Below are 56,882 nucleotides of genomic sequence, written 5' to 3'. Positions count from 1 at the left end.
GCCTCGCGGTAGAGCAGCGGCACTTTGATCACGCCGAGGAAGTGCAGACCGAAGACCGTCAGGATCGCTGCCGCCACCCAGCTCAGCGGCTCAAGGTACTGGGTGAACACCTGCCCGATGGCCGTGGCACCCATGCCGAGCAGAACAAAGATCGTCGTGACCCCAAGCGCGAAGAGCAGCGAAGACAACACCAAGCGCCGCTGCGCCCCCGGCGCGATTGCACCATCGCCGCGCAATTCGGTCACGCTGAGCCCCGCCATATAGCTAAGGTAGAATGGCACCATCGGCAGAATGCAGGGCGTAAAGAAGCTGAGCAGCCCTGCGAAAAGCGCGCCTGCATAGGTGATGTCGAACATGTTACCCCCCGCCCGCGCCGCGCCGGTCCGCCGCGCTTGAACAATTCACATATTCAAATTACGTTGAGTGTCGTCCAAACGTCAATCAGGCAAGCCGATGATCCGCACACTGACCGCTCTGAGCTTCGCGGCGCTGACCGCCCTGCCCGCCCAGCCCCTACAGGCGGTAGAACTGGTCATGGTCGAACAGCCCGGCTGCATCTATTGCCAGCGTTGGGACGAAGAGATCGCCCCCGCCTATCCCAAGACCGCCGAAGGGGCTTTCGCCCCGCTGCGCCGCGTCGATATCTCCGCCGTGGAAGAGAGCGTCACCCCGCAGCGTGCGGTGATCTTCACCCCGACCTTTTTGCTGGTCGAAGAGGATGTCGAATTGGGCCGCCTCGAAGGCTACCCCGGTGCGGAGTTCTTCTGGCCCATGCTTGATACGCTCTTGCACGACAAGACCGATTTCGAGGACCCGACCGAATGACAAGCCTGCCCGTGATGACCCCCGACATGTCCCAAGAGGACATGGACCGGATGCTGACCAATGCCGTGACCGCGTCGAATTTCCTCAAGGCGATCAGCCATGAGGGGCGGTTGATGATCCTGTGTCACCTCGTTTCGGGAGAGAAGTCGGTGAGCGAGTTGGAAGCCCTGCTCTCGACCCGGCAAGCCGCCGTATCGCAGCAACTGTCGCGCCTCAGGCTCGAAGGGCTGGTGACTCCGCGTCGGGACGGTAAAACGATCTACTACCGGCTTGCCGACGACCGCCCGCGCAGGATGCTGGAACTGGTCTACGAATTGTTCTGCAAGGATGATTGAGCTTTGGGGCCAGCCGCTGACCGCCGCCCTTCTGGGCGGGCTGGGCGGCGTGTTGCTGGGCCTCGCCGCACGATTGGGGCGGTTTTGCACCCTGGGCGCGATCGAAGACCTGCTCTATGGCGGATCGGGCGACCGAATGCGGATGTGGGGTCTGGCCATCGGCGTGGCGATGCTGGGCAGTTTCACCCTTGCCAGCTTGGGGCTGATCAACCTCGACCGCGCCTTTCACTTGACGATTGCCTTCTCATGGGCGCCTGCGGTCTTTGGCGGGCTGATCTTCGGCTACGGCATGGCGCTGGCGGGCACCTGCGGCTTTGGCGCTTTGGCGCGGCTTGGCGGGGGTGACCTGCGCGCCTTCGTCATTGTCTTGGTCATGGGGCTTGCGGCTTTTGCCGTGCTCTCCGGCCCGCTTGCCCCGGCGCGCGCCCTGCTCTTCCCGCGCCAGATGAACGCGGGGCCGCCTGACGGCATCGCACATGTGCTGTCGGCCTTCATGGGCGGATCGGTGCCGCTGATCGGCATCCTGCTCGGCCTCGTGGTCTGCCTGCTGATGCTCAGCGCCCGCAGCTTTCGTGGCGATCTGCGCAAAGTGTTCTGGGGCGCTGTTGCCGGGCTTGCCATCACCTCGGGTTGGGCGGGCACGGCGTGGCTGGCGCAGACCGGTTTTGGCGCGCAAACGCTGATGTCGCATAGCTATGCCGCCCCTGTGGGAGAGACGCTGCTCTATGCGATGCAGGGGTCGGTCCGCCCGCTCAGCTTTGGCATCGGCTCGGTCGCGGGGGTCTGGGTCGGGGCCTTTCTAGGTTCGCTCTGGCAGGGGCATTTCCGCTGGGAAGCCTGCGAAGACCCTCGCGAACTCCGCCGCCAGATATTCGGCGCGGGGCTGATGGGCGCGGGTGCGGTGATCGCCATGGGCTGCACCATCGGGCAAGGCATCTCGGCCATCTCGGTGCTGGCCTTTAGCGGGCCGGTGACCCTCGCCGCAATTTTTGCGGGCGCGGCTTTGGGCCTGCGCCAACTCATCGTAGGATTTCGCCGCAGCACAGTCTGACGCGTCATAAAACCGTGACAGTCATGATGCAAATGGAGGCCAGCCAAGTCACCTAAGGAAGCATGATGACCCGCCGCGAGATTCTCAACGACCCCGCCATCGGCAACAAGGCCGAAGCCTTTGAGGCATTCGACGACATCCCCACCAATGCGAACCTGTCACGCACCATCGGCGATGTGATCAACGCCCGCTATGGCCGCCGCGACATCCTGCGCGGCATGCTTGGGGTGTCGGCCACCACCGCCCTTTTCGGCAGCGCCGCCGCCATCGCCCCGTCCAAGGCCAGCGCCGCCACCAGCCGCTATGTCTTTAACGAACTGGCATGGGGCAATGACGAGACCCACCATGTCGCCCCCGGCTATGACGCGCAGATCCTGCTGCGGTGGGGCGATCCGATCACTGCAGACGCGCCGGAATTCGACGTGATGAACCAGACCGCCGCCGCGCAGTCGAAGCAGTTCGGCTATAACAACGACTATGTCGGTTTCGTGCCCCTGAACGACGATGGCAGCCGTGGGCTGCTCTGCGTGAACCACGAATACACCAACGAAGAGGTCATGTTCCCCGGTCTTGGCCGTCAGGACAAGGTGAACTTCAAAGGCATGACCCCTGAGTTGATCGACATCGAAATGGCAGCCCACGGCGGCTCGGTCGTCGAGATCGCCCGCGACGCGGCGGGCAAATGGCAAGTGGTGCGCGACGGCAAGATGAATCGCCGCATCACCCCGCTCGACACCGCGATGACGCTGAGCGGCCCCGCCGCCGGTCACGTGCGGCTGCAAACCAACGACGACCCCAGCGGCACCAAGGTCATCGGCACGCTCAACAACTGCGCGGGCGGGCTGACCCCTTGGGGCACATGGCTGATGGCCGAAGAGAACTTCCACGGCTATTTCTGGACCGACAAGCTGGATGCCGACGGCAAACCCGACATCACCGGTGCCGCGGAAGAGAAATCTTGGGACCGTTACGGCGTGCCGGGCATGTGGTACGCTTGGGGGCAGAAACACGACCGTTTCAACGTGGACGCCGAGCCGAACATGCCCAACAAGTTCGGCTGGGTGGTCGAGGTTGACCCGATGGACCCGACCTCAACCCCCGTCAAACGCACCGCTCTGGGCCGTTTCCGCCATGAGGGCGCCGAGACCACGGTCAGCAAAGATGGCAAGCTTGTGGTCTATATGGGCGACGACAACCGCTTTGACTATCAATACAAATACGTCTCTGCCGGGACCGTCTCCGATGATCCGGCGGCCAATGGCGATCTGCTGGACGATGGCACGCTATATGTCGCGCGGTTCGAAGAGGACGGCACGATCAACTGGCTGCCGCTCGTGCATGGCACCGGGCCGCTGACCGCCGAAAATGGGTTCAACGACCAAGGCGACGTGATGATCGACACCCGTCTGGCCGCCGACCTGCTGGGCGCCACCCCGATGGACCGCCCCGAAGACGCGCAGCCGCGCGGCGATGGCACGGCCTATATCCTGCTGACCAACAACACCAAGCGCAAGCAGGGCGACACCAACGCCGCCAACCCGCGCCCGGAAAGCAGCTTTGGCCATATCATCGAGATCAAGGAAGCGAATGCCGACCACGCTGCCACCAGCGGCACATGGTCGATCCTCGTGCAATGCGGTGACCCAAAGGTGGCCGAAGTCGGCGCCCAGTGGAACCCCGAGACATCGGAGAACGGCTGGTTCGGCAGCCCCGACAATGCCGCGATGGATGCCGACGGGCGGCTCTGGATCAGCACCGATCAGGGCAGCAGCTGGGGCAAGACCGGCAAATCCGACGGGCTCTACGCGCTTGAAACCGAAGGCGAAGCGCGCGGCACCTCGAAGCTCTTCTTCCGCTGCCCCGTGGGCGGTGAGATGTGCGGCCCCTACTTCACCGAGAATGGCGAAACGCTCTTTGTCGCGGTGCAGCACCCGGGGACGGATGGCACCAAGGACATCCCCGGTTTCGAGCGGGAAAGCACCTTTGAGGACCCGGCCACCCGCTGGCCCGACTTCGACCCCAAGATGCCCCCGCGCCCTGCGGTGGTCGTCATTACCAAGCAAGGCGGCGGCAAGATCGCCGTCTGATCAGAATTCTATAAAAGTCATTTCAGCATGTAAGATGTGGTGCAGCTTCCCCGGCTGCACCACTTTTTATTGGGCTGCTTCTATTAGCCAGCGCCGAAATTAGTCCGACAGGCAGTCAGACATGCGCTGCGCCATGCCGCGCAGCAGTTCGGGGTAGAAAGAAACACCCAGTTCCAGATCCGCGCCGATCGGGTCGAGCGTGCCGGTCCCGGTCTCCTGCCCCTCGGTCACGGCGGCAATCAGGCCGGGGTTGAACTGCGGCTCGGCAAAGACGCATTTCGCGCCGCTCTCGGCCACTAGGTCGCGCAGCTCTGCCACACGCGCAGCCCCCGGAGCGCGGGCGTCATTCTCGCTGATGGCACCACGGGCTTCGATGTCGAAACGCGCTTCGAAATAGTGGTAGGCGTCATGGAAGACGATGAAGGGGCGGTCTTTGACCGGGGCGAGGGTCTCGGCGATGTCTTCCTCCAAGACCGCAAGCTCGGCCTGAGCGGCCTCGGCGTTCTCACGATATTGCGCGGCATTCTCGGGGTCTAGCTCCGCCAGCGCCTCGGCGATCTGGCCCAGCCAAAGCTGTGCATTGCGCGGGTCGAGCCAGACGTGCGGATCGTTGCCGCCATGGGCGTGGCCGTGATCGTCGTGGCCGTGGTCGTCGTGGTCGTGGTCATCATGTCCGTGGTCGTCATGATCGCCGTGGTCATGTCCTTCGTGGTCATGCTCTTCGTCATGTGCGTCGTGACCATGTTCGTCGTGATCATGATCATCATGCTTATGACCTTCCTCAGCATGATCGTGACCTTCGTGGTCCCCATGCCCCTCATCACCATGGTCATGCGGCTCGAATGTCGCCCCCTCACGGAAGGCGAAAACCCGCGTGCCGGGCTGCTCCATCAAGGCCAGATGGCTGGCCCTGCTGGCCAGCGATTGCAGCGGATCGGCCAGCCATGGGGTCAGCGACGGGCCGACCCAGACGACCAGATCGGCCCCGCTCAGCGCGCGTGCCTCGGAGGGGCGCATGGCATAGCCATGGGGCGAGCTGCGCGGCGGCACGATGAGGTCGGGCGTGCCGACCCCTTCCATCACCTGCGACACCAGCCCATGCACCGGGGCGATATCTGTCGCAACGGCGGGGACATCCGCCCAAAGCGGCGACGCGGCAGCGGCGAGAACGGCGGCGGGGAGCGTGAAACGATACATGGCAGACCTTCAAAATGTTATAGTATCACCTTGCTAACACCGCTGTTATAACATATCAATACCGAAACGAATTGAGGTTCCCCATGCGCCCCATAGGATTCAGTGATCATGACCACGCCGCCTGCGTGCGGAGCACCATGCAGGTGGCCGAAGCGCAATGCGCCGAACGCGGCCTGCGGCTGACCCCGGTGCGCCGCCGCGCGCTGGAGATCCTGCTGTCGGAACACCGCGCCTTGGGCGCCTATGACCTGCTCGCCCGTCTGTCAGCCGAGGGGCTGGGCGCGCAGCCCCCCGTGGCCTATCGCGCCTTGGATTTTCTGGTGAAAGCCGGGCTTGCCCATAAAATCGAAGCGCTCAATGCCTATGTCGGCTGCGTGCACCCGGGCGAGGATCACGCCCCCGCCTTTCTGATCTGTCGCAGCTGCCGCTCGGTGGCGGAGGCCGATACCACCCCGAACAGAAGCCGCCTTGGCGATGCCGCCCGCGCCGCCGGATTCCGCATTGAGCGTAGCGTGGTCGAGGCCGAGGGCCTCTGCCCCGCCTGTCAGGAGCCCGGTGCATGAGCCTGATCAATACGCGCGGCCTGACCCTGCGCCACGACGGTCAGATCGCCCTGCGCGACGTGAACTTCAATATCGACGCTGGTGAGATCGTCACCATCGTCGGTCCCAACGGGTCGGGCAAATCCAGCCTGCTGCGCGCGCTGATCGGCGCGCTGAAACCGGCTGCGGGCAAGATCAACCGCAAACCGGGGCTGCGCATCGGCTATGTGCCGCAAAAGCTGCAAATCGACGCGACGCTGCCGCTCACCGTGCGCCGTTTCATCAACCTGCCCCGCCGCCAGAAGCCCGAGGCGATCCGCGACGCGCTGGCCACCGCTGGCGTGCCGGAACTGGCAGAGCGGCAGATGGTCGACCTCTCAGGCGGGCAATTCCAACGCGTGCTGCTGGCCCGCGCCCTGCTGGAAAGGCCCGATCTGCTGATCCTCGACGAGGCGACGCAGGGGCTGGACCAGCCCGGCTCCGCCGCCTTTTACCGCCAGATCGAAGCCGTGCGCCAAGACCTCGGCTGCGCCGTGCTGATGGTCAGCCATGATCTGCATGTCGTCATGGCGGCCAGCGACCGTGTGCTCTGCCTCAACGGCCATGTCTGCTGCGAAGGCACGCCCGAGACCGTCTCCGAAGCGCCCGAATACCGCGCCCTCTTTGGCAGCGGCACCCAAGGGGCGCTGGCGCTCTACCGGCACGATCACGACCATCACCACCACCATCATGGCGCCGCCTGTGACGGCCACCACCAAGAGATTGAGAATGCTTGACGATTTCATTCTGCGCGCCGCCCTCGCGGGCCTTGGCGTAGCGCTGGCCGCCGCCCCTTTGGGCTGTTTCGTGATCTGGCGCCGCATGGCCTATTTCGGCGATGCCACCAGCCATGCCGCCCTCTTGGGCGTGGCGCTGGCGCTGGCGACCGATCTGCCGATCACCGCGGGCGTGCTTTTAGTGGCGCTCGTCATGGCGCTGGTGATCAGCACGCTGTCGGGCCGCAATGTCAGCGCCGACGCGCTTTTGGGCGTGATGGCCCATTCCGCACTGGCGCTTGGTCTCGTGGCCGTGTCCCTGCTGCCGGGGCAGCGGGTCGATCTGTCGTCCTACCTTTTTGGGGAAATCCTCGCCGTGACACGCTTTGACCTCGGCGTGATCTGGGGCGGTGCCGTGGCGGTGGCACTGTTGCTGGCGTGGCGCTGGTCGGCGCTGCTGGCGGCGACGCTGAACCCCGATCTGGCGCAGGCCGCGGGCGGCAATCCGCGGCGCGAGCAGTTGATCCTGACGCTGGCGCTGGCGATTATGGTGGCCGTGGCGATCAAAGTGGTCGGCGCGCTGCTGATCGCGGCGATGCTGATCATCCCCGCCGCCACCGCCCGCCCCTTTGCCCGCACGCCGGAAACCATGGCTTTTTGGGCCATGGGTCTGGGCGCGGTGGCGGCCCTCGGGGGGCTGCTGGCCTCGCTGGAGTTCGACACACCGACGGGGCCCAGCATCGTCAGCATCGCAGCGGGTCTCTTTGCGCTTTCCTCGGCCTTTTCGGCGGCCCTTCCGGCGCTGCGCCGCCGGGGCTGACCCCGACGGCGGCTTGGCTTAGCGCACGATCACCGCGTCGGCTTCGATCTCAAGCTTGGCCTCATCCTCGACCAGACCGGCGACGACCACCATCGCCATGGCTGGGAAATGCTTACCCATGACCTCGCGATAGGCCCGGCCCACGTCCTTTTGCGCAGCGAGATATTCTTTCTTATCCGTGACATACCACGTCAGACGGGTGATATCCTCGGGCGTGCCGCCGGCGGCTTCGACCACGTCGCGGATGTTTTGCAGCGCCTGTTTCATCTGGCCGATGAAGTCATGGCATTCGAACTTCTGCTCGGCGGTCCAGCCGATCTGACCGCCGACGAACAGATGGCCATCCGCGCTCAGCATGCCGTTTGCATAGCCTTTTGCGGGGGCCCAGCCTTCGGGCTGAATGATTTGATGCGACATGTCGTGTTCCTTTTTGTTAACAGTCACACGCCGAGGAATTGGTCGGCGATTTGGGAATCGAGCGCGGGCATCGGACCGGACCAGACCGAGCGGCCACGTTCGAGGATAACGGCGTGATCGGCGACGCGCCGCAGCTCGGCGAGGGATTTGTCCACCACCAGAAGCGCCAGACCGCTGTCGCGCTTCAGCTCGGCCACGGCGGCCCAGATTTCTTGACGCACCACCGGGGCCAAACCCTCGGTTGCCTCGTCGAGCAGCAAAAGTTGCGGGTTGGTCATCAGCGCGCGGCCAATCGCCAGCATCTGCTGCTCCCCGCCCGAGAGCGAGCCTGCCGCCTGATCCCGCCGTTCGCCCAAGCGGGGGAAGAGCTTGACCACCCGCGCCTCGTCCCACGGGCCGGGGCGCGCGGCGGCGATAAGGTTTTCATGCACCGTCAGCGTCGCGAAACAGCGCCGCCCCTCGGGCACCAGCCCCACGCCAGCCTGTGCAGCGCGAAACGACGGCAACCCCGCAATGTCGCGCCCATTCAGACGCAGGCTGCCGCTATCGTGTTTCAGCATCCGGCAGATCACCTTGATGGTGGAGGATTTGCCCATCCCGTTGCGCCCCATCAGCGCGCAGACCTCGCCCGCCTTCAGCGCCAGATCGACGCCGAAAAGCGCCTGTGTCGGCCCGTAGGAGGCGGTGATGTCCTTCAGTTCCAGCAGGCTCATGCCGCGTCCTCCTCGCCCAGATAGGCCACGCGGACCTGTGGATCGGCCTTGATCTCGGCCGCCGTGCCGCTGGCGATGACGCGGCCGTAGACCAGCACCGAGATGCGGTCGGCGAGTGCAAAGACCGCGTCCATGTCATGCTCCACCAACAGGATCGGCGCCTCGGCCCGAAGGCCGTCGAGAAAGCCAGTCATCTCGCGCGACCCACTTGCGCCAAGCCCGGCCATCGGTTCGTCCATCAGGAAGACCTTGGGCCGCAGCGTCAGCGCCACGGCGACCTCAAGCTGGCGCCGTTGGCCGTGCGACAGGTCCGATGTGCGCTTGGCCGCGTGATCGGCCAGCCCCACCAGTTCCAGCGCGCGCATCGCCTCGGCCCGCAACGCCGCCTGCCGCATCACCGGGGCGAAGAAGCGCATGACCCGGCCCGATTGGCCAAGCGCGCCCAGCACCGCGTTTTGCAGCACCGTGTATTCCATCGCCAACGAGGAGATCTGGAAGGTCCGCCCCAGCCCGGCCCGCGCGCGCTGCACCGTGCTGAGCGGCGTCACGTCCTGCCCCGCGAAATGCACCGTGCCGCTGTCCGAGCGCAGCCCGCCCGCGATCTGCTTGATCAGCGTCGACTTGCCCGCGCCGTTGGGGCCGATCAGCGCGTGAATCTCGCCTGGGCGCAGGGTGATGGAGACGTCGTCCGTGGCCTTCAGCGCCCCGAAGCTCTTGTGCAGGTTGCGCACATCCAGAAGTACATCATCAGTCATGGGCCACCTCCCGTCCGGCGATCAGGCCGATCATGCCGCCCCGCGCAAAAAGCACCACCATCAGCAAAAGAAAGCCGAGGTAGATGTGCCAGAACTCCGACAGCCCGCCCAGGACATGCTCCAACAGGATGAAAAGCGCCGCCCCGGCCACCGGGCCAAAGAGCCGCCCCACCCCGCCGAGGATCACGAAGATCATGATCTCGCCGGAGGTCTGCCAAGAGAACATCGTCGGGCTGACGAAACGGTTGAGATCGGCAAAAAGCGCGCCCGCAAGACCTGTGACCGCGCCCGAGATGACAAAGGCCACCAGCCGCAGGCGAAAGGGCGCGAGGCCGACGCTCTCGACCCGCTCGGCGTTCTGCCGCGCCGCCGAGAGTGCGAGGCCGAAGGGTGCCCGCGCCAGACGGCCCGCGAAAAGCAACACCAGCGCCAGCACGGCAAAGGCGATGGCAAAGAAGGTCAGCGGGTCCAGCGTGTTCAGCCCCGGAAAGCCGTTGCGCACATAGATCGACAGCCCGTCCTCGCCGCCATAGGCCGGCCAGGAGATCGAGAAGTAGAAGAGCATCTGCCCGAAGGCGAGCGTGACCATGATGAAATAGACGCCCGAGGTGCGCAAAGACAGCGCCCCGATCAGCAGCGCCGCCAGCGCGGAGACCACGATCGCCACCAGCCAGATGACGGGCATCGACTTGGTGCCCTCGATCAGGAAGGGGCTCTCCATGATCGGCGTGTAGCTCTGCGCATGGGCGGCAAGGATGCCCATGGCATAGCCGCCCAAGCCGAAGAATGCCGCGTGACCGAAGCTCACCAGCCCGCCCAGACCAAGCGCGATGTTCAGCCCCACGCCGGCAAGGGCGAGGATCGCGGCCTTGGTGGCCAGCGTGATGATGAAAGGCTCGTCCAGCGCGAAGGCCGCCAGCGCCGTGACCGGCAGGAGCAGGAAGAGAAAGACGTTTACAAGTGTTTCGCGCATCATGGCTCAGGCCTCCCCAAACAGGCCGGTGGGTTTGAAAAGCAAGACCCCCGCCATGAGAATGTAGATCGACATGGAAGCGAGCGAGGAGCCGACAGAGGTGGCCGCCGACGCCTCCATGAAATTGGCAAAGAAGAGCGGCAGCAGGACCGAGCCCAGCGTATCCGTCAGCCCCACCAGCAGCGCGCCGATCAGCGCGCCCTTGATCGAGCCGATGCCACCGATGACGATGACCACGAAGGCAAGGATCAGCACCGGCTCGCCCATGCCCACCTGCACCGACTGGATCGCGCCCACCAACGCCCCGGCGAGCCCCGCAAGGGCGGCCCCGAGCGCGAAGACCAGCGTGTAGAGCTTAGCGATATCGACGCCGAGCGCCGCGATCATCTCGCGGTCGGCCTCGCCCGCGCGGATCTGGATGCCGATACGCGTGCGGGCGATCAGCAGGAAGAGCCCGGCGGCGATGGCAAGACCCACGCCGATGATGACAAGGCGGTAAAGCGGATACTGGATGCCCCCCGGCAGCGTCACCGGCCCCGCCAGCGCGGCGGGAATGTCGAGAAACAGCGGGAAGGAGCCAAAGAAGAAGCGCGTGCCCTCGGAGAAAATCAGGATCATCGCGAAGGTCGCCAGAACCTGATCGAGGTGGTCGCGGTCATAAAGGCGGCGGATCACCGTCATCTCGATCAGGCAGCCCGCCAATGCGGCAGCGGCAAGTGCGGCCACCAGCGCCAGAAGGAAGGACCCGGTGGCCGCCGCCACCGCCGCGGCGGCAAAGGCGCCAACCATGTAGAGCGAACCATGGGCGAGGTTAATCAACCCCATGACCCCGAAGATGAGCGTGAGCCCGGCGGCCATGAGAAACAACATGACCCCGGATTGGACCCCGTTCAGCACCTGTTCGACGAGCAGGATGAATGACATTTGGCAAAGCCTCCCGGCGCGCCGGACGAAGCCCGGCGTGAAAGCGTTAGTTTGTCGGCCCCGGGCGACCGAAGTCAGCGCCAGGGCCGCGCGGGATTACATCTTGCAGTCGGCCGCGTAGGCGTCAGCGTGATCGGTCAGCGAGGGGCCGATGAGCTTGTTGGTATAGACATCACCCTCCTTGACCACTTCGCGCACGTAGTAGTCTTGGATCGGGTGGTTGTTGTTACCAAAAGAGAATTTGCCCCGCACGCTGTCGAAATCAGCCTCTTTCAGCGCCGCGCCAAAGGCCTCGGCATCCGACACATCGGCCTTCTCCATCGCGCTCAGCAGCAAGTTCGCGGTGTCATAGCCCTGGCTTGCGTAGAGCGAGGGCAGACGGTCGTATTCCTCCTGAAAGACTTCGACAAAGGTCTTGTTGGCCGCGTTGTCGAGGTCTTTGTTCCACTGGCTGGTGTTCTTGATCCCAACAGCGGCTTCGCCCACGGCCTGAAGGATGCCCTGATCAAAGCTGAAGGCTGGCCCCACCACGGGCAGTTCCACGCCGGAGTTGGCGTATTGCTTGAGGAAGGAAATCCCCATGCCGCCGGGCAGGAAGAAGAACACGCTGTCGGCGCCCGAGGCGCGGATTTGCGCGATCTCGGCGGCGTAGTCGGTCTGGCCCAGATCGGTATAGACCTCGCCCGCCGCTTCGCCCTCATAGGTGCGTTTGTAGCCGGTCAACGCGTCCTTGCCCGCCGGGTAGTTCGGCGCCAGCATGAAGGTGTTCGCGTAGCCCGCGTCGTTCGCATAGGCGCCCGCAGCCTCGTGCAGGTTGTCGTTCTGCCATGCCACGTTGAAGTAAAGCGGGTTGCAGCCCTTGCCTGCCAGCGCCGAGGGACCGGCGTTGGGCGAGAGGTAGAATTTGCCCTGCGCCGTCGCCGCCGGCACCACAGCCATGGCGAGGTTGGACCAGATGATGCCGGTCATGACATCGACCTTCTCGGACTGGATCATCTTGTCGGCCAGCTGCACCGCGATCTCGGGCTTGCGCTGGTCGTCCTCGACCACGACCTCAAGGTTCTCGTTCCCGGCCATCTTGGTGGCCAGCAGGAACCCGTCGCGCACGTCAATGCCAAGGCCCGCGCCGCCGCCTGAAAGCGTTGTGATCATGCCGACCTTCACCTTGCCCTCTTCGCCCCATGCGCCGCCTGCCGCCAATGCCGCGACCGAGGCCGCCATCACCAGTGATTTCATCTTCATTTCAGTCTCCCTTGGTTGGTTTGGGCCTCTTTGCCGGGCCCGTTTTGTTGGATCGTTTTGCCAGCTTAACGCCTGCGCCTGATACTGTCAGGTCACCCGCGCGCGGGTCTTGTATTTTTCGTTGTCCCAGAGGCGGTTCTCCATCACGTCGCGGATGATCTCGACCGCCTTGGAGACATCCTCGGCGTCCAGATAAAGTGGCGTGAAGCCAAAGCGCATGATGTCGGGCGCGCGGAAGTCGCCAATCACGCCGCGGTCGATCACCGCCTGCATCGCGGCGTAGCCTTCCTCGAAGCGGAAGGAGACTTGGCTGCCCCGCTCGGCGCTGTTGCGCGGGCTCGCCAGCGTCAGCTGCGGCACGTCGCGCTCAATCTCTTCGATGAACTGCTCCTGCAGCGCCACCGAGGCCTCGCGCAGCGCCTGCATATCCACATCGGCCCAAAGCTCCATCGCCACTTCCAGCGCGGTGAGCTGAATGACCGGCGGCGTGCCGACGCGCATCCGCTCGATCCCCTGCCCGGGCTGGTAGTTTTGCTCAAAGGCAAAGGGCTGGCGATGCCCAAGCCAGCCCGCCAGCGCCGGCTGCACCGCGTCTGCCAGATCGGGGCGGACGTAGATGAAGCCCGGCGCACCCGGCCCGCCGTTGAGGTACTTGTAGGTGCAGCCCACGGCGAATTCGCAGTTGGAGCCTGCAAGGTCCACCGGCAGCGCGCCCGCCGAATGCGCGAGATCCCAGATCATCACTGCGCCATTGGCATGGGCCAGTTCGGTGATCGCCTTCATGTCGTGTTTGCGCCCGGTGCGGTAGTCGACCTCCGTCAGCATCACGGCGGCGATATCCTCCCCGATGGCTTCCGTCACTTCCTCGGGCGCCACGGTGCGCAGTTCATAGCCCTGCTCCAACAGCCCCACCAGCCCCTCGGCCATATAGAGGTCCGACGGGAAGTTGCCGTTGTCCGACAGGATCACCTTGCGCCCGGGCCGCAGCTTCAGCGCCGAGGCCAGCGCCTGAAACACCTTGATCGAGAGCGTGTCGCCCATGACGACCGAACCCTCGGGCGCGCCGATGATCCCCGCCACCATATTGCCGACGCGGGCGGGCTGTTCCATCCAAGCGGCCTTGTTCCAGCCGCGGATCAGCATCTCGCCCCATTCGTCCGTGATCATCTCCTGCACCCGCGCCGCGGCGGCCTTCGGCAGCGGCCCCAGCGAGTTGCCGTCGAGGTAGATGACACCCTCCGGCAGGACAAACTGATCTTTTCTCAAAACAGACACTTACAGTGCTCCTCTCACATGCCAAAGCTCGGGGAAGAGCTCCACCTCGAGCATTTTGCGCAGATACGTCACACCCGAGGTGCCGCCCGTGCCGCGTTTGAATCCAATGATGCGTTCCACGGTGGTGACGTGGTTGAACCGCCAGCGGCGGAAGTAATCCTCAAGATCGACAAGTTTCTCGGCCAATTCGTAGAGCTCCCAATGGGTTGCCGGGTCTTCATAAACCTTTTTCCAGAGGTCCTGCACCTCTTGCTTAGCCTCCCATGCACGCGGCTCGGGCTGGCCCGCGAGCGAGGGCACCCCCATCCGGTCACAAAGCAGATCGACCGCCACCTGATAAAGGCTCGGCTGCTGAATCTCCGCCACAAGCGCCGCGTGCGGCTCGGGCGTATGTTCGTGCAGCTTGGTCAGCGCGGCGATGCGGTTGCCCAGAAGATATTCGATCAAGCGATACTGATAGGACTGGAAGCCCGAGGACGCGCCAAGGTAGGGGCGGAACTGCGTGTATTCGCTGGGCGTCATGGTGCGCAGCACGTCCCAGGCGGAATTGAGCTGTTCAAAGATCCTTGCCACGCGGGTCAACATCTTGAAACTAGGCCGCAAATCGCCGGCCTGCAGGGCCTCTCGACAGGCCGTCAACTCGTGGATCGCAAGCTTCATCCAAAGCTCGGACGTCTGGTGCTGGATGATGAACAGCAGCCCGTCATGCGCCATGTCGAGCGGGTTCTCGGTGGTCAGGATCTGGTCCAGCCCGAGGTAATCGCCATAGGACTTGTCCTTGGCGAAATCCATCTTGGCGCCCTTGGCAGCTTCGTCGAACGTGCTCATTTACCCTCTCTCAGTGCGAAACGCTGAATTTTGCCGGTGGCGGTCTTGGGCAGTTCCTTGATGAAGCGGACGTCGCGCGGGTATTTATAGGGCGCGATGGTCGCCTTAACGTGGTCCTGCAAGGTTTTGATAGTATTGGCATCTTCTGACGTGCCTTCGACCAGCACCACATGCGCCTGCACGATGGAACCGCGCGCCTCGTCCGGCGCTGCGACCACGCCGCATTCGCTGACCCAAGGGTGGCTCAACAGCGCCGCTTCGACCTCGGGCCCCGCGATATTGTAACCGGAACTGATGATCATGTCGTCGTTGCGGGCGGCGAAATGCAGGTAGCCGTCCTCGTCCATGATGAAACTGTCGCCGGTGATGTTCCAGCCGTCCTTCACATAATCGGCCTGCCGCTTGTCACCCAGATAGCGGCAGCCGATGGGACCGCGCACGGCAAGACGCCCAACCTCGCCGCGAGGCACCTCGTTCCCGTCCGCGTCGATGACCTTGGCCTCGAAACCGGTGACCGGTTTGCCGGTGCAAGCCGCACGGTGGTCGTCGAAGCGGTTGGAGATGAAGATATGGAGCATCTCCGTCGCCCCGATACCGTCGAGCATGGGCTTCCCGGTCTTCTCCTGCCATTCGTGGTAGACCGGCGCGGGCAGCGTCTCGCCCGCGGAGACGGCGGCGCGCAGGCTGCTGAGGTCCGCGCCCTCTTCCATCGCCTGCAGCATCGCGCGGTAGGCCGTGGGTGCGGTGAAGCAGACGGTGGCTTTGTATTTCTCGATGATCTCGATCATGTTTGGCGGGCTGGCGGTTTCCAGCAAGGTCGCCGCAGCGCCAAAGCGCAGCGGGAAGACCGCAAGGCCGCCGAGGCCGAAGGTAAAGGCCAGCGGCGGGGAGCCCACGAAGACATCCTCAGGCGTCACGTTCAGCACCTCGCGCGCATAGCCATCCGCGATAATCAGAAGATCACGGTGAAAATGCATCGTTGCCTTGGGGTTACCGGTGGTTCCTGATGTGAACCCGAGCAGCGCCACATCGTCCTGCGCGGCGTCCATCGCCTCAAAATGAACCGGCTTTTCAAGCGCCAGACGGTCCAACTCGGCGTCGTGATTGCTGGTACCGTCGAAGCCCGCGACGGTCTTGAGGAATTTCGAGGTCTTGGCGCAGGCCGTCATCTCGTCCATCAGCCGCGTGTCGCAAAGCGCATGGGTGATTTCGGCCTTGTCGACGATGGCCGAAAGCTCACCCGCGCGCAGCATCGGCATGGTGTTCACGACCACCGCCCCCGCCTTGGTCGCCGCCAGCCAACAGGCCACCATGGCGGGGTTGTTGGCCGAACGGATCAGAACCCGGTTGCCCGGCTTCACGCCCAAGTCCTCAACCAGCGCCGCGGCCAAACGGTTGGTCCAGTCCGACAACTCCTTGTAGGTCCGCCGCCGCCCGTTGCCGATCAACGCGGTGTGATCGCCGAACCCTTTTTCCACCATTTTATCAGTGAGTTCGACGCCGACGTTCAGACGTTCGGGATAGTCGAAACGCTCCAGCAACAGATCCGGCCATTGGTCGAAGGGCGGCAGGTTGTCGCGGGCGAAAGTGTCCTCATGTCCGGTCGGATGCAGCTTCATGACATGGCTCCCAGAGTCTGGCGGGCGATGACCACACGTTGCACGTCCGAGGCGCCCTCGTAAATGCGCAAGGCCCTGATTTCACGGTAAAGTCGCTCGACTGCCTCTCCATTGCGCACGCCGTCGCCGCCGTGTAGTTGCACGGCCTTGTCGATGACCTTCTGCGCCTGATCGGTGGCAAAGAGCTTGGCCATCGCCGCCTCGCGGGTGACGCGCGGCGCGCCGCTGTCTTTGGTCCAGGCGGCGCGGTAGACGAGCAGTGCGGCCGCATCTATGTCGAGCGCCATGTCCGCGATATGGCCCTGCACCATCTGCAACTCGCTCAGGGGTGCGCCCTGAACCTGGCGGGAGGTGACGCGCACGAGCGCCTCGTCCAGCGCGCGGCGGGCAAAGCCAAGGGCGGCGGCGGCCACGGTTGAGCGGAAGACGTCGAGGACCGACATGGCGATGGCGAAGCCGCGTCCCGCCTCGCCCAGAAGCGCCGAGCCGGGCAGTTTCACGCCGTCGAAATGCAGCGTCGCCAGCGGGTGCGGTGCCATGACCTCGAGCCGTTCCTCGACCTTGAGCCCTGGCGTGTCGGCGGGCACGATGAAGGCGGAAAGCCCCTTGGCGCCCGGCGCCTCCCCGGTGCGCGCAAAGACGGTGTAGACATCCGCGATGCCGCCGTTGGAAATCCACGTCTTGCGCCCGTCGAGCACATAGCCGTTGCCATCCGGCGTCGCGGTCATGGTGGAATTTGCCACGTCCGAGCCGGACTGCGGCTCGGTCAGGGCAAAGGCCGAGATCGCCTGCCCCGAGCGGGTCTTGGGCAGCCATTCGGCCTTCTGCTCATCGGTCCCGAAGAGCGAAATCGCGCCGGTGCCAAGTCCTTGCATCGCAAAAGAAAAGTCCGCCAGCCCATCGTGCCGCGCCAGCGTTTCGCGGATCAGACAAAGGGTGCGCACGTCGAGCACCTCGCTGCCCTCGGCCCCGCTGTGGCGCAGCCAGCCGTCCTGCCCCATCATCGTCACCAGATCGCGGCAAGCCCCGTCGGTGTCGCCGTGATCCACGTTCTTCAGTTCGCGCTTGGCCCATTCATCGAGCTTCAGCGCCAACTCCTTGTGGCGCGGCTCGAAAAACGGCCAGTCGAGAAAACTTTTGTCAGCCATGGTTACGCCTCCCCGCGTGTTATCTTTTGGCTTTCGTATTCGGCTCAATCCCCTTCGAAGACTGGGCGCTCCTTGGCGACGAAGGCGTTGTAGGCGCGCTCGAAATCACCCGTTTGCATGCAGATCGCCTGCGCCTGCGCCTCGGCCTCGATCGCCTGTTCGATCGACATGGCCCATTCTTGGGCCAGCATCGTCTTGGTCATCATATGCGCGAAATTTGGGCCGGCCTGGATTTTCTTGGCCAGTGTCATGGCTTCGCCTTCCAGCGTCTCGCCCGTCACCAGACGATTGTAGAAGCCCCAGCGTTCGCCCTCTTCCGCCGACATGGCGCGGCCTGTGTAGAGCAGTTCCGCGGCCCGCGTCTGGCCGATGATGCGCGGCAGGATCGCGCAAGCGCCCATGTCGCAGCCGGCAAGGCCCACGCGGGTGAAGAGGAAGGCCGTCTTGGCCTCCGCCGTCGCCAGCCGCAGGTCCGAGGCCATGGCGATGATCGCGCCCGCGCCGACACAGACACCGTCGACGGCTGCGATCACCGGCTTACCGCAATTCACGATGGCCTTGACCAAATCGCCGGTCATGCGGGTGAATTGCAGCAGCTCCTTCATATTCATCTTGGTCAAAGGGCCAATGATATCATGTACATCCCCGCCGGAGCTAAAGTTACCCCCGTTGGAGCCGAAGATCACCACGTCGACGTCATCGGCATAGACCAGATCGCGGAACCAGTCGCGCAGCTCGGCGTAGCTGTCGAAGGTCAGCGGGTTCTTGCGGTCGGGCCGGTCGAGCCGCACGGTGGCGATCCGGTCTTTGATCTCGCATTGAAAATGCGTCACATCACTGCGCATTGGCTTTTTCCTCTTCTTCCGTTTGGGCGGCGAAGGCTTGTAGGCGGGCCGCCATGGCGCGGGCTTCCTCGGAGGAGATTCCGCTCAGTTTTTCGTTGATCCAGTCTTCATGCGCCTGCGCTTGGCGGGCGAATTGCGCCGCCCCCTCAGGCGTCAGCCGCAGCATCATCGCCCGCCGGTCGCCCGGCACGGGGATGCGTTCCACCAGCCCCTCTTCGCTGAGGCGGTCGGCGATGCCGGTGACATTGCCGTTGGACACCCGCAGCACGCCGGAAAGCTGGCTCATCTTCAGCCCCTCGGGATGGCGCGAGAGGGCCGACATCACATCGAAACGCGGCAGCGTGGTGTTATGCTCGCGCCGCAGCCTGTCGCGCAACTCCTGCTCCAGCCCGCGCACCACTTTCAGCAGCCGCAGCCAGAGCCGGACGCGATCCTTGGCCGCGTCGCTCACACCTCGCCCCCCGATAGCGCCAGCGCGTGGCCGTTGACCGAGGCCGCGGCGTCCGACAGCAGGTAGAGCACGGCGCCGGCGACCTCGGAGGTCTCCACGAAGCGGTTCTGGGGGCTGGCGCGTTTCAGCAGGGCGCGGGCCTCCTCGGCGTTCTTGCCGGTGGTCTTGGTGATATTCTCGACCGAGCGTTCCAGAAGCGGCGTGTCAATGAAACCGGGGCAGATCGCGTTCACCGTGATGCCCGTGCGCGCCAGTTCCAGTGCCAGCGCCCGGGTGAGGCCGACGACACCGTGTTTGGCCGCGACATAGCCCGCGACATATGGGTAACCCTTGAGGCCCGCGGTGGAGGCCACGGCGATCAGCCGCCCCTGCCCGGCCTCCTTCATCTCCGCCAGTGCCGCCTGCCAGACGTTGAAGACGCCCGTGACATTGACCGCCATCATGTCGGTCATGTCCTGCGCGGTGATCTTGTGGAAAGGCGCGGAATGGGCAGCACCCGCATTGGCGACGACGCCGGTGATGGGGCCATTCTCAGCACGCGCGGCGGCGAAGGCGGCTTGCACGGCCTCCGGATCGGTCACGTCGCAGATCTGGAACGGCAACCCCTGCTCGCGCAGGGGCGCTTCGCGGCGGCCCATGATGGTCACCTTGGCGCCGGTGGCGGCCACCGCATGGGCGATCTCGGCCCCCACGCCGGTGCCGCCTCCGGTGATGACGATATGGCTCATACCTTCTCCATCTCCGCGGCGCGGTCCGCCAGACGCCATGCCTGATCGCGGCCCGGGCCGTAGGGCAGCGGCCAGTCAGCGTGGCGGTCGCCGATGGCGGCGGCGGCGTGCAGGGTCCAATAGGGATCGGCCAGATGCGGCCGGGCGAGGCAGACCAGATCGGCGCGGCCCGCCATGAGGATCGAGTTCACGTGGTCGGCCTCGTAGATATTGCCCACGGCCATTGTCTTGATCCCGCCGTCGTTGCGGATGCGGTCGCTGAAAGGCGTCTGGAACATGCGGCCATAGACCGGCTTGGCCTGTTTCGAGGTCTGGCCCGCCGAGACGTCGATGATGTCGGCCCCGGCTTCACTGAACATGCGCGCGATCTCGACCGCTTCCTCGGGCGTGACGCCGTCTTCCTCGACCCAGTCGTTGGCCGAGATACGCACCGCCATCGGCCTTTCCTCGGGCCAGGCGTCGCGCATGGCGCGGAAGACTTCGAGCGGATAGCGCATGCGGTTCTCGAGGCTGCCGCCGTATTTATCTTCGCGCTGGTTCGACAGGGGCGAGATGAACGACGAGATCAGGTAGCCGTGGGCCGCGTGCAGTTCGATCATGTCGAAATTGGCGCGCTCCGCCATGCGGGCAGCCTCAACAAATTCGTCGCGGATCTGGTCCATATCCGCGCGTGTCGCTTCCTTCGGCACGGCGTTGTTTTCCGACCACGGGATCGGCGAGGCCGAGATTATCTCCCAATTTCCCGCTTTCAGCGGCGCGTCCATTTCTTCCCAGCCGAGCTGGGTCGAGCCCTTGCGGCCCGAGTGGCCGATCTGGCAGCAGATCTTGGCGTCGGTCTCGGCATGGACGAAATCCGTAAGCCGCTTCCACGCCGCCTCGTGCTCGGGCGCGTAGAGGCCGGGGCACCCCGGCGTGATCCGACCCTCGGGGGAGACGCAGGTCATCTCGGTATAGACCAGCCCCGCGCCGCCCTTGGCGCGTTCGGCGTAATGGATGAGATGCCAGTCGGTGGGGCAGCCGTCGACGGCCTTGTACTGCGCCATGGGCGAGACGACGATGCGGTTGTTGAGCTTCATGTCGCGCAGGCGGAAGGGCGCGAACATCGGCGCACGGATCGGGCCATTGGTGTCGGCGCCCGCCTGTTCGAGGAACCATTTCTCGGCCCCCTCAAGCCACTTCGGATCCCGCTCGCGCAGGTTCTCGTGGCTGATCCGCTGGCTGCGGGTCAGCATGGAGTAGTTCAACTGCACCGGGTCGAGGTCGAGGTAGCGCTCTACGTCCTCGAACCATTCGACCGAGTTGCGCGCCGCCGATTGCAGGCGCAGCACTTCGAGGCGGCGGGCCTCTTCGTATTTTTCGAAAGCCGTGGGCAGATCGACGTCGTCGCTGACGTGTTTCGCCAGCGAGATCGCCGATTCCAGCGCCAGTTTCGTGCCCGAGCCGATCGAGAAATGCGCCGTGGCCGAGGCATCGCCCAGCAGCACGACGTTCTCGTGGCTCCACTTCTCGCAAAGCACGCGCGGGAACTTGATCCAAGCCGAGCCGCGGATGTGGCTGGCGTTGGTCATCAGCTTGTGCCCGTCAAGGTGGTCCTTGAAGATCTCCTCGCAGATCGCGATCGTCTCCTCCTGCGTCTTCTCGCCGAAACCGTAGGCGTCGAAAGTCTCCTGGCTGCATTCGACGATGAAAGTCGCCGTGTCCTTGTCGAACTGGTAGGCATGAACCCAGATCCAGCCCTTGTCGGTCTTCTCAAAGATGAAGGTGAAGGCATTATCGAACTTCTGATGCGTGCCGAGCCAGACGAAGGGGCAGCGGCGCACGTCGATGTCGGGCTTGAAAGTGTCCTCGAACTCCATCCGGGTCTTGGAGTTCAGACCGTCCGAGGCGACAACCAGATCGTAGTTGTCCATGTATTCCGAAGCGGCCTTCACCTCGGTCTCGAACTGCAGGTTCACGCCCAATTCGCGGGCACGCTCCTGCAGGATCAGCAGCAACCGCTTGCGCCCGATGCCGCAGAAGCCATGGCCGGAGCTGAGGATCGTGTTGCCCTTGTGGTGCAGCGCGATGTCGTCCCAATAGGCGAAGTGGCTGCGGATTTCCTTGGCCGAGACGGGATCATTGGCCTCGAGATTGTCCAACGTCTCGTCCGAGAGCACGACGCCCCAGCCGAAGGTGTCATCGGGGCGGTTGCGCTCAAGCACGGTGACATCGGCCTCGGGCTGGCGCAGCTTGAGAGAGATCGCGAAGTACAGCCCCGCAGGACCGCCGCCAAGACAGATTGCACGCATCGAAATTCCCCTCTGGTTCGCTTTGGAAGGGATCCTAGGGCGAGTCGCTTTTTCATTCAAGAATAAATATTTTAGGCTTGAAGCAAATTGGTGGTTCGTCTTTTTGCGTCCAGCGGACGCGTTGAACCCGCAGGCCATTGGGCCTATGCCGTTGAGACATTCCACGACGAGGGCAGCGCGATGACGGGTTTGAGCAATGCAGATTGGCTGGCGGTAGAGGTTCACGAGGCGCGTTTGCAGGTCTGGGCCATGCAGGGCGGATCAGCGCTTGAGAGCGCCACGAGCGAGAGCGAGACTGCCGAACCCGACGGCCTCGCGGCCTTCGACGCCGCGCTCGCTAAGCTGACCGCGCCGTGGCAGCTGCCTCGCCTGCCGGTTTTCGTCGCTGGCTTGCCCGCAGGCAGGACCGATGCCGCGCCGCGCATGGTGCCCTGCTCCGCCGCGGCTGAACGCACAACGGCTGTCGCCACCGACAACTTCGACCTTCAGGTCATCCCACCCCTGCGCCAGCAGACCCCCAGCGGTCTGCTGCAAGGGGCCGAAACGCGCATCGCGGGGTTTCTGAGCCTCAACAAAGACTGGGACGGGGTGATCTGCCTGCCCGGAGCCACGTCAGTCTGGGCGCAGATCAGCGCGGGCGAGGTGGTGAGTTTTCAGACCTTCCTGACCGGGGAATTGCTGGCCCTCTTAGGCGATGGCACCCCTGCCGAGGGCACGGCGCTGGACGACACGGCTTTTGACGACGCGCTCAGCGATGGGCTGTCGCGGCCCGAGCGTATGGCGGGGCGGCTTGCCTCCATCCGGGCCGAACTGGCCTTGCAAGACATCCCGCCACCCACCGCAGAGGCGCGGCTGGCGGGCACATTGATCGGGGCGGAACTGGCGGCGGCGCGGGCCTATTGGCTGGGGCAAACGCTGGCGGTGATCGGCACGGGCGGGGCTGTGCCGCTCTATCTGCGGGCGCTGTCGCAACAGGGTGCACTGGCGACCGAGGCTGATGGCAGCCGCATGGCGCTGGCGGGGATCTGCGCGGTACGGCGGGCGGTTAACGGGGGATAGCCCTGCCCGCCAACACCTTTCCCGTCAGTCTTTCTTTTGCCCGTCGGTCTTTTTCTGCATGTCCAGATTGACGAGATCTTCGAGCATATCGAGCAGGTCTTCCATTCGCTGCTTGCCGAAACGCGCCTCGAAGTCAGAGAACAGCGCCGCCGCATCGCCCGCGTGGTCTTGGATCACCTGACGGCCCTGATCGGTGATCGTGACGATGGATTTGCGCCCATCATCGGGATCGCTGGCACGGCTGAGCAGCCCCTCCTCCTCCATCGCGCGCAACATGCGGGTCAGGCTCGGCAGCAGCAGACAGGCCTGCTGCGCCAGTGCGGTCTGCTCCATCGGGCCGGATTCCTCGACCACGCGCAGCACGCGGAACTTCTGTTCCGAGATGCCGCTTTCGTTCAAGATCTCGCGGATCGGCCCCATCACCCTTTCCCGCGCGCGCAAAAGCGCAATCGGAAGGGAGCGGGCAGTGCGGCGCAGGGGGGGCATTGGGGCCATTCTTGACGGTTTCCTGATCGCTACTTACCAAGTCAAAGACCGCCCAAAAGGGCGTGACGACCACCATAGCCGCTGCGACAACATTCTTGAAGAGGTCAAGCTCAGCGGAACAACAGTGAGACAATACAACAACATGGGGCAGGAAATGCGGATGACAACCAGAATTCCACAGCAAGGGAGCGGCGCATGAATTGGGAGGATTTCCGGCATTGGGGCCGCCGCGCCGCCGATTGGGCTGCCGATTACCACGCGGGTCTGCGCAACCGCCCGGTGCGCGCGCAGGTGGCCCCCGGCGCGGTGCTTTCCGCCCTGCCCGATGCCCCGCCCGAAGGGGCCGAGGCGATGCAGGCGATCTTCGACGATTTCGAACAGACCCTCATGCCCGGCATGACCCATTGGCAGCACCCCCGCTTCTTTGCCTATTTCCCGGCCAATGCTGCGCCGGTCTCGGTGCTGGCGGAATATTTCGTCTCTGCCATCGCGGCGCAATGCATGCTGTGGCAGACCTCTCCGGCCGCGACGGAGTTGGAGACCCGCGTTTGCGATTGGATGCGTCAGGCGATCGGCCTGCCGGATGGCTTTACCGGGGTGATCCAAGACAGCGCCAGCTCCGCCACGCTTTGTGCCGTGCTGACAATGCGCGAACGCGCGCTTGATTGGCAGGGCAACCGCGCGGGGCTGTCGGGCCAGCCGCGCCTACGGGTCTATTGCTCGGACGAGGTGCATACCTCGGTCGACCGGGCCATTTGGATCGCGGGGCTGGGCGAAGAGAACCTTGTCCGCATTCCGACTCAAGGCGCGACCCGCGCGATGGACGCCGAAGCGCTGCGCGCCGCCATCGCCGCCGACCGTGCGGCGGGGCATCTACCTGCGGGCATCATCGCCTGCACCGGCGGCACCAGCGCGGGGGCCAGCGATGACATTGCCGCCGTAATGGATGTGGCCGAGGCCGAAGGGCTCTACACCCATGTCGACGCCGCTTGGGCCGGGTCGGCGATGATCTGTCCTGAATTCCGCAGCCTCTGGGCCGGGGTCGAACGGGCCGACTCGGTGGTGATGAACCCGCATAAATGGCTGGGGGCGCAGTTTGACTGCACGACCCACTTCCTGCGCAATCCCGATGATCTGGTGCGTACCTTGGCGATTCAGCCGGAGTACCTGAAGACCCATGGCGCGGATGGCGTGGTGAACTATTCCGAATGGTCCGTGCCGCTGGGCCGCCGTTTCCGCGCGCTCAAACTGTGGTTCCTGATCCGCGCCCATGGGCTGGAGGGGCTGCGCGAAATGATCCGCAACCATGTGACATGGGCGCAGGATTTGGCTGCACGGCTGGAGGCGACGGAGGGGTTCGAGATCGTGACCCAGCCGATGCTCTCGCTCTTCACCTTCCGCCATCTCGGTGCCGAAGATCTCGATGCCCATAACCAAGACCTGCTGAACCGGATCAACGACGATGGGCGCATTTACCTGACCCAGACCCGGATCGACGGAGCATTCGTGATCCGCTTTCAGGCAGGTGCTTTCACCGCCACGGCCGAAGATGTGGCCATGGCCTATGACGTGATCACCGAATTGGCCGGGACTTAGGGCGCGATCAGGGTGACGCCCGGCATGGCGCGGATGACCTCGACATCCGCGTCATAGATCGCCGTCATTCGCTCGACCAATTCCTCGGTCCAGCCGGGCATGTCGAGCTCTTCTTCGATCTCTTCCTCAAGCGCGTATTTGTCGAGGAACGCGGTGATCACGCGGCGCTTCTGCGCCTCGGACATATCGGGGTGGGTGTCGAGATAGCCGCGAAAGCGTTTCATCCCCTCCTCCGACATGATCGTCTGCAAAAGATCGAAACCGCCCTTGATCTTGGTCTCGGGCGCCAGCCCCGCCATCTCCCGAATGATCTGCGCCCAGATCAGCGGCGCGTCTTCATTGCACCACAGGGTGATGGGAATCCCCGGCGCCGCCTCGCGCAGCTGGCCAATCGTCTCGGACCAGCGCAGGTCCTCCGGCCCCCGCTCCCCCCAGAACGCGGCCGAGGTTTTATCCGCCGCTTTCTCATAAAGCACCGGCACGAGGGAGGCGGGATTGCGGATCGCCATAAAGATGCGAATCTCATCTTCGGGGAAAAGCTGCGCCATGCGCAGCATGCGCACGGCGGCGGCGGGATAAAGCACGCCTTCTTGCAGGGCCGTGGCAGGCGAGCGGAAGAAATTCGCATCCGATAGGATCACCCGGCTGGCTGTCCCATCATCGAGGATCGCATCCAGCAAAACGTCCCGCGCCATCTCCGACGGCTCCGCCTTATGCATCGCGTTGAGCGTGTCGCGGAACAGGTTGCGATAGGTGCTAGGCCCGGGCACTTTGACGCCCGTCTTGGCGAAATCGTTCTGATTGCGCAGCAGGCATTTCAGCAGCCGCTCGTCTTCCGTGAAATGGACACCTGTGTGCAAAACGAGCTGCATGATACTCTGCTTACCCTTGAAAATCTCGGCGTTGAATAGCCCGTCCCGGCGCGCGTGTAAAATCCGAAAGAATCTCGCATTTCCCCTCTTGCACCCCCCGGCTCCTTTCTCTAAATGAGCCCTCAGTGCCCCTATAGCTCAGCTGGTAGAGCAACTGATTTGTAATCAGTAGGTCCGCGGTTCGAGTCCGTGTGGGGGCACCACTTATATCTTTAAATCATACGCTGATCCGCTGCCGTTGCGTGCTAGTTTACGCCTGCCTACAGGCTCGGCCAAGCCGCCCGATGGCCCCGCGCCCCCGCCGCATTCGGCAGACGCGGGGCCGTGGCCCCTAACCCATTCGCTTGGAGCTGTAGCTGCCGGGCGATGCGGGAAAGACCACGGTTTTATTGCCGTTCAGAAACACCCGGTGGTGGGCATGGGCGTGAATCGCGCGCGCCAAGACGCTCGCCTCCACATCGCGACCGAGCGAGACATAATCCGAGGCGCTTTGCGCATGGGTGATGCGCACGATGTCCTGTTCGATGATCGGGCCCTCGTCCAGATCGGCGGTGACGTAATGCGACGTGGCACCGATCAATTTCACGCCCCTTTCATAGGCCTGCTTGTAAGGGTTCGCCCCCTTGAAGGACGGCAGGAAGGAATGGTGAATGTTGATGATCCGCCCTGACATCTTTTGGCACATGGCGTCCGACAAGATCTGCATGTAGCGCGCCAGCACGATCAGCTCGGCGCCGGTTTCCTCCACCACTTCCATGATCCGCGTTTCGGCCTGCGGTTTGTTCTCCTTCGTCACCTTGATGCAGTGAAATGGAATGTCGTGGTTCGCCACGACCTTTTGATAGTCCATATGGTTCGAGATCACGGCGACGATCTCAATCGGGAGCGCGCCGATGCGCACACGGTAGAGCAGATCGTTCAGGCAGTGCCCAAAGCGCGAGACCATGACCACGACCTTCATCGTGGTGTCTTGGTCGTGGAATTCATAGGTCATGCCAAAGGGTTCCGCGACCGCTGTGAACCCCTCGCGCAGGGTCTCGAGCGTGCCACCGGTTTCAGCCTCGGCGCTGATCCGCATGAAGAACTGGCCGTTTTCGGTGTCGTCGAACTGCGCGCTGTCGGTGATGTTGCAGCCGGTTTCGGCGATGTAATTGGCGATGGCGGCGACAATCCCGCGTCGCGAGGGGCAGGTCACGGTCAGGCAGAACTTGGTCATGGGCGGTCCTTAGGGGGGTTGGTCGGGGCGGCAGGGCTTGCGTCGCTTACTCTACCGTTTGCAGGCTCCGCGGGGGAAGGCAAGCGATAGCGCACGTATGACGGGGGTCGCCCATGCCTAGACCAACAGCCCTGCCTAGGTGCCGTTTTCCTATGCGCATCAATGTTGATCATCCGTCAAAAAACGGGCGGCGGCGCATCAAAACGCACCGCCACCCCGGCGAGATCTATCGACCTATTGAATGCCGACCCTGAATTGCACGGCCCCGGTCTCCCCCGGCAACATCTGGCCCGTGCAATTCCACTCGATCGTCCCGGCATAGCTGGCCACATTGCTTGCCGGCACCACCAGATCACAGCTGAGGTTGGGCGAGACTTGTTGCGGATCGACGATAGGCTCCGACAGCTGCGTATAGGGCGGGGTTCTATCGTAGATCTTGACGTTCGACGCCTGCGTGGTCGCGTTGTTTTGCAGATAGATGCGGTACAGAAGGATATCGTTCACACTGCCGAGGTTGGTGGTGCCCTCCCCAGTGCCTTGGGTCTCATTCTCGACCGTTTTGCGCAGTTCGATCTGGGTGGAACGTCCCCCGACCGAAACCTCATCGGTATTGCTGGCCGAACTTGTCACCGTGGTCCGGGCAAATGCCGTGGTCGCCAGCACTTGATAGACGTAGGTACTCCCCTGCCCAGCGCCCGAACCGGCTGATACCCGTGAGACGATACAGATGGTCTCCCCCGTGGTGACGGCGATGGGGCCGGTGATCGGCCCGTCGACGCTATCGTCACAGCCGATATCTTGGAACAGCGCCGCGCTGAACGCGCCTGTGGGGGTCGAGGTGGCACCGGCGTAGGAGAAGGTCACCTGCCCGTCTGAGGTGGCGGTATAGATATGCGGCAGGGTCGCAACCTGCCCCTGTGCGACGGTCGTGGTCCGGTCGTTGGTCAGACTGGGCAGTTGCAGCAGACCGATATCCAACCCCATGCGATTGCCGAAAGCCTCAGGCGTGAAGGTGAATTCGCCGTCATGCGGGTTGGTGTCGACCAAATCTGGCAGTCCGGTCGTCGCTTCCGAAATCGCCCGGTAGTCATTCGCCGGGATCGCGCGGATCGTGATCGGCCCGCTGTAGCTGCCAGAGAGCCCATAGCTCCAAGTGCCATCGGTCGCGAGACCGGGGGTCGCTAGCACGGCACCGCCACTGTCGAGGATCTCCAACACCGCCGAAGATGCCCCCCCTTCGCTGCCATTGCGCAGGGCGTCATGGGCGGTACCGCCATCTGCCCCATTGTCGATGAAGACACGGCCCGTAAAAATCCGCTCTCCGGTGACGAGGGTCACGGAATAGGAGGCTTCGTCATCGTCGGGCAGTTGGTCGAACAGATCATCGGTCAGCGGCCCCGTGCTGGGATCGCTGTCGGGATCGGGCAGAGAGCTATAGATAATCTCGGCCTGATTGGTGAAATCACCGCTGCCCAGTACCGTGGTGGTGATCGTCAGGGTCTCGCTCTCTCCGCTGAGCAGTTCATCCACGAACCACAAGCCTGTGTCAGGGTCATAGGTATCCCCCGTCGCGAGCGCATCGTCCGAGACATAGGCGAAACCGCTTGGAATCTGGTCGATCACTTTGACCCCCGAGGGCGAGCCGCCGCTGACATTGGTGATGGTGATGATCCAATCGATGGTATCCCCCTCCGACACATTGGTGATCGGTGTCGTGGTCCCGGTAGCGGCGGCGATTTTGCTGAGTTCGAGGTCACTGCCAGCCGGATCGAAGCCAAAGTCTTGGTCACTTGTCACGCTATTGCCGGAGACAGGAACGCCAAGCAGCGGGTTGGACGTGCCGATGGTGAGCCCCGAAGGCAGATCGGGGTCCGCCTCGTCCAATGCGACACGGTAGGTCGTGTTCACCATCAACTCCCCCACCGCATAGGTGCCATCGGCCAAGGTATCCGTGGTTACTAGAAAGATGTCATCGGCGGTATTGGCCGGGGTGCCATTGTCGGCATAGACCGAGATGCCCACGCCCGCGCCGAAATTGGTCTCCCCATTGTCTTTCACGTCCGAAGCATCCGCGTCTTCATAGATGTTGCCCGAGATGCCCCCCAGTGGGATCGGTGCAGGCCCCCGGCAAGAGATGCCATCGCTGCGCCCACCCTCATCGACCGGAATGCCGGATACCAGTTGCGGCACACCTGTCGCCGTTGAGATGACAAAGAGGTTGTTGGTGGTATTGGAATAGCCATAGAGCCTGCCGTCACGGTCGAACCACAGCGCGTCGAACATGCCCGCATAGACGGCAGGGCCGATCGCTTGGGGTGTCACGCTCCCCGGGGTGCCGTTGTTGACCGCTGCGCGGAACAGGAAGCCTGAGATTCGGTCGATCCCATACATGATGCCATCCACGGGGTTGAAGGCGAGGTCTTCGGGATTGACGCCGATGGAGAGGCTGATCTCGCCCAAGGCGATCGGCGTGGCGGGATTACTCAGATCGACGATCTGCCATGTATTCAGATCCACTTCGTAGATCAGCCGCCCATTCGGCAGGATATCCCCCGCGTTCAATGCATCCCCCGCCCCGGGGATATTACCGAAGTCCGTAATGTCGCCCGCGCCATCGATCCGGAAAAGCCTGCGGCTACTTTGATCCACGCCGTAGATATAGCCGTCCAGCGCGTTATAGCCCCAAGCGCCGTCGCGGTTCTGTCCGGTGCTGCCCGAGGTCTCAACCGTTGTGGCATAGCTCCCCCCGCCATCGCGGAAGGTCATACGCCTCAGCGCTGAGGGGCTGTCGACGATGGCATAGAGCGAGGCATCGCAGACCAGCGGCGGCGGATCGCTTGAGATGGTGAGCGTATAGTCCTCCACCTCCCCCTCAAAAGCTGTGACAAGGCCGGTGCTGTCGGTCGACCAGCGAAAGCGGGCATAGGTGGGCAGTGTCGTAGCCCCCGCGGGCACAGCCACTTCGAAAAGGATCGTACCATTGCTGAGGCCGTCCTTGTCCTGCGGGCCGCCGTCTTGCAGGTTCACCGCCACCTGCTCCCCGGCTTGGTTGAAGGTGCCATCGCCATCGAAGTCGATAAAGGCCTGCAGATATGACGACCCCGGCGCGGCGATCAGATCACTGACTGTCACCGTGATCTCGGCCAGACCACCACGGTAGAATTGCGGCAGGATCACCCCGTCCTCATCATCCGACCCGTCGGCATCATCCCCCGTGGCCCCGATGGAGTTCTGCGTCAGCAGATCGATATCCGGCGGGGTGCTGCCCAGATAGATCTCAGGCGCACCGGGGCCTTCAATGATATGCTGCGGATCGCCATAGCTGGCGGGGGCGTCACCCCGGTCGGCGTCGGGCGGTGTCTTGATGGTGATGCCATAGTCTTCGACCTCCCCATCCTGGGCGGGGGTGATCGCATCAAGCCCCGCGGTCGAGGACCAGCGCAGCCGGACGAAGGTCGGGGTCAGAACGGCGGTGACCGGCACACTGACGGGGAATGAAATCTTACCATTCACCACCCCGTCGAGGTCTTGCGCCCCGCCGTCTTGGATATCTGTCGCGACCTGATCACCAAGGAAGAGGCCATCGCCGCCGAAATCGACGAAAGCCTGCAGGTAGCCAGTGCCGGGGGTGGGTTCGTTTACGACCACGGTCACCGTGCGGGTCAGATCACCGTAGAGCTGGGGAAAGCTCTCTTCGCTTTCGTCATCCTTCCCGTCGAGGTCGTCGCCGGTGCCATCGACGGAATGTTGCGCCGAACCATCGCCGTCACCATTCAGCGCGCCGATCCAATATTGCGCGGTGTCCGCATGTTGCGGATCGCCGTAGGTGACCGGCGCATCCCCCCGGTCGGGGCCTGAGCCTGCGTAGATCGTCGTGGGGTCATCGCGCCCTTCGCCCGGCCCGTTCGACGCCACACCATCCCCGTCACCGGGGTTCTCGGAATCCGACAGGTCCGAGACTGCTGTCCCCCCCGGTGTCTCAGCCGTGACCTGCGCTTGGTTGCTGATCGTGGTGTCCAAATCCTCAGGCACCAGCGTGTAAGTCGCCGTATAGACGGCCTTCTCCCCGACCAGCAGCGTGCCTTCGGGCGACAGCGACGTGGCGGCCTGAAAGGTGATCACCGGGGGCACGCCCTTGCCGCTGAACTGCGTCTCGGCAAGCTGCACATTGGTGAGATCGACATTGCCGAAGTTCTCAGCGGTAAAGACATAGGCGATCGTCTCACCCGGATCGGCATAGCCGTTGAGGTTGGTATCGACCAATTGCGCCAGTTTCAACAGACCGACAGAGCCCACATCGATCGAGACCTGCGCGGGCGCGGAATAGGCCCGCGGCTCATTCGGCAGGATGATGGGCGATTGATAGCGGTAGCTGATTGGCGTCGGCGCGGCAAAGAAGGCGACGAAGGGGGTAAAGGTCAGCTCCCCGGTCAGGTCGTCATAGCTCCATGTGCCCTCCCCCAGAATGTCGAAACCCACCCGGTGGCCCTCGGAATCGGTCACGATGTTCTGCGCCCCGGCAGGGGGGATCAGATCAATGGCCTGGTTGGAGTATTCGCTGGGCTGGCCCGAATTATTGGCCGGTGCATTGTTATTCTCAGTCGCCACACTGTCGTTGAACAGGATGTTGACCACCACAGGCTCGCTCAGCACCTGTTCTTTCAGATCGTCCTGCAAAACGGGTGCTTTGAAGTCACCGCATTGCAGGTCATAGGTCTGCGCTTCGTCATAGGTCGGATTGGCGAGCCGGACGAGGAAGCCACTGTTGGCGGTCCGACCAAAGCGAAAGGTCGAGGTCTGCGGGTAGAAGATTTCAAGCCCCGATACCGGCTGGTTGCTATAGTTGCGGTCCCCGGCAAGATAGAACACCTCTGTCCCGAGGTTTGCATCCGGCCCTTCGATATAGCCCCGATAGGTCGTCGCGCTGCGGTCAATGCGGACATATTCGACCGTGCCGTCGCAGACGTTCACATAGACCTGCTCGTTCAACGGACCGTCAATGTCATTGATCTGAAAGAAAACATCCGCCACCACCGGCACCCCGCCGGTATTGGTCGTGATGTTATGGGTGCCTGCCTCATAGAGGTAGAAATCCATGAAATGCGGGTCTTGCCCGGTCGAGGTAATCTGGATTTGCCCATTGCCCGATGCGAAAATATGATCCCGCCCGGCAAAGGCCATTTCACCGACGATATCGACCGACACCCCGCCAACCGTGCCCGCGTTGCGCCACAAGGCCCGCTCGCCCACACCCGCCCCGACCACGGTGGGCGCGGCGACGGGATTGAGAATGAGCTGCTGCGCCAAGGCGGCTCTGGTCAGCAAAGCCAGTAAGAACAATGTCCAAAACGATGCCGCGATCATCCGAAGCCAAGGCCCCTGCCCTGCCAAGGCCCAAAGGCGGCGCAAGTGCTGCGCCGTGAACGTGCCGAGAAAATAAGTGTAAAAATGCATATCTTTGCTCACAACCTTTTAAGACACAGCCTAGCGACGAAGCGGGTTCTGAGGACTTACGCAGAAAGGTATTAAGATATGCTTCCGGTTATAGGGGCGGTGAAGGGATAGGTGGTGGTCGCTCTTGTGCATATGCCTCTGTGCCATAGCGGGCCGCAAAGCTGCCGCGCCTGTGCCGCCGTGCTACCATATCAATTTTCCGAAAATGACCTATTGACCCTCCAGCAACTGGAAGCCCCATATTCAGCCCAAGACGAATAGAGGGCGTGAAATGGGCAAAGCGGAAACACTCACTTTTGGCGTGCAGAACATGAGCTGCGCGTCCTGTGTGGGGCGTGTTGAAAAAGCGCTAAACGCGCTGGAGGGGGTCGGTGAGGCCCGAGTGAATCTTGCGGCAGAAACAGTGCGCGTAACGGCACACCCCGCGCTTGACGCGGGCGAGCTCGATACCGCCTTGGCGCAGGCGGGCTACCCGGCGCGCAAGACCACCCATCGGTTGCGGCTGTCAAACATGACCTGCGCCTCCTGCCTGGGCCGTGTGGAGCGCGCGCTGCTTGCGGTGCCGGGGGTGCTCTCGGCCACGGTCAACCTCGCCAGCGAAGAGGCGCGGGTCGAAACATTGGAAGACGCCGATCTTTTGCCCGCCCTGCGCGATGCGGCGGCAAAGGCAGGTTATCCCGCCAGCGTCGACACGCCCGAGGCGGGCACCCCCGAGGCCGCGACGCGTAAGGAAGCGGAGGCCATCCACCTCAAACGGATGACCCTGCTGGCCGCCGCGCTCACCCTGCCCGTCTTTGTGCTTGAGATGGGCGGCCATCTGGTGCCCGCTTTCCACCATTGGATCGCGGCGACCATCGGGATGGAGACAAGCTGGCTCATCCAGTTCCTCCTCGCCACCGTCGTGCTGGCATGGCCGGGGCGGCGTTTCTATAGCAATGGCCTGCGCGCGCTGGCGAAGGGCGCGCCGGATATGAACTCTCTCGTGGCACTCGGATCGGGGGCGGCGTGGCTCTACTCGGTCACTGCGCTCTTCGCGTCGGGGCTACTGCCCGAAAGCAGCCGCGTGGTCTATTTCGAAGCCGCCGCCGTGATCGTCACGCTGATCCTGCTGGGCCGCTATCTTGAGGCCCGCGCCAAGGGGCGCACCGGGGCCGCGATAGCCAAGCTCATGGGCCTGCGCGCCACCAGCGCACGGGTGGAGCGCGACGGCGCTGTCATCGAACTGCCCTTGGAAAAGATCGAAACCGGCGACATCATCTACCTCCGCCCCGGCGAGAAGATCGCCACCGACGGCATCGTCGTCGAAGGGCAATCCTATGTCGATGAAAGCATGATCACCGGTGAGCCTGTGCCGGTGGAAAAGACCGGCGGTGCGGCTCTCGTCGGCGGCACGGTCAATGGCACTGGCAGCCTGACCTATCGCGCCACCAAGGTGGGCGGCGACACGGTTCTGGCGCAGATCATCCGCATGGTCGAAGAGGCCCAAGGCGCGAAACTGCCCATTCAGGACTTGGTCAACCGCATCACCCTGTGGTTCGTCCCCGTGGTGATCGCCGTGGCACTGGTGACCTTTGGCGTCTGGCTGGCCTTTGGCCCATCGCTCAGCCATGCTTTGGTGGCTGCGGTCGCGGTGCTGATCATCGCCTGCCCCTGTGCCATGGGGCTAGCCACGCCCACGTCGATCATGGTCGGCACTGGGCGGGCGGCGCAATTGGGCGTGCTGTTCCGGCAAGGTGATGCGCTGCAAAGCCTGCAAAGCGTCACCACCGTTGCCTTGGACAAGACCGGCACCCTGACCAAGGGCACCCCCGAACTTACCGATCTGGTGCTGATGGACGACCTGACCGAAGATGAGGTGCTGCCCCTGATCGGCGCGGTCGAGGCCCGCTCGGAACATCCCATCGCCCAAGCCATCCTGCGCCGGGCCGAAGCGGCTGGCCCCGTGCCGCGCGAGGTGAGCGATTTCCAATCCCATACCGGCTACGGCGTCAGCGCATTGGTGGCGGGCCGCCGTGTCACGCTGGGCGCGGACCGGCTGATGACCCGCGAGGGGATTGATCTGGGCAATGCCCAGCGGATCAGCGCGGATCTGGCCAAGGCCGGCAAAACCCCGCTTTTCGCAGCGATCGACGGCAAACTAGCGGCGGTCATCGCCGTGGCGGACCCGATCAAACCCGGCACGCCCGAGGCCATCGCGCGGCTGCATGACCTCAACCTCGAAGTGGCGATGATCACCGGCGACAACCGCGGCACGGCAGAGGCCATCGCGGCGCAACTGGGCATCGACCGCGTCGTCGCCGAGGTGCTGCCCGATGGCAAAGTGGCCGCCATCGACGACCTGAGAAAAGGCGACAACCGCATCGCCTACGTGGGCGACGGGATCAACGACGCGCCCGCGCTTGCGCAGGCCGATGTCGGGCTGGCCATCGGCACCGGCACTGATGTTGCGATCGAAGCGGCGGATGTAGTGCTGATGTCGGGCGATCTGCGCGCCGTGGTCAATGCCATCGACGTAAGCCAGCGCAGCATGGCGAATATCCGGCAAAACCTCTTCTGGGCCTTCGGCTATAACGTCCTGCTGATCCCCGTGGCCGCTGGCGCCTTCTACCCGCTGACCGGTTGGCTCTTGTCGCCCGCGCTGGCCGCCGGGGCGATGGCTTTGTCGAGCGTTTTCGTTCTCAGCAACGCCCTGCGCCTGCGCTGGATCGCCGCCCCTCTGAATGAGAGCGCCAGCCCCTCCCATGGCCCCCGGGCCGCCGCCCCCGTGGCCGCAGAATAGGATCGTCCCATGAACATCGGAGAAGTCTCACAACGCACCGGGTTACCACCCAAAACCATCCGCTATTACGAGGATATCGGGCTGGTCAAACCGCTGCGCGACGCCAATGGCTACCGTGCGTTCCGTGAAAGCGAGATGCACAAGCTCGCCTTTTTGGGCCGCGCCCGGACGCTGGGGTTCAGCATCGAAGATTGCCGCAACCTTCTGGCGCTTTGGGAGGACAAGAACCGCGCCAGCGCCGATGTGCGCGCCATCGCCAAGGACCATCTGGCCCAGATCGAGGCCAAGATAAGCGGCCTGCAAGAGATGCGCGACACGCTCAGCACGCTGGTCCGCGATTGTGCGGGCGATGACCGGCCAGATTGTCCGATTTTAAAAACACTTGGGACAGCGGCGAACTGAAGCCCGAGTGACCACGGAGGGCAGCGCTGCCCTCCGTGAGACAGCGCTGCCGGGCGCGTGGCCCCAGCCCTAGCGTTTCAGCCGTTCCACGATGCTATGCGCCGTCACCATGCCGATCTGCCTGCCCTCTTCCATCACCGCGAAACCCGCCTCCGGGCCGCGCAGCCCGTCCATCAGATCCCGCACCGGCGTCTGGGCGCTGGTCTCGGGATGGGCGGCCCCATCGGCAGGCCCCATCACATCACGGGCGGTCAGAACCTCCAGCGGGTTCATATTGGCCACGAATTCCGCCACATAATCGGAAGCGGGGTTCGAGAAAATCTCGCGCGGGGTGCCGATCTGCACGATGCGCCCGCCTTCCATGATCGCAATACGCCCGCCCAGTTTGAACGCCTCATCAAGGTCATGGCTGACGAAAATGATCGTGCGGTTAAGATCGCGTTGCAGGTCCAACAACTCATCCTGCAACCGCGTGCGGATCAGCGGATCGAGCGCCGAAAAAGGCTCATCCATCAACAGGATCGGCGCTTCGGTGGCAAAGGCACGGGCAAGGCCCACACGCTGCTGCATGCCGCCCGAAAGCTCCCCCACCTTGCGGTCAGCCCAATCGCTGAGCCCCACCAGCTTCAACTGCCGTTCGGCCCGTTCCAACCGCTCGCCCTTGGGCACATTGGAGAGTTCCAACCCAAGCGCCACATTGTCGCGCACCGTGCGCCAGGGCAGCAGGCCGAACTGTTGGAACACCATCGACACGCCTTCACGGCGCACCCGGCGCAGCTCTGCCGCGTTGCTCTCATGCACATCGCAGGACCAGCCCTCGGCATGGACCCGCACCGTGCCGCGCACCATTGGGTTGAGCCCATTCACCGCCCGCAAAAGCGTCGACTTGCCCGAGCCCGACAGGCCCATCAGCACAAGGATCTCGCCATTCTCAACGGTGAGCGAGCAATCATGCACGCCCAGCACCTGCCCCGTCGCCGCTTCGATCTCGGCGCGGCTTTGGCCTTCGTCCATCAGCGGCAAAGCCTTTTCAGGCTTGTCGCCAAAGACGATGGATACGTTATCGAATTCTACTGCTTTCGTCATTTCCGTCCCACCCGCAGGATACGGTCGAGCATGATCGCCACGACGACGATCACCAACCCTGATTCAAATCCCAAGCCTGTGTTGACTTGGTTCAAGGCACGCACCACCGGCACGCCCAAACCGTCCGCGCCCACCAATGCTGCGATCACCACCATCGACAGCGACAGCATGATGGTCTGGTTCAGACCCGTCATGATCTGCGGCAACGCATAGGGCAGTTCGATCTTCCACAGTGTCTGGCGCGGCTTGGCGCCGAAAGCCTGCGCGGCCTCTAGAAGCGCCTTTGGGGTCGAGGAGATGCCAAGCTGCGTCAGCCGGATCGGCGCGGGCAGCACGAAGATTACCGTGGCGATCAGCCCGGGCACCATGCCAATGCCGAAAAAGACAATCGCGGGGATCAGATAGACAAAGGTTGGCAGCGTCTGCATCAGGTCCAAAACCGGGGCCACCCAAGCATAAAGCCGGGGCCGATGCGCCACGGCGATGCCAATCGGCACACCCACGCCCATACAGACCACACAAGCCGAGAGCACCAGCGTCAGGCTCTCCATCGTCTCTTCCCAGTAGTCTTGGTTGAGGATGAACAGGAAGCCCAGCACCACAAAGGCCACGGTTTTCCAATTGCGCTGAATGGCCCAAGTGATCGCGGCGAAGACGGCGATCAGGATCAGCGGATGCGGAGTTTGCAGCACCCAGAGGATCGCCTCGATCAGCCGTTCCATCAGGTCCGACAGCCCGTCAAAGAACCACGCCCCGTTCGTTTGCAACCAATCCAGCGCGTCTTCGGCCACATCGGCCACGGGGATCTTGTTTTCTGTCAGCCAGTCCATGTCAGTCCTTCAGGATTGGAGAATTGCGCATGAGAATGACCCGCCCCATCAATCTGGAGCGGGTCTTGTCCATCATAGCGTGAGGATCACTTCAACGAAGCGACAGCTTCCATCGCATCGCCGCCATCGACGGTGGTCACACCGTCCAGCCATGTGTCGAGCACGTCGGCGTTCGCCTTGATCCAAGCGGCGGCGGCCTCTTCCGGCTTTTCGCCGTCATCGAGGATCGCGCCCATGATCTCATTCTCCATCTCAAGGCTGAATTCGAGGTTTTGGAGGAATTTGCCAAGGTTCGGACATTCTTCGACGAAACCGGCGCGGGTGTTGGTGTAAACCGTCGCACCGCCCAGATCGGGGCCAAAGTAATCGTCACCACCTTCAAGATAGGTCAGGTCGAAGTTGGCGTTCATCGGGTGCGGCTCCCAACCAAGGAAGACAACAGGCTCTTCCTTGCGGCTGGCGCGCTGCACCTGAGCGAGCATCCCCTGTTCAGAGGATTCGACGACTTCGAATTCGCCCAGTTCAAAGGCATTCTCGTCGATCATCGACTGGATCAGGCGGTTGCCGTCATTGCCCGGCTCGATGCCGTAGATCTTGCCTTCGAGTGCGTCGGCATTGGCGGCGATGTCGGCGAAGGTCTTGATACCCATGTCAGCGGCGGCCTTGTTTACGGCCAGCGTGTATTTCGCGCCTTCAAGGTTCGCGCGCACGGTGTCAACGCTGCCCTCTTCGCGGTATTTGGCGATATCGCCTTCCATCGTCGGCATCCAGTTGCCCAAGAACACGTCAATGTCGCCGGACGCCATGGAGGTATAGGTCACCGGCACGGCGAGGATCTTGGTCTCGGTGTCATAGCCGAGCGCGTCGAGCACGACAGAGGTGGCGGCGGTGGTGGCGGTGATGTCGGTCCAGCCGACGTCGGAGAAGGTGACTTCGCTACACTCGGCAGCAGCCAGCGAGGTCGCGGCGACCGTCGCCAAAGCGGATGTCATAAGCAGTTTTTTCATTGGTGTTCTCCCCAGAGAAGTTTTTATTGACTGATGCGCCAATCAAAAGCCATCGGCCGCGATATTGCAACCGGATTAATTTTGCCAACTTACTGGAGGGCAAAATGCAATACTACTTGTTTCAAAACTCACTCTCGCGCGGCCTGTTTGGGGCGTAGAACCGGGGTGACATTTTCATCCGCGCCGGGCTCTGGCTCGGCGTTGATTTCGGGGGCATCCTCGGCTTGGGTTGTCGGCTCTTGGTCAGGCTCCTCCTGCGGCGTCTCGGATGCTATCGGAGACGTTTCCGACGTCTCGGCCTCCGGCGTTTCCTCAGTCGTTTCAGTGGCTTCGCCCTGAGGTTCGCCAGCCTCCATCCCAAATGCCGCGCGGATCGCGGCTTGGGTGCCATCGCCATAAAGCCCGTCAATCGCACCGTCATAAAACCCGTAATCCGACAGCTTGCGTTGCAGCGCTTTGCGGGTGTCGCTGTCGAACAAACGGGGCTCCTCCTGCATCAGCCCCAGCAAGGTGCCATCCCCCGCCCGCAGCGCGCGATAGAGGTAGAGCGCGGCATCCGCCGCCCCGCGCCCCGGCACTTTGTCATCGTCAATCATCGCGGCAAAGTTGAACATCGCAGCAGGGTGTCGCCTATCGGCTGCACGGCGGAAGTAATCAAGCGCCAGTTCGGGGTCGGCCTCCTGCCCCAATTCGCCCTGCAAATGGATGAAGCCCAGATCGTTCAACGCCCCGGCATGGCCCCGCTCGGCAGCGTCGCGATAAAGCTGCATCGCGCGGGCCTCGTCTTGCTCCACGCCCCGGCCCTCTTCGTAAAGCTGGGCCAGTTGATAGCGCGCTTCGGCTGAGCCGGTCTCAATCGCGCGCATGAGCTGCGCCGCCGCATTCTGCGGATCATAGCGTGGATCGTCGGGATCACTTTGCAGGGCGGCGAGGCCGAGTTGCGAGCGGGTATCGCCCTGCCGCGCCAATTCGGCCAAACGCTGGCCCTGCGTCTCGTTCAAATCGGCCCAACTGCGCGGGACCGCCTCCCCGTCACCACTGCCGAGAAAGAACGGCGTGGGGTTCAGCCATCCAAAGCGCCGCGCCGAGAGGCTGCCACCGCTGCGGCTGCGCAAAGCCGCGCGGAAATCGTCCAGCATAGCCCCGACCTCGACCTCTGGCTCGGCCACCACCTCGGCCAGCGTTTCGGCGAAAAGGCCCGCGTTTTCACCACCCTCGTCACAAGCGCCCACCTCGCCAGAAGTCACGACCAAAGTGCCAAGGCGTGGCTCAGGCGGTGGCAAGGGCGCGGTGGCTTGCTGCGGGGCGGCGTGGCAGTTGTCGAGCAGAACAAGCCGTATCTGCCGCGCCTTGCCCGCCGCACGCAGAAGCGCAGGCAGGGCCACCCCCTCGCGCTGCAGCGCCGAGGCCGGGGCCAAGGGCGCGTCGACCGGGATCAGATAGCTCTGCCCGCCGGAGGCGACACGACGGCCTGCGTAGTAAATTAGGGCAATGTCCGCCGTTTCGGCCTGAAAGGCAAAGTCGGAAAGCGCTTGTTTGAACGCCGCGCTCTCAGCGTCGATCAGCGTGGTGACGTCAAAGCCCTGCTCCTCCAGCGCCTTGGTCAGCCGCGCCGCATCCGCGCGCGGGCCGTCGAGCGTGGCGGCATCCTCATAGGCGGAGACGCCGATGACCATCGCCACACGGTCTTGCGCCGCTGCGGCGAAGGGCAGAAACAGCATCAGCAGAAGCGCGGTCAGACGCATATGGCAGGATCCTTTCGGTCAGCTTTGGTTGGGCAGCGCCGCCCATTAACCTATGCTGGCAGGAAAAGGTTTCCACCATCGTAACAGTTTGAAATGAATCCGACCTTCACCCCGCGCCTCAGGCGTTGGGCGAAGTCTCTTCGATCTCGCGGTCTTCTTCCGGCACGTTCAGCGTGGCCCAAGTATCGCCATCCGGCAGTTCGGGAGGATGCGGCAGGCAATCGCGGCGATGGATATTCGCCTTGGCCATGAAATTGGCCGAGACCGGCGCGGTGACAAAGATGAAGGCCATGATCAGCAGCTCATGCAGCGACCCCGCGCCAGAGACGAAGGAGTTCACCACGGCGGCCAGCAGATAGGCCCCGATCCCCAGCGTCGCGGCCTTGGTCGGCGCGTGCAGCCGCGTCATCGGGTCGTTCAGCTTGAGCAAGCCAATCCCGGCAACCAGCACGAAGAAACTGCCGATCACCAGCAGCGCGATAACGAAGTAAGTGGCGATGATCTCAGGGCTCATTCGATGATATCTCCGCGCAGGACGAAACGGGCATAGGCCACGGTCGAGACGAAACCGAGCATGGCGATGATCAGCGCGGCCTCAAAGTAAATCTGCGTGCCTTGCAAAACGCCCAGAAGCACGATGATGCCGATGGCGTTGATAAACATCGTGTCCAGCGCCAGAATGCGGTCCCCGGTGCCGGGGCCGATCCACAGACGGATCATCGCCATGAACTGCGCAATGGCGACGAGGGTCAGCGCCCCATAAAGCGCCAGCGTCAAAAGGTCGGTCGCTTGGGTCATACGAAAATCTCCTTCAAGCGGCGTTCGTAGCGGTCTTTGATCTCATCGCGCACGGCGTCGGGGTCGCTTGCGTCCAGCGCGTGTACCAAAAGGTAGCGCCCGTTGTCCGACAGGTCCGCCGAGACGGTGCCGGGGGTCAGTGTGATGGTGCCCATAAGGATCGTGATCGCCTCGGGTTCTTTCAGGTCCAGCGGCACGACGACCCAAGCGGGCGACATGCTGGCGTTGGATTTGGTCAGGATGACCCAGGCCACCTGAATATTGGCGATGACGATATCCCAGATCACCAAGAGCACATAGGCCAACGTCCGCAGCGGGCGGATGCCCTGCGCGCGGTCGGTCCACCAACGCGCGGTCAAGATCGGGATCACGACGCCAAGGATCAGGCCAAAGACCAACATGCCTGCGCTGAACTTGTTTTGCAGCAGGATCCACACCGCCGTCAGCAGCAGGGTCAGAAACGGGTGCGGCAAAAGCCAACGGATCGGTCGCATCATGTCAATGGGCCTCCTCTTTGCCGTCCGACAGTTTGCCGGGGGTCTCCAACACGGTGGTCAGGTAACGTTCCGGCCCGAACAATTGCTTTGAAATCGCAGTGGCATATTGGGTGGCCGGTCCGGCCAGCAGTGTATGCGCCACCAGCAGGGCTAAGAGCCCGCCCACCGCGACATAGCTCAGCGCCGAGGGGCGCTCTGCCGGGGTCGCCCCCTCCTCCGGCGTGACGGTGCGCGCCTTCCAGAAGACCACGCTGCCCGCGCGGCCAAAGCCCACGAGGCTCAAAAGGCTCGCGCCCAAGATCACGGCCCAGATCCAGACCCAAGCATCGCTGGCGGCGGCGGCATCCATGATCAGCAGCTTGCCCAGAAAGCCCGAAAGCGGCGGCACGCCGACCATGGCAATGGCGGCGACAAAGAACAGGGCTGAGGTCAGCTTGGCCCCCGCCACCTGCGGCTGCGCCGTCAGATCAAGGTTGTCGCGCCCGGCCCGCGCCAGATCGGCGATCAGGAACAACGCGCCCGCGGCCAGTGTCGAATGCACGATATAATAAAGCGCCGCGGCGATCCCCTCGGGCGTGAACAGCGCGATCGAGATCATCACCATGCCCATGGAGCCGATTACGGAGAAGGCCACCATACGGTCCAACTGCTTGGCCGCCAGCACGCCGATCATGCCAAGCGCCAGCGACAGCAGCGCGGCAGGAAGCAGCCATGTGGTGTGCAGATCCGCCGTCACGGCCAGTTCGGGCGGGAAGATCAGCGTATAGACGCGGATGATCGCATAGGCGCCGACCTTGGTCATGATGGCGAAAAGCGCCGCCACCGGGCCGGGCGCTTCGGCATAGCTCGACGGCAGCCAGAAGTGCAGCGGCACAACGGCGGCTTTGACGGCGAAGACCATCAAGAGCAGCACCGCCGCAATTCGGATGCCCACGGTCGCGCCCGCGTCGATCAGGACAACGCGCTGCGCCAGATCGGCCATGTTGAGCGTTCCCGTCTCAGCATAGATCGCGCCGAGCGCAAAGAGAAACAGCGTCGAGCCCAGCAGGTTATAGAGCACATATTGCACCCCCGCCCGCAGACGCGGCGTGCCACCGGCGTGGATCATCAACCCGTAGGAGGCGATCAGCAGCACTTCGAAAAAGACGAAGAGGTTGAAAAGGTCGCCCGTCAGGAAGGCGCCCATGATCCCCATCAGCTGGAACTGGAACAGCGCATGAAAATGCCGCCCGCGTTCGTCCCATTTGGAGCCGATGACATAGAGCAGCACAAACAGCGCCAGCACCGCCGTCAGCGTGACCATCAGCGTCGACAGGCGGTCGCCCACCAGCACGATGCCAAAGGGCGCGGCCCAATCGCTGAGACGGTAGAGCATGACATTGCCGCTCGCCGCCTCGACCGAGAGGCCAAGGCCCACGACGACCAGCGCCAGCGCGCCAAAGAGCGACAGCACCCGCTGGATGGTGATGTGATAGCGTGCGGCCAGAATGATGAAAGGCGCGATAAACGCAGGCAGCACGATGGGCAGGATCAGCCAATGGGTCATGTGCGGTCCTCCGCCTTGGTATCGGTCAGCGGCTCGTCCACATGATCATCCTTATTGCCCAGATAGGCCCCGAGGGCGATCATCACCACCACGGCGGTCATGCCAAAGGAAATCACGATGGCGGTCAGCACCAGCGCTTGGGGCAGAGGATCGGTATAGCGCGCGGCATCGCTCAGGATCGGCGGCGCGCCCACGGTCAAACGGCCAGAAGCAAAGAGAAAGACGTTCACCGCATAGGTCAGCAGCGACGTGCCCATGATGACGGGAAAGCTCCGCAAGCGCAGCACGAGGTAGATGCCAGAGGCTGTCAGGATGCCGATGGCGGACGCGACGAGAAGTTCCATGTTATGCCTCAGCCTTGGTGTTGTCTTCGCGCGATGGGTCGATGTCCATCGGATGATCGGCCTCGGGCACATGCGCCCGGCGCGCCAGCCGCGAGAAGCTTTCGAGCGACAGCATCACCGCACCGACCACGGCAAGGAACACGCCAAGATCAAAGAGCGCGGCAGTCGCCAGTTCGAACTTGTCGAAGGGCGGGATGCGCACATAGGTGAAGTCCGACGTGAGGAAGGGTTTGGCAAAGAGCCACGATCCGATCCCCGTCAGCCCCGCGATCAAGACGCCGGTGCCGATGATCCCATGATAGGGATAACGCAGCCGCGCCGAGGCCCAGGCAAAGCCACTGGCCATATATTGCATCACCACGGCGATGGAGACGATCAGACCGGCGATGAAACCGCCCCCCGGCTCGTTATGACCGCGCAGGAAGATGTAGAAACCCACCATCAGCACCACGGGCATGATCACGCGTGTCATCACCACCATCATCATCGGGTGCCGGTCGCCCGCGCGCGGCTGGTCGGGCTTGCGGTTCAGCAAACGCGCCCGCACCGGGCCCGAGAGCAGCGTCTCGGTCAGTGCGTAGATCAGCAGGGCCGCGATGCCCAGCACGATGATCTCACCATAGGTGTCAAAGCCCCGGAAATCGACGAGGATCACGTTCACCACATTGGTGCCGCCGCCGCCCTTGTAGGAGTTGGCGAGGTGGAATTCGGAAATGCTCGGCGCCACGGTGTCGCGCAGCAGGTAGTGATAGGACAGTGCCATGGTCGCCGCCCCCGCCGCGAGGGAGACGACAACGTCCCGCGTCCGGCGCAGCACGCTGCTTTCGATCGGTGTGCGGTTGGGCAGGAAGTTCAGCGCCAAGAGCAGCAGGATGATCGTCACCACCTCGACCGTCAGCTGGGTCATCGCCAAGTCAGGCGCGCTGAAGAAAACGAAACCAGCCGATACGATCAGCCCGACGATGCCGATCAGGATCAGTGACAACAGACGGTTGCGGTGCAGGAAGACAAGGCCGCAGGCCGCCGCGACCAGCATCAGCCAGCCCGCGATCTGCACGGCGTTCGTCGGTTGCAGCGCGCGGCTCGCCGCGCCCACCGTGCCGGTGGCCCAAGCGTAATAGCCCACGCCCACGACGGTCACCGCCATCACGGCGGCATAGCGTGAGAAAGCCCCGTTGTGCAGCCGCAGCGATACCGCCTGCGACAGGCCGACAGACGCCGCGATGATCCGGTCAAAGATGCGCTTGGCTTCGGGCCGGGGTGCGGCATCCCAGACGCGCAGCAAGGGGGTGAAGAGCGCCAGCAGGATCAGCCCGCCCACGACCGCGATGATCGACATATAAAGCGCCGGCCCCAGCCCGTGCCAGATTTTGAAATGCGCAGAAGACATCTCGGCTGCATCGCCGAGGACAGAGGCGGTCACCAGCTTGACGAAAGGCTCGGCCAGAAACGGCGCGAGGCCGATCACCACCACGGGGATAATCAAAAGCGCTGGCGGCAGCCAGAGGCCGGGCTTGGGGTCATGCGGATGATCGGGATAGTCGTCACGTTCCTTGCCAAGGAAAGTATGGCCGATCAGCCGGAAACTATAAGCCGCCGAGAAGAGCGCGCCAAAGGTCGCCAGCGCAGGCACCAACCACGGCAGATCAAAGAGCGTGGTGTGCAGCGTCTCTTCCAGCATCATCTCTTTCGACAGGAAGCCATTGAAGAGCGGGATCCCCGCCATCGAAAGCGACGCCAGTGTGGCGATCACGAAGGTCACCGGCATCAGATGCCGCAGCCCGCCCAAACGGCGGATGTCGCGCGTATGCACCGCGTGATCCACGATCCCCGCCGACATGAAAAGCGCGGCCTTGAAGGTCGCGTGGTTCAGGATGTGAAACACCGCCGCCAGCGCGCCAAAGGCCGTCCCGGTGCCCAGAAGCATGGTGATCAGGCCAAGATGACTGACGGTCGAGAAAGCCAAAAGCGCCTTCAGATCATGTTTGAACAGCGCGATCACCGCGCCCAGCACCATGGTGATCAGCCCCGCCGTGGTGACGATGACGAACCACTCCGGCGTGCCCGAGAGCACCGGCCACATCCGCGCCATCAGAAAGATGCCCGCCTTCACCATCGTGGCGGAGTGCAAATAGGCCGAGACCGGCGTTGGTGCTGCCATGGCGTGGGGCAACCAGAAGTGGAACGGGAACTGCGCCGATTTGGTGAAACAGCCCAGCAGGATCAGGATCAGCGCGGGCAGATAGAGTGGCGAGGCTTGGATTGCCTCGCGGTTTTCCAAGATCACGCTCAGGTCATAGCTGCCGACGATCTGCCCCAGCAGCAACATGCCACCGATCATCGCAAGCCCGCCCATGCCCGTCACGGTCAGCGCCATCCGCGCCCCTTGGCGGCCTTCGGGGAGATGCTTCCAATAGCCGATCAACAGGAAGGACGACAGCGAGGTCAGCTCCCAGAAGATTAGCAAGATCAATACGTTATCGCTGAGAACAATGCCGACCATCGCGCCTTGGAAGAGCAATAGATAGGTGAAGAACTCACCCATATGATCGTCGCGCGACAGGTAAGAGCGCGCATAGGCGATGATGAGCAGACCGATGCCAAGGATCAGGCAGGCAAAGAAAAAGCCAAGACTGTCGAGCATCAAGGTCAGGTTCAGACCAAGCTGCGGGATCCAATCAACCCGCGCGGTCAGCACCTCTCCGGCCAATACGGCGGGCAGATGGGTCAGCAGGCCGACAAAGGCCACGAGGGTAACCATGAAGGTGACCCCGGCGCAGGCTTGGCGCCCTGCGGAATTCATCAGTCCGGGTAGCAAAGCACCAAGGAAAGGCAAGGCAACGATAAGGAAGAGGGACACGCGAACTCCTGATCTAGCGGACTGAAAGGTCACCACGTTCTGTAGAAATTTTCCCGGCACCTCAAGCGAAACCGGGTATTAAACGCCAGATTGTCGCAGGTTACGCCCCCCCGCCCTGCCCCGTGGGAGGGGGATGCCCGTGCCTTTGCCCGTCCGACAGTCCCCCTCGGGCCGTGTCACTCCGGTTGGAAGAGGTCCCGGTAGTTTTCGCGCAGCACGTTCTTCTGCACCTTGCCCATCGTGTTGCGCGGCAGTTCCGGCAGCACGATCAACTTTTGGGGCTGTTTGAACTTGGCCAGCGATCCGGCCACGTCGGCGGCGATCTGCTCCAGATCCAGTTCCACACCCCGGCGTGCCACCAGCACCGCCACGACGCTTTCGCCGAAATCGGGGTGCGGTACGCCGATCACCGCGCTTTCCAACACGCCCGGTTGGTCGTCGAGCAGCAGTTCGACCTCCTTGGGGTAGATGTTATAGCCGCCTGAAATGATCAGATCCTTGTCGCGGCCCACGATGGTGACATAGCCATCCGCATCGCGCCGCCCCAGATCGCCGGTGATGAAAAACCCGTCTTCGCGCAATTCGGCGGCAGTCTTCTCGGGCATTTGCCAATAGCCCTTGAAGACATTCGGCCCCCGAACTTCGATGCTGCCGATCTCGCCATCCGGCAGGGTCGCACCGGTTTCGGGGTCGGTGATCTTCAACTCCACATCCGGCAGCGGCAGGCCCACGGTGCCCGCACGGCGCTCGCCCTCATAGGGGTTACTGGTGTTCATATTGGTCTCGGTCATGCCGTAACGCTCAAGGATACGGTGGCCAGTCCGGGTCTCGAAATCCACATGGGTTTCCGCCAACAGCGGGGCGGAGCCCGAGATGAACAGCCGCATATTCGCCGCCGTCTCGCTGGTAAAACGCGCGTCGTCCAACAGCCGGGTGTAGAAGGTGGGCACCCCCATCATCGCGGTGGCATGGGGCATCCGGTCGATCAATCGGTCGATGTCGAGCTTGGGCATAAAGATCATCGCGCCCCCCGCCACCAGCGTCACATTGGTCGCCACGAACAGCCCGTGGGTATGGAAGATCGGCAGCGCATGGAGCAGCACATCCGCATTGGTAAAACGCCACAGATCGGCCAGCGTCTGCGCGTTGGACAAAAGGTTCGCCTGCGTCAGCATTGCCCCCTTTGAGCGCCCCGTCGTGCCGGAGGTATAGAGGAAGGCCGCCAGATCATCAGCCCCACGCGCGACGGTCTCGAACTGATCGGGGGCCGAGGCTGCGCGGTCCGCAAAGCTGCCATCGTTTTCGGTGCCCAGCGTCTCAAGCTGGCAGCCCGTGTCCTTGGCCAGCGGCGCCATCTCATTGCGCCGCGCAGGCTGGCAGACGAAAGCCGCCGCCCCGCTGTCGGTCACGAAATAGCGCACCTCATCCGCCGTATAGGCCGGGTTCAGCGGCAGAAAGATCACCCCCGCCTGCACGCAAGCGGCATAGAGCGCCAGCGCATCCGCGGATTTGTCGATCTGCACCGCGAGCCGGTCACCCGGCTTCACCCCCAGCCCAGACAGCACATTGGCAAAGCGGCCCGCCCGGCTCAGAAAGCCCGCATGGGTCAGCGTCACCCCGCCGTCGAGGTGCAAAAAGGCGGTCGTCTTGCCAGCGTGACGGCCAAACAGAGTGTCATAAAGGGGGTTTGCCATCACGGTGCTCCTCACGTGTTGTTCTTGGGAAAGCCGATTGGCTCCTCGCGGAATTACAACCGTATTACGCAGGGTAATGCAAGCAGGCGGAGGGCTGCGTGCGGCTGCGGTGAGGGGAAATGTTGAACCGAGGCAATAGCTTGTAGGGCGACGCTCAAATGCGTCGCCCTACGGATTAGCGGCCCATTAAGCCCGGCAACCAAGTACCGATGCCCGGCAGCCAGACGACCAGCGCCAGCACGAAGAGCTTGATTAACAAAAAGGGCATCACCGAGGCATAGATTTGCGGCATCCGGATCTCTTCGGGCGCCACGCCCCGCATGACGAAGAGAAGCAGCCCGAAGGGCGGTGTCAGCAGACCGATCTCCATGGTCAACAGGTAAACCACGCCGAGGGTCAGCTCGTTGATCTCCATCGCGCCCGCCAAGGGCACGAAAACCGGGACCGTCACCATCAACATCGACACTTGATCGATGAAACACCCCAGAAACAGCAGGATCGCGATCATCCCCAAAAGCACCATCAAAGGCGTCGGATCGACCGCGTTGATTGCGTTGATCAGCCCGTTGGTCGCGCCAGAAAAGCTCAGCACCTGCGCAAAGGTCTGGCTGGCCGCAATGATGAACAAGATCATCACCGACAGTTTCAGCGTCTCCATCAGAGCACGGCCCATCTTCTCCCAACTCAAGGCCCGATAGGCTGCCCCGATGATCACCGCCGTGATACTGCCCAGCGCAGCGCTCTCCGTGGGTGTGGCGATCCCTGCCAGCAAAGAGCCGATTACCACCGCGAAAAGTACCGTCAGCGGCAAGACATAGATCGCAAAGGGCGTCCACCGTTCGCGCAGCGACATATCCTCGTAAACATCGGGCGGCGCGACCTTTGGGTCCAATACACTGCGCCCCACCACATAGGCCACGAAAAGCACCGCCAGCAGCAGGGCCGGAAGTACCCCCGCGATCAGCAGCCCCGCGATGGAAATACCGGCGAGCGAGCCCACCAGCACCGCCAGCGCCGAAGGCGGGATTAGCATCGCAATCGCCCCCGAAGCCATGATCGGCCCCATGGCCATCGACGGGTGGTAGCCCCGTTTCAGCATCCCCGGAAGCAGCGTGCCGCCCAGCATCGCGGTATTGGCGATGGTCGAGCCTGAGAGTGCCGCAAAGATCGTGCCGCCAAAGATCGTCACCACTGACATGCGGCCCGGGATCCGCGTCACCACCCGCTCGATGGCGTCGATGGCGCGGTGCGCCACCCCGGTCTGAAAGAGTATCTCCCCCATCAGGATGAACAGGGGTATCGGGGCAAGCTGGAAATTCGCCACCGACTGCGCAGAGTTGCGCGCCAGTTGCAGAATGCCACGTTCGCCACCCAGCACGAAGTATGCGCCCACGGTGGTCACGGCGATAAAGGCAAAGGCGACCGGCAAGCCGATCAGCAAAAGCACCGCGAGGCTGCCCAGCATGAGCGTCAGGATCAAAGCCCAATCCATCTCAAAGACCACTCAGACTTCGCTCGGCCGTTTCCGGATAGAAAAGGCGGCGAATGAAAATAACCGTGCAAAGCGCCAATGACAGCGGCACAAAGGCCAGCATCCACCATTCCGGGATGACGAATGACGTGCGGATCATCGACCCCCGCGCGGCCGATGCCAGCACCGCTTGCAATCCGTACCACCCCAGCACCCCTGCCGTGACAGCGCCGATGGCGCTGGTAAGACGGGTGAGCACATGGGCCGTGCGTGGCGCAAGATTGCTGGTGATCAGATCGACCTTTACATGGCCACCGATCGACAGCACCCAGGGCGCGCCAAGGAAGGTGGCGATCATCAGCGCGTATTGGATCGCATCCAGCGCGCCATAGACCACCGGCAGGCCAAGATTGCGCAGCACAACATTGAGAGCGATGAACACCGCGATCACCCCGAGGATACCAGCCGAAAAAACGGCCAGCCCCCGGAGTGTCCGGTCAAACATTCTAGAGATCATTGGAGGATCACTTGGTCATGCAGGCGCGCATCTGTTGCGCAAGATCGGCATCGACCTCTTCCACCGCGGCCCAACCGGCATCGCGGGCGGCAGCGATCCAAGTCTCGGCATCGGCCTCGCCAAAGGTGATCGTCTCGATACCCGCCTCGGCCTGCGCCGCATATTCCGAGGCGTTCCGATCCGCGTTGTCGTTGTTCAGCTCTTCCATCCAAGCGGCACCTTCGGCCAGCTTGGCGCGCTGCTGCTCCGTTAGCCCGTTCCAAGTATCAAGGTTCACCAGAACGTTGACGTCGACGTTGTAAAAGCTCGGGTCGACACGGTATTTCGTCTGCTCGTCCCAACCAAGGTCCAGCACCCCCTGCGAGGGCCAGCCGTAGCCGTCAATCGCCCCACGCTCCAGCGCGCTGTAGACCTCGCCCGGCGCGGTCCGCACGAGGTTGGCGCCAAGCTGCGTAAACATCGCTTGGTAAACCGGCGTGGTACGGATGGTCAGACCGCTCAGATCCGGCCCCTCGACCGGTTTGGTGAGATAGAGGTGATAGCCGATCCCGTCGCCCGCATGGGCGAGGTATTTCACATTCATCTGCTCTTGATGGATACGGTCGACCAGTTCATAGCAGCCATTGGCGCGCTGGTCCTGAATGGTGTTCTCGGCCAGATGCAGTGCGTCGCCGGTGGGCAGCAGGTTGGGGTAATAGGCCGTGGTGTTATTAGCAATGTCGACGACGCCGGACTGCACCGCATTGCCCAGTTCAAAAGGCGGCACGGCCTCAGGACCGCCGACCAGATTGATTTGCACGACCCCCTTGCCGTTCTCGTTGATCCACTCGACAAAGGACTCGAACTCGCGGCTAAAGGCGGTGCCAAGGGTAAAGGCCGAAACGGCGCGCAGGGTCACTTCTTCGGCCTGAGCGATGCTGCCGGTGGCAAATGTGCTGACGGCAAAGACCGCCGCGCTAAGCGTGGTTGTTGTTTTCATGGTCGTCTCCCAGTTGTGATCAAAAGCCCGCGATCTTTGCCTCGGTGCTCTCGCATGCAAATGCATAATATGTATCTGCATGTAATTGGTAGCGACTAGATTTCCCTACGTCAATTTAATCTCGGCGCCACGGGGCCACCCCGCCCCCTCAGCAGCCCCCCGCGCAAATTGTCGCGGCATTAAGATAGATTAATGACGCCGCCCCCTTGAGAACATATAAAGAACGCATGACCAAACAGACCCTCGATCAGAAACTGGCGATTCTCAGCGACGCGGCGAAATACGACGCCTCCTGCGCCTCCTCGGGCTCCACCAAGCGCGACTCGCGCGATGGCAAGGGGCTGGGCTCCAACGAAGGCAGCGGCATCTGCCATGCCTACGCCCCGGATGGGCGGTGCATCAGCCTGCTCAAGATCCTGATGACGAATTTCTGCATCTACGATTGCAGCTATTGCATCAACCGCGTCTCCTCGAACGTGGAACGCGCGCGGTTCAGCGTGGACGAGGTGGTGAAGCTCACCATCGAGTTCTACCGCCGCAACTATATCGAGGGGCTGTTCCTGTCCTCGGGTGTGATCCGCTCACCCGATGCCACGATGTCCGACATGGTGCAGATCGCCCGCAAGCTGCGCCACGAGGAAAATTTTCGCGGCTACATCCACCTCAAGACGATCCCCGACGCCTCGCCCGAGTTGATCGAGGAAGCGGGCCGACTGGCGGACCGTCTGTCGATCAACGTGGAACTGCCCACGGACACGGCGGTGCAGCAATATGCGCCCGAGAAAAAGCCCGAGCAGATCCGCCGCGCCATGGCCAACGTGCGGATGACGAAAGAGGCGAGCAAAGATCAATCCTTCACCGGCAAGCGCCCGCCGCGTTTCGCGCCCGCGGGCCAGTCGACGCAGATGATCATCGGCGCGGATGGGTCAAACGATGCCACGGTGCTGGGGCAATCGACGCGGCTTTATTCCAGCTACAAGCTGAAGCGGGTCTATTACTCCGCCTTCTCGCCCATTCCCGACAGTTCTTCGAAACTGCCGCTGATCCGCCCGCCGCTGCAGCGCGAGCACCGGCTTTATCAGGCCGACTGGCTGCTGCGGTTCTATGACTTTCAACTGGACGAGATCACCTCCGTCACCCGTGACGGCAATCTCGATCTGGAGGTCGATCCGAAACTCGCCTGGGCGCTGGTGCACCGCGAACACTTCCCGCTCGACGTCAACCGCGCCAGCCGCGAGAAGCTGCTGCGGGTGCCGGGCTTCGGGGTCAAGACCGTCAACCGCATCCTCGCCGCCCGTCGCCATCGCGCGTTGCGCTACGAAGACCTGACCCGCATGGGCGCCTCGATGAAAAAGGCCCGCGCCTTTGTCACCGCGGGGGGCTGGACCCCCGGCGGCCTCACCGACAGTGCCGACCTGCGCGCGCGTTTCGCGCCGCCGCCTGAGCAATTGACGCTGTTCTGATGCACCGCGTCTCCCTGCCCCCGATCGGCACCGCCAAGGCATGGCGCGAGGCGGCGCGCGGCTTTCTGGCCGCGGGCGTGCCGCCCGAGCAGATCCTCTGGGGCGATCATGCCGCCGCCCCCGACCTGTTTGGCGAGGAAGCCGCGCCGACTACCAAGGGCCGCGTCGCGGTGCCGCGCAGCTTCGTGTCGATGGCCGAAACGGCGGTCTGGCACAGCGACCCGGAGCGTTTCGCGCGGCTTTATGCCTTCCTCTGGCGCGTGAAGGACGCGCCGCATCTGATGTCCGACCGGGGCGATGCCGACCTCGCCGTGCTGCGCGGGATGGAGAAGAACGTCCGCCGCTGTCAGCACAAGATGAAGGCCTTCGTCCGCTTCCGCGAGATCGGTGATCCAAACGCCCCGCGTCGCAGCTTCGCCGCGTGGTTCGAGCCCACGCATCACACGGTGGAGCCCACGGCGGATTTCTTCGTGCGGCGGTTTTCCGACATGGACTGGCGCATCCTGACGCCCGATGTCTCGGCCATCTTCGAGGGCGGCAAGCTCAGCTTTCAGGAGGGCCACGCCAAGCCCGACCTGCCCGAGGACGCGGGCGAGCAGCTTTGGATCACCTACTTCCAGAACATCTTCAATCCCGCCCGCCTGATGGTGAAGGCGATGCAGTCGGAGATGCCCAAGAAATACTGGAAGAACATGCCCGAGGCCGCCTTCATTCCCCAGATGATCGCCGAGGCCCCGGCCCGCGCCCGGGCCATGGCCGAGGCCGCCCCGACCCTGCCGCCCGCGCGGATGGACCGGGTGCAGGCGCAGCTTTCGGCTTTTGAGTCCGCTTGGGACGGCCCGATGGAAGAGCTTCCGTCCGCGATACGCGCCTGCACCCGCTGCCCGCTGCATTGCCACGCCACGCAGGCCGTGCCCGGCGAAGGGCCGACGCATGCTGACCTGATGGTTGTGGGCGAACAACCCGGCGATCAGGAAGACCTCGCGGGCCGTCCCTTCGTCGGGCCGGCGGGGCAGATGTTTGACCGTGTGGCCGCCGAGGCTGGCCTCGACCGCGAGGCGGCTTTCGTCACCAATGCCGTCAAACATTTCAAATTCACCGCCCGCGGCAAACGCCGTATCCACCAGCGCCCCGAGACGCCCGAGATCGACCAATGCCGCTGGTGGATGAACGCCGAGGTGGCGCAGGTGCAGCCCAAGCTCATCCTCGCCATGGGCGCCACGGCGGCGCAGAGCCTGACCGGTAAGGGCACGGGCATCCTGAAACGCCGCGGCACGATCGAAGCGGGGCCGGAGGGCATCCCGGTGCTGATCACCCTGCACCCCTCCTACCTCTTGCGCGTCCCCGACCCCACCGCGCGCGAGGAGGCGGAGGCGCAGTTCCGCTCGGACCTCGCGATGGCAGCACGGATGATGGCCGAGGCGGCCTAGTCCTCGGGGTCGATGACCTGCAAGGCACCGTCGGGCAGCGGGCGTTGCAACGCCGCAAGGTCGGCGGTCTCTGCGCTCAGCCAGCTCTGCACCTCGCCCGGTGTGGTCAGGATCACCGGCATCGCCTTGGGATGCACGGCCGCGACCTCAACATTGGGCTCGGTGGTTAGAAAGCCGAAGAGGTCGTCGGTCGTCTCCCCGTCTTTCAGTTTTCGCACGCTCGTCCAGTTCGTCCAGACCCCGGCGAAGAAGGCCAGCGGGCGGTCCTCGCCAAGCGCGAACCAGACCGGGCGCGAACGCTCCCCGGGGCGGTTCAGCGGCTCGGAAAAGGCGGTGAAGGGCACGACGCAGCGATGCTCCCGCACCAGCCAGCGCCGCCAATGCGGTGAGGCGATGTTGCGGATGTTGGTGACGCCGCGGTCGGTCTTCTTGCCCTTGAGCGCAAAGGCCGGGGACGGCATGCCCCACCGCATCATCTCCAGCACCGGGCCGGTGTCGCCGTGGCGCACTACCGGGGCGGGATAATCGGGGTAGATGCCGGGCATGGGCGGCAGATTGCCTGCATTGTCCTCGATCCCGTCGAACCAGCCGCGGATCGCGTCCTGCCCCTTGGTGAGGGAGTAGAGATTGCACATTTTCGCCTCCTGTCGCTGCCCTGAGCCCAGTAGATGCGGGTTTTCCGCGCCCCGACAAGGGCTTCGCGGTGCCGCTCAAAATTTTGACAGGGCCGCAGTTCATCGTTTATGAATAGAACAAAATGTGAACATATGGAGTCGTGCATGACAACCGATTCTACATATGGGCAGGTCCTTACCCTGCCGCGGCGGCGCCCGTCGACACCGCCCGAACCGGGGGTTCTGGCCACGCATGTGCCGCTGACGGATGTCTTTCCGCAGGCCTTCGCCAGTGCTTCGGCCAGTGGCTTCGTCCTGTCGCTGCTGCCACGCGGCAAGGGGCCGGTGCTTTGGGTGCAGGACTTCCTGTCGCGGCGCGAGAACGGCGCGCCCTATACCCCGAGCCTCGCGGCCTTCGGGCTGGAACAGCCGGTGCTGCTGGTCACCGCCAGCCATCCGCGCGACGTGCTTTGGGCGATGGAGGAAGGCGCCGCCTGTGCCGGCCTCTCAGCCGTGGTGGGCGAGGTGCATGGCGGGCCGGAGGTGCTGAATTTCACCGCCACCAAGCGGCTGTCGCTGCGGGCCGAGGCCTCGGGCGTGCCGCTCTACCTCATCCGCAGTGGCGACCCCGGGGGCCTGAGCGCGGCGCGGATGCGCTGGCGCATCGCCTCCCTGCCCGCGCAGGCGCATCCCGACGATCCGCAGGCCCCGGGCGCGGCCCGCTGGGATCTGGAGCTGTTTCGCGCGCGCGGCCATGCGCCGGGCCGATGGGTGGCCGACCATGAGCCCGACAAACGCCACAGCCCCCGCGCCGCGGATCGTCTCCGTCTGGTTCCCCGATCTGACGATGGAGCGTTGGCGCCGGGTGATCAGCCAATACCGCAGCGTTCCGGGGGATGAGGTGCCGGTGGTCCTGTCGCGCGACGGGACGCACGGTCCGGTGGTCCATGGGCTGAGCGCCGCCGCCCGCGCCCGCGGCATCGAGACGGGCGCGCGGGTGGTCGACGTGCAGGCGATCCACCCCGATCTGCATGTCGAGCCCGCCAATCTGGAGGGCGATATCGCCCTGATCAAACGGCTGGTGCATTGGGCGCGGCGCTGGTGCCCCTGGACGGCGCGGGATCAGGACCACGGCCTGCTCTTGGACGTGACCGGCTGCACGCATCTGTTTGGCGGCGAGGCGGCGATGCTGCGCGACATTCGCAGTCGTTTCACCCTGCAAGGGCTGACCGCGCGCTGCGCCATGGCCCCCACCCCCGGTGCCGCGCAGGCACTGGCGCGCTTCGGCTCTGGCGCGCAGATCTGCGGGGCCGAGGATCTGGCCACCGCCCTCGCCCCCCTGCCCGTCGCCGCCCTGCGGCTCGACGCCCAGACCACGCGGCTCTTGGACCGGCTCGGCCTCAAGACCATCGGCGCGCTTTCCGATCTGCCCCGCGCTGCGCTGATGCGCCGCTTCGCCAGCCTGAAGCCCGAGCGCAACCCGCTGATCCTGCTCGACAAAGCGCTCGGCAAGGCCGCCGATCCGCTGAACGCCCCGCCCGACCATCGCCATTTCATGGCCCGCAGCCGCCTGGCTGAGCCGGTGCTCGACCCCGCCCCGCATCTGCCCGCGCTGGTCGAGGACCTCTGCGCGCAACTGGCCCGGGCGGAACTGGGCGCGCGGCGGCTGCGGCTGACGGTCTACCGGATCGACGGCGATTGGCGCGGCCTCGATACCGCCACCGCCCGCGCCAGCCGGGACGCTGCCCATCTGCGCCGCCTTTTCGACGGCAAGCTCGAGAACATCGACAGCGGCTTTGGCTTCGACCTCCTGACGCTGGAGGCACTGGCGAGCGAGCCGCTGCCGCTGATGCAGGACCACCTCGACGGCAAGCGCGACCCCTCGGCCGACGTGGCCGGGCTCCTCGACCGTCTGGTCGCCAAGCTCGGCTCGGAAAAGGTGAGCTGGCCGCAGTGGCGCGAGACCCACAAGCCCGAGGCGGTCGAAGAACGCGCCCCGGCGCTACAGGCCAGCCCCGCCGCCGCCCCCGCGCTGCTGCGCGAGCGCCCGCTGCGCCTCTTGACCCCGCCCGAAGAGGTGCGCGTGATCTACGCCGTGCCCGAAGGCCCGCCCTCGCAGTTCAACTGGCGCCGCGTCACCTACAAGACCACGCGCCACACGGGTCCCGAGCGGATCGCCCCCGAATGGTGGCGAGACCGCCCCGGCACCCGGCTGCGCGATTACTATAAAGTGGAGGTCGAAGGCGGCCAGCGCTTCTGGCTCTACCGCGAGGGCGTGATCCACGATGGCCGCGGGGCCGAGCCGCGCTGGTTCCTGCA

Annotated in this window: 50 protein-coding genes and 1 tRNA gene (1 of these 51 running past the window's edge); 16 read left to right on the top strand and 35 right to left on the bottom strand. The window is 63.7% G+C overall.

Translation table 11 applies throughout. From position 1 onward, the window contains the following. Positions 1–356 carry the beginning of a cytochrome c biogenesis CcdA family protein gene (locus tag ACGYLA_RS16725; protein WP_276153900.1) on the bottom strand. 382 nt of this gene lie to the left of the window's left edge, so 356 of the gene's 738 nt are visible here — the first part of the coding sequence; it begins with the start codon at positions 354–356; its stop codon lies off the left edge, out of view. 97 nt (positions 357–453) lie between these two features. Between ACGYLA_RS16725 and ACGYLA_RS16720 the strand changes: the two genes are divergently transcribed. The 4 genes from ACGYLA_RS16720 (at position 454) to ACGYLA_RS16705 (ending at position 4,298) form a co-directional block, all read left to right on the top strand. Next, entirely contained in the window at positions 454–825 is a 372-nt protein-coding gene (locus tag ACGYLA_RS16720; protein WP_394433933.1) for a hypothetical protein, read from the top strand. Beyond that, positions 822–1,160: an ArsR/SmtB family transcription factor gene (locus tag ACGYLA_RS16715; protein WP_394412690.1), complete on the top strand. Its 339-nt coding sequence runs from the start codon at positions 822–824 to the stop codon at positions 1,158–1,160. The genes ACGYLA_RS16720 and ACGYLA_RS16715 overlap by 4 nt, the downstream gene beginning before the upstream one ends. Beyond that, a complete protein-coding gene (locus tag ACGYLA_RS16710) occupies positions 1,153–2,211 on the top strand; it encodes a YeeE/YedE family protein (RefSeq protein ID WP_394433931.1) in 1,059 nt (352 codons plus the stop codon). The genes ACGYLA_RS16715 and ACGYLA_RS16710 overlap by 8 nt, the downstream gene beginning before the upstream one ends. 65 nt (positions 2,212–2,276) lie before the next feature. Then, entirely contained in the window at positions 2,277–4,298 is a 2,022-nt protein-coding gene (locus ACGYLA_RS16705) for a PhoX family protein (protein WP_394433929.1), read from the top strand. Between the two features lie 99 nt (positions 4,299–4,397). Here ACGYLA_RS16705 and ACGYLA_RS16700 read toward each other — a convergent pair whose 3' ends face one another. Beyond that, a complete protein-coding gene (locus tag ACGYLA_RS16700) occupies positions 4,398–5,495 on the bottom strand; it encodes a zinc ABC transporter substrate-binding protein (RefSeq protein WP_394433927.1) in 1,098 nt (365 codons plus the stop codon). Between the two features lie 83 nt (positions 5,496–5,578). Between ACGYLA_RS16700 and ACGYLA_RS16695 the strand changes: the two genes are divergently transcribed. From ACGYLA_RS16695 to ACGYLA_RS16685, 3 genes are read left to right on the top strand one after another with little or no spacing between them, the layout of a single operon-like run. Next, a complete protein-coding gene (locus ACGYLA_RS16695; RefSeq protein ID WP_394433925.1) occupies positions 5,579–6,058 on the top strand; it encodes a Fur family transcriptional regulator in 480 nt (159 codons plus the stop codon). Beyond that, positions 6,055–6,813 carry a metal ABC transporter ATP-binding protein gene (locus ACGYLA_RS16690; protein WP_394433923.1) on the top strand — a complete coding sequence of 253 codons (759 nt, stop codon included), beginning with the start codon at positions 6,055–6,057 and terminating at the stop codon, positions 6,811–6,813. The genes ACGYLA_RS16695 and ACGYLA_RS16690 overlap by 4 nt, the downstream gene beginning before the upstream one ends. Further along, a complete protein-coding gene (locus tag ACGYLA_RS16685; RefSeq protein WP_209218728.1) occupies positions 6,806–7,612 on the top strand; it encodes a metal ABC transporter permease in 807 nt (268 codons plus the stop codon). The genes ACGYLA_RS16690 and ACGYLA_RS16685 overlap by 8 nt, the downstream gene beginning before the upstream one ends. Positions 7,613–7,630: 18 nt before the next feature. On the opposite strand, the gene ACGYLA_RS16680 is transcribed toward ACGYLA_RS16685, so the two are convergent. The 14 genes from ACGYLA_RS16680 to ACGYLA_RS16615 all read right to left on the bottom strand — a co-directional run bounded on the left by ACGYLA_RS16680 (position 7,631) and on the right by ACGYLA_RS16615 (position 21,818). After that, positions 7,631–8,029: a RidA family protein gene (locus ACGYLA_RS16680; RefSeq protein WP_394433921.1), complete on the bottom strand. Its 399-nt coding sequence runs from the start codon at positions 8,027–8,029 to the stop codon at positions 7,631–7,633. 23 nt (positions 8,030–8,052) lie between these two features. Then, positions 8,053–8,742 carry an ABC transporter ATP-binding protein gene (locus ACGYLA_RS16675; protein WP_394433919.1) on the bottom strand — a complete coding sequence of 230 codons (690 nt, stop codon included), beginning with the start codon at positions 8,740–8,742 and terminating at the stop codon, positions 8,053–8,055. Then, complete coding sequence (locus tag ACGYLA_RS16670) at positions 8,739–9,497, bottom strand: ABC transporter ATP-binding protein (RefSeq protein ID WP_394433917.1); 759 nt, start codon at positions 9,495–9,497, stop codon at positions 8,739–8,741. Before ACGYLA_RS16670 ends, ACGYLA_RS16675 begins: the two co-directional genes overlap by 4 nt. Beyond that, on the bottom strand, positions 9,490–10,473 hold the full coding sequence (locus ACGYLA_RS16665; protein ID WP_394433915.1) for a branched-chain amino acid ABC transporter permease: 984 nt from the start codon (positions 10,471–10,473) through the stop codon (positions 9,490–9,492). Before ACGYLA_RS16665 ends, ACGYLA_RS16670 begins: the two co-directional genes overlap by 8 nt. Before the next feature lie 3 nt (positions 10,474–10,476). Next, a complete protein-coding gene (locus ACGYLA_RS16660) occupies positions 10,477–11,394 on the bottom strand; it encodes a branched-chain amino acid ABC transporter permease (protein ID WP_136720382.1) in 918 nt (305 codons plus the stop codon). A 96-nt stretch (positions 11,395–11,490) separates the two neighbouring features. After that, positions 11,491–12,636 (bottom strand): ABC transporter substrate-binding protein, encoded by a 1,146-nt coding sequence (locus ACGYLA_RS16655; protein ID WP_394433913.1) that lies wholly within the window; start codon positions 12,634–12,636, stop codon positions 11,491–11,493. Between the two features lie 87 nt (positions 12,637–12,723). After that, positions 12,724–13,911: a kynureninase gene (kynU, locus tag ACGYLA_RS16650; RefSeq protein WP_394433911.1), complete on the bottom strand. Its 1,188-nt coding sequence runs from the start codon at positions 13,909–13,911 to the stop codon at positions 12,724–12,726. Then, complete coding sequence (locus ACGYLA_RS16645) at positions 13,912–14,739, bottom strand: tryptophan 2,3-dioxygenase (protein WP_394433909.1); 828 nt, start codon at positions 14,737–14,739, stop codon at positions 13,912–13,914. After that, the gene (locus tag ACGYLA_RS16640) at positions 14,736–16,358 is read right to left on the bottom strand and encodes an AMP-binding protein (RefSeq protein ID WP_394433907.1); all 1,623 of its coding nucleotides are present in this window, start codon (positions 16,356–16,358) and stop codon (positions 14,736–14,738) included. The genes ACGYLA_RS16645 and ACGYLA_RS16640 overlap by 4 nt, the downstream gene beginning before the upstream one ends. After that, a complete protein-coding gene (locus ACGYLA_RS16635; RefSeq protein WP_394433905.1) occupies positions 16,355–17,506 on the bottom strand; it encodes an acyl-CoA dehydrogenase family protein in 1,152 nt (383 codons plus the stop codon). The genes ACGYLA_RS16640 and ACGYLA_RS16635 overlap by 4 nt, the downstream gene beginning before the upstream one ends. 44 nt (positions 17,507–17,550) lie before the next feature. Then, positions 17,551–18,351, bottom strand: a complete 801-nt coding sequence (locus ACGYLA_RS16630; RefSeq protein WP_394433903.1) for an enoyl-CoA hydratase family protein — start codon at positions 18,349–18,351, stop codon at positions 17,551–17,553. Further along, positions 18,341–18,802: a MarR family winged helix-turn-helix transcriptional regulator gene (locus ACGYLA_RS16625; protein ID WP_394433901.1), complete on the bottom strand. Its 462-nt coding sequence runs from the start codon at positions 18,800–18,802 to the stop codon at positions 18,341–18,343. Before ACGYLA_RS16625 ends, ACGYLA_RS16630 begins: the two co-directional genes overlap by 11 nt. Further along, a complete protein-coding gene (locus ACGYLA_RS16620; protein ID WP_394433899.1) occupies positions 18,799–19,530 on the bottom strand; it encodes an SDR family NAD(P)-dependent oxidoreductase in 732 nt (243 codons plus the stop codon). The genes ACGYLA_RS16625 and ACGYLA_RS16620 overlap by 4 nt, the downstream gene beginning before the upstream one ends. Continuing rightward, positions 19,527–21,818 (bottom strand): bifunctional salicylyl-CoA 5-hydroxylase/oxidoreductase, encoded by a 2,292-nt coding sequence (locus ACGYLA_RS16615; protein ID WP_394433897.1) that lies wholly within the window; start codon positions 21,816–21,818, stop codon positions 19,527–19,529. Before ACGYLA_RS16615 ends, ACGYLA_RS16620 begins: the two co-directional genes overlap by 4 nt. Positions 21,819–21,908: 90 nt before the next feature. Here ACGYLA_RS16615 and ACGYLA_RS16610 point away from each other — a divergent pair, with 90 nt between their 5' ends. Then, positions 21,909–22,877: a 2-dehydro-3-deoxygalactonokinase gene (locus tag ACGYLA_RS16610; RefSeq protein WP_394433895.1), complete on the top strand. Its 969-nt coding sequence runs from the start codon at positions 21,909–21,911 to the stop codon at positions 22,875–22,877. A gap of 24 nt (positions 22,878–22,901) precedes the next feature. Here ACGYLA_RS16610 and hpaR read toward each other — a convergent pair whose 3' ends face one another. Further along, the gene (gene hpaR, locus ACGYLA_RS16605; protein ID WP_331710992.1) at positions 22,902–23,372 is read right to left on the bottom strand and encodes a homoprotocatechuate degradation operon regulator HpaR; all 471 of its coding nucleotides are present in this window, start codon (positions 23,370–23,372) and stop codon (positions 22,902–22,904) included. Positions 23,373–23,558: 186 nt separating this feature from the next. Between hpaR and ACGYLA_RS16600 the strand changes: the two genes are divergently transcribed. Next, positions 23,559–24,959: a pyridoxal phosphate-dependent decarboxylase family protein gene (locus tag ACGYLA_RS16600; RefSeq protein WP_394433892.1), complete on the top strand. Its 1,401-nt coding sequence runs from the start codon at positions 23,559–23,561 to the stop codon at positions 24,957–24,959. Here ACGYLA_RS16600 and ACGYLA_RS16595 read toward each other — a convergent pair. After that, positions 24,956–25,831, bottom strand: coding sequence for a hypothetical protein (locus ACGYLA_RS16595; protein WP_394433890.1), 876 nt, complete (start codon positions 25,829–25,831; stop codon positions 24,956–24,958). The genes ACGYLA_RS16600 and ACGYLA_RS16595 overlap by 4 nt on opposite strands. A 127-nt stretch (positions 25,832–25,958) precedes the next feature. Here ACGYLA_RS16595 and ACGYLA_RS16590 point away from each other — a divergent pair. Further along, positions 25,959–26,034: transfer RNA gene (locus tag ACGYLA_RS16590), tRNA-Thr, on the top strand. Positions 26,035–26,162: 128 nt separating this feature from the next. On the opposite strand, the gene purU is transcribed toward ACGYLA_RS16590, so the two are convergent. Together purU and ACGYLA_RS16580 are read right to left on the bottom strand one after the other, a co-directional pair. Then, the gene (gene purU / locus ACGYLA_RS16585) at positions 26,163–27,047 is read right to left on the bottom strand and encodes a formyltetrahydrofolate deformylase (RefSeq protein ID WP_394433888.1); all 885 of its coding nucleotides are present in this window, start codon (positions 27,045–27,047) and stop codon (positions 26,163–26,165) included. Between the two features lie 234 nt (positions 27,048–27,281). Then, entirely contained in the window at positions 27,282–32,501 is a 5,220-nt protein-coding gene (locus tag ACGYLA_RS16580; protein ID WP_394433886.1) for a GEVED domain-containing protein, read from the bottom strand. Positions 32,502–32,772: 271 nt separating this feature from the next. Here ACGYLA_RS16580 and ACGYLA_RS16575 point away from each other — a divergent pair, with 271 nt between their 5' ends. Next, positions 32,773–35,280: a heavy metal translocating P-type ATPase gene (locus ACGYLA_RS16575; protein WP_394433884.1), complete on the top strand. Its 2,508-nt coding sequence runs from the start codon at positions 32,773–32,775 to the stop codon at positions 35,278–35,280. 9 nt (positions 35,281–35,289) lie between these two features. Continuing rightward, positions 35,290–35,682: a Cu(I)-responsive transcriptional regulator gene (gene cueR, locus ACGYLA_RS16570; protein WP_067260948.1), complete on the top strand. Its 393-nt coding sequence runs from the start codon at positions 35,290–35,292 to the stop codon at positions 35,680–35,682. A gap of 69 nt (positions 35,683–35,751) precedes the next feature. Here the strand turns inward: cueR and choV are convergent, their stop codons facing one another. The 14 genes from choV to dctP form a co-directional block, all read right to left on the bottom strand. Continuing rightward, positions 35,752–36,768: a choline ABC transporter ATP-binding protein gene (choV, locus tag ACGYLA_RS16565; RefSeq protein WP_394433882.1), complete on the bottom strand. Its 1,017-nt coding sequence runs from the start codon at positions 36,766–36,768 to the stop codon at positions 35,752–35,754. After that, positions 36,765–37,598, bottom strand: a complete 834-nt coding sequence (choW, locus tag ACGYLA_RS16560) for a choline ABC transporter permease subunit (protein WP_067260944.1) — start codon at positions 37,596–37,598, stop codon at positions 36,765–36,767. Before choW ends, choV begins: the two co-directional genes overlap by 4 nt. Before the next feature lie 86 nt (positions 37,599–37,684). Further along, on the bottom strand, positions 37,685–38,605 hold the full coding sequence (choX, locus tag ACGYLA_RS16555; RefSeq protein WP_394433880.1) for a choline ABC transporter substrate-binding protein: 921 nt from the start codon (positions 38,603–38,605) through the stop codon (positions 37,685–37,687). A 128-nt stretch (positions 38,606–38,733) separates the two neighbouring features. After that, positions 38,734–40,350 carry a caspase family protein gene (locus tag ACGYLA_RS16550; protein WP_394433878.1) on the bottom strand — a complete coding sequence of 539 codons (1,617 nt, stop codon included), beginning with the start codon at positions 40,348–40,350 and terminating at the stop codon, positions 38,734–38,736. 118 nt (positions 40,351–40,468) lie between these two features. Further along, the gene (mnhG, locus tag ACGYLA_RS16545) at positions 40,469–40,864 is read right to left on the bottom strand and encodes a monovalent cation/H(+) antiporter subunit G (RefSeq protein ID WP_394433876.1); all 396 of its coding nucleotides are present in this window, start codon (positions 40,862–40,864) and stop codon (positions 40,469–40,471) included. Then, positions 40,861–41,148, bottom strand: a complete 288-nt coding sequence (locus tag ACGYLA_RS16540) for a K+/H+ antiporter subunit F (protein ID WP_067260936.1) — start codon at positions 41,146–41,148, stop codon at positions 40,861–40,863. Before ACGYLA_RS16540 ends, mnhG begins: the two co-directional genes overlap by 4 nt. Next, positions 41,145–41,645, bottom strand: coding sequence for a Na+/H+ antiporter subunit E (locus ACGYLA_RS16535; RefSeq protein WP_394433874.1), 501 nt, complete (start codon positions 41,643–41,645; stop codon positions 41,145–41,147). Before ACGYLA_RS16535 ends, ACGYLA_RS16540 begins: the two co-directional genes overlap by 4 nt. A gap of 1 nt (position 41,646) precedes the next feature. After that, on the bottom strand, positions 41,647–43,191 hold the full coding sequence (locus tag ACGYLA_RS16530; protein ID WP_394433872.1) for a monovalent cation/H+ antiporter subunit D: 1,545 nt from the start codon (positions 43,189–43,191) through the stop codon (positions 41,647–41,649). Then, the gene (locus ACGYLA_RS16525) at positions 43,188–43,535 is read right to left on the bottom strand and encodes a Na+/H+ antiporter subunit C (RefSeq protein ID WP_394433870.1); all 348 of its coding nucleotides are present in this window, start codon (positions 43,533–43,535) and stop codon (positions 43,188–43,190) included. Before ACGYLA_RS16525 ends, ACGYLA_RS16530 begins: the two co-directional genes overlap by 4 nt. 1 nt (position 43,536) lies before the next feature. Then, a complete protein-coding gene (locus ACGYLA_RS16520; protein ID WP_394433868.1) occupies positions 43,537–46,395 on the bottom strand; it encodes a monovalent cation/H+ antiporter subunit A in 2,859 nt (952 codons plus the stop codon). A 176-nt stretch (positions 46,396–46,571) separates the two neighbouring features. Then, complete coding sequence (locus ACGYLA_RS16515; protein ID WP_394433866.1) at positions 46,572–48,089, bottom strand: malonyl-CoA synthase; 1,518 nt, start codon at positions 48,087–48,089, stop codon at positions 46,572–46,574. A gap of 175 nt (positions 48,090–48,264) precedes the next feature. Continuing rightward, the gene (locus tag ACGYLA_RS16510; RefSeq protein ID WP_209218702.1) at positions 48,265–49,581 is read right to left on the bottom strand and encodes a TRAP transporter large permease; all 1,317 of its coding nucleotides are present in this window, start codon (positions 49,579–49,581) and stop codon (positions 48,265–48,267) included. A gap of 1 nt (position 49,582) precedes the next feature. Then, a complete protein-coding gene (locus tag ACGYLA_RS16505; RefSeq protein ID WP_394433863.1) occupies positions 49,583–50,065 on the bottom strand; it encodes a TRAP transporter small permease in 483 nt (160 codons plus the stop codon). Between the two features lie 19 nt (positions 50,066–50,084). Continuing rightward, entirely contained in the window at positions 50,085–51,056 is a 972-nt protein-coding gene (gene dctP / locus ACGYLA_RS16500) for a TRAP transporter substrate-binding protein DctP (protein ID WP_271691602.1), read from the bottom strand. Positions 51,057–51,283: 227 nt separating this feature from the next. Between dctP and ACGYLA_RS16495 the strand changes: the two genes are divergently transcribed. Next, the gene (locus tag ACGYLA_RS16495; RefSeq protein WP_394433861.1) at positions 51,284–52,519 is read left to right on the top strand and encodes a putative DNA modification/repair radical SAM protein; all 1,236 of its coding nucleotides are present in this window, start codon (positions 51,284–51,286) and stop codon (positions 52,517–52,519) included. Continuing rightward, complete coding sequence (locus ACGYLA_RS16490; RefSeq protein WP_394433859.1) at positions 52,519–53,949, top strand: UdgX family uracil-DNA binding protein; 1,431 nt, start codon at positions 52,519–52,521, stop codon at positions 53,947–53,949. The genes ACGYLA_RS16495 and ACGYLA_RS16490 overlap by 1 nt, the downstream gene beginning before the upstream one ends. On the opposite strand, the gene ACGYLA_RS16485 is transcribed toward ACGYLA_RS16490, so the two are convergent. Next, positions 53,946–54,584: an SOS response-associated peptidase gene (locus tag ACGYLA_RS16485; protein WP_394433857.1), complete on the bottom strand. Its 639-nt coding sequence runs from the start codon at positions 54,582–54,584 to the stop codon at positions 53,946–53,948. The two genes, ACGYLA_RS16490 and ACGYLA_RS16485, sit on opposite strands and share 4 nt — an antisense overlap. A 144-nt stretch (positions 54,585–54,728) precedes the next feature. On the opposite strand from ACGYLA_RS16485, the gene ACGYLA_RS16480 reads away from it, so the two are divergent. Further along, positions 54,729–55,463: an ImuA family protein gene (locus ACGYLA_RS16480; protein ID WP_394433854.1), complete on the top strand. Its 735-nt coding sequence runs from the start codon at positions 54,729–54,731 to the stop codon at positions 55,461–55,463. Continuing rightward, positions 55,411–56,882, top strand: a 1,472-nt coding sequence (locus ACGYLA_RS16475; RefSeq protein ID WP_394433941.1) for a Y-family DNA polymerase, incomplete at its 3' end; no start/stop codon positions are given. The genes ACGYLA_RS16480 and ACGYLA_RS16475, both read left to right, overlap by 53 nt.

The organism is Sulfitobacter sp. 1A13679, assembly GCF_043557115.1.
GTDB lineage: Bacteria > Pseudomonadota > Alphaproteobacteria > Rhodobacterales > Rhodobacteraceae > Sulfitobacter > Sulfitobacter faviae.
This window is presented reverse-complemented; position numbering and strand designations above follow the sequence as displayed.

What these genes read in the sequence shown, in the direction of transcription:
- purU (WP_394433888.1), bottom strand. Translation starts at nt 27,047, where the DNA reads ATGACCAAGTTCTGCCTGACCGTGACCTGCCCCTCGCGACGCGGGATT.
- ACGYLA_RS16635 (WP_394433905.1), bottom strand. Translation starts at nt 17,506, where the DNA reads ATGGCTGACAAAAGTTTTCTCGACTGGCCGTTTTTCGAGCCGCGCCAC.
- ACGYLA_RS16675 (WP_394433919.1), bottom strand. Translation starts at nt 8,742, where the DNA reads ATGAGCCTGCTGGAACTGAAGGACATCACCGCCTCCTACGGGCCGACA.
- ACGYLA_RS16505 (WP_394433863.1), bottom strand. Translation starts at nt 50,065, where the DNA reads ATGTTTGACCGGACACTCCGGGGGCTGGCCGTTTTTTCGGCTGGTATC.
- dctP (WP_271691602.1), bottom strand. Translation starts at nt 51,056, where the DNA reads ATGAAAACAACAACCACGCTTAGCGCGGCGGTCTTTGCCGTCAGCACA.
- ACGYLA_RS16710 (WP_394433931.1), top strand. Translation starts at nt 1,153, where the DNA reads ATGATTGAGCTTTGGGGCCAGCCGCTGACCGCCGCCCTTCTGGGCGGG.
- ACGYLA_RS16685 (WP_209218728.1), top strand. Translation starts at nt 6,806, where the DNA reads ATGCTTGACGATTTCATTCTGCGCGCCGCCCTCGCGGGCCTTGGCGTA.
- ACGYLA_RS16680 (WP_394433921.1), bottom strand. Translation starts at nt 8,029, where the DNA reads ATGTCGCATCAAATCATTCAGCCCGAAGGCTGGGCCCCCGCAAAAGGC.
- ACGYLA_RS16595 (WP_394433890.1), bottom strand. Translation starts at nt 25,831, where the DNA reads ATGCAGCTCGTTTTGCACACAGGTGTCCATTTCACGGAAGACGAGCGG.
- ACGYLA_RS16620 (WP_394433899.1), bottom strand. Translation starts at nt 19,530, where the DNA reads ATGAGCCATATCGTCATCACCGGAGGCGGCACCGGCGTGGGGGCCGAG.
- ACGYLA_RS16615 (WP_394433897.1), bottom strand. Translation starts at nt 21,818, where the DNA reads ATGCGTGCAATCTGTCTTGGCGGCGGTCCTGCGGGGCTGTACTTCGCG.
- ACGYLA_RS16485 (WP_394433857.1), bottom strand. Translation starts at nt 54,584, where the DNA reads ATGTGCAATCTCTACTCCCTCACCAAGGGGCAGGACGCGATCCGCGGC.
- ACGYLA_RS16630 (WP_394433903.1), bottom strand. Translation starts at nt 18,351, where the DNA reads ATGCGCAGTGATGTGACGCATTTTCAATGCGAGATCAAAGACCGGATC.
- ACGYLA_RS16690 (WP_394433923.1), top strand. Translation starts at nt 6,055, where the DNA reads ATGAGCCTGATCAATACGCGCGGCCTGACCCTGCGCCACGACGGTCAG.
- hpaR (WP_331710992.1), bottom strand. Translation starts at nt 23,372, where the DNA reads ATGGCCCCAATGCCCCCCCTGCGCCGCACTGCCCGCTCCCTTCCGATT.
- ACGYLA_RS16715 (WP_394412690.1), top strand. Translation starts at nt 822, where the DNA reads ATGACAAGCCTGCCCGTGATGACCCCCGACATGTCCCAAGAGGACATG.
- ACGYLA_RS16575 (WP_394433884.1), top strand. Translation starts at nt 32,773, where the DNA reads ATGGGCAAAGCGGAAACACTCACTTTTGGCGTGCAGAACATGAGCTGC.
- ACGYLA_RS16550 (WP_394433878.1), bottom strand. Translation starts at nt 40,350, where the DNA reads ATGCGTCTGACCGCGCTTCTGCTGATGCTGTTTCTGCCCTTCGCCGCA.
- ACGYLA_RS16525 (WP_394433870.1), bottom strand. Translation starts at nt 43,535, where the DNA reads ATGGAACTTCTCGTCGCGTCCGCCATCGGCATCCTGACAGCCTCTGGC.
- ACGYLA_RS16510 (WP_209218702.1), bottom strand. Translation starts at nt 49,581, where the DNA reads ATGGATTGGGCTTTGATCCTGACGCTCATGCTGGGCAGCCTCGCGGTG.
- cueR (WP_067260948.1), top strand. Translation starts at nt 35,290, where the DNA reads ATGAACATCGGAGAAGTCTCACAACGCACCGGGTTACCACCCAAAACC.
- ACGYLA_RS16580 (WP_394433886.1), bottom strand. Translation starts at nt 32,501, where the DNA reads ATGCATTTTTACACTTATTTTCTCGGCACGTTCACGGCGCAGCACTTG.
- ACGYLA_RS16490 (WP_394433859.1), top strand. Translation starts at nt 52,519, where the DNA reads ATGCACCGCGTCTCCCTGCCCCCGATCGGCACCGCCAAGGCATGGCGC.
- ACGYLA_RS16600 (WP_394433892.1), top strand. Translation starts at nt 23,559, where the DNA reads ATGAATTGGGAGGATTTCCGGCATTGGGGCCGCCGCGCCGCCGATTGG.
- ACGYLA_RS16670 (WP_394433917.1), bottom strand. Translation starts at nt 9,497, where the DNA reads ATGACTGATGATGTACTTCTGGATGTGCGCAACCTGCACAAGAGCTTC.
- choX (WP_394433880.1), bottom strand. Translation starts at nt 38,605, where the DNA reads ATGAAAAAACTGCTTATGACATCCGCTTTGGCGACGGTCGCCGCGACC.
- ACGYLA_RS16530 (WP_394433872.1), bottom strand. Translation starts at nt 43,191, where the DNA reads ATGACCCATTGGCTGATCCTGCCCATCGTGCTGCCTGCGTTTATCGCG.
- ACGYLA_RS16640 (WP_394433907.1), bottom strand. Translation starts at nt 16,358, where the DNA reads ATGAAGCTGCATCCGACCGGACATGAGGACACTTTCGCCCGCGACAAC.
- choV (WP_394433882.1), bottom strand. Translation starts at nt 36,768, where the DNA reads ATGACGAAAGCAGTAGAATTCGATAACGTATCCATCGTCTTTGGCGAC.
- ACGYLA_RS16655 (WP_394433913.1), bottom strand. Translation starts at nt 12,636, where the DNA reads ATGAAGATGAAATCACTGGTGATGGCGGCCTCGGTCGCGGCATTGGCG.
- ACGYLA_RS16540 (WP_067260936.1), bottom strand. Translation starts at nt 41,148, where the DNA reads ATGACCCAAGCGACCGACCTTTTGACGCTGGCGCTTTATGGGGCGCTG.
- ACGYLA_RS16695 (WP_394433925.1), top strand. Translation starts at nt 5,579, where the DNA reads ATGCGCCCCATAGGATTCAGTGATCATGACCACGCCGCCTGCGTGCGG.
- ACGYLA_RS16645 (WP_394433909.1), bottom strand. Translation starts at nt 14,739, where the DNA reads ATGAGCACGTTCGACGAAGCTGCCAAGGGCGCCAAGATGGATTTCGCC.
- choW (WP_067260944.1), bottom strand. Translation starts at nt 37,598, where the DNA reads ATGGACTGGCTGACAGAAAACAAGATCCCCGTGGCCGATGTGGCCGAA.
- ACGYLA_RS16660 (WP_136720382.1), bottom strand. Translation starts at nt 11,394, where the DNA reads ATGTCATTCATCCTGCTCGTCGAACAGGTGCTGAACGGGGTCCAATCC.
- mnhG (WP_394433876.1), bottom strand. Translation starts at nt 40,864, where the DNA reads ATGAGCCCTGAGATCATCGCCACTTACTTCGTTATCGCGCTGCTGGTG.
- ACGYLA_RS16665 (WP_394433915.1), bottom strand. Translation starts at nt 10,473, where the DNA reads ATGATGCGCGAAACACTTGTAAACGTCTTTCTCTTCCTGCTCCTGCCG.
- ACGYLA_RS16480 (WP_394433854.1), top strand. Translation starts at nt 54,729, where the DNA reads ATGACAACCGATTCTACATATGGGCAGGTCCTTACCCTGCCGCGGCGG.
- ACGYLA_RS16720 (WP_394433933.1), top strand. Translation starts at nt 454, where the DNA reads ATGATCCGCACACTGACCGCTCTGAGCTTCGCGGCGCTGACCGCCCTG.
- ACGYLA_RS16700 (WP_394433927.1), bottom strand. Translation starts at nt 5,495, where the DNA reads ATGTATCGTTTCACGCTCCCCGCCGCCGTTCTCGCCGCTGCCGCGTCG.
- ACGYLA_RS16495 (WP_394433861.1), top strand. Translation starts at nt 51,284, where the DNA reads ATGACCAAACAGACCCTCGATCAGAAACTGGCGATTCTCAGCGACGCG.
- ACGYLA_RS16515 (WP_394433866.1), bottom strand. Translation starts at nt 48,089, where the DNA reads ATGGCAAACCCCCTTTATGACACTCTGTTTGGCCGTCACGCTGGCAAG.
- ACGYLA_RS16535 (WP_394433874.1), bottom strand. Translation starts at nt 41,645, where the DNA reads ATGATGCGACCGATCCGTTGGCTTTTGCCGCACCCGTTTCTGACCCTG.
- ACGYLA_RS16705 (WP_394433929.1), top strand. Translation starts at nt 2,277, where the DNA reads ATGACCCGCCGCGAGATTCTCAACGACCCCGCCATCGGCAACAAGGCC.